Source organism: Desulfoluna sp. (assembly GCF_030145185.1).
Classification (GTDB): Bacteria; Desulfobacterota; Desulfobacteria; order Desulfobacterales; family Desulfolunaceae; genus Desulfoluna.
Genome location: NZ_JAQYWB010000043.1, coordinates 1 through 53160 on the forward strand (window position 1 = coordinate 1; position 53160 = coordinate 53160).

Here is a 53160-nt window from a genome sequence, read left to right on the forward strand (position 1 = left end):
GAGTGTATCCCCGCCTCTTCGATATGCTGCATCACGCCTGCGATGATAGTCGTTTTTCCATCGGAGATGGCATCCACATCGAGTTCCACGGCATCTTCCAGGAACTTGTCGATGAGCACGGGGTGACCCGGCGAGACCGCCATGGCCTCTCGGATAAACCCTTCGAGGTCGCCTTCGGAGTAGACCACACGCATGGCCCGTCCACCCAGCACGTAGGAGGGACGCACCATGACAGGGTACCCGATACGGCGGGCCTCGATGAGCGCCTCGTCGTAATTCATGGCGATGCCGCTCTCCGGCTGGGTGAGCTTCAGTTTTTTAAGCATGGCCTGAAACTCATCGCGGTCTTCGGCGCGATGGATGCTCTCGGGCTGGGTGCCGATGATGGGCACCCCGGCCTCTTTCAACCCCAAGGCCAGGTTCAGGGGGGTCTGGCCCCCAAACTGCACGATCACACCGAACGGTTTCTCTTTCTCCACAATATGGAGCACGTCCTCTTTGGTGAGGGGCTCAAAGTAGAGCTTGTCCGAGGTGTCGTAGTCGGTGCTCACCGTCTCGGGGTTGGAGTTGACCATGATGGACTCCACGTCCTCTTCACGCAGGGCAAAGGAGGCGTGGACACAGCAGTAATCAAATTCGATGCCCTGGCCGATCCGGTTGGGACCGCCCCCCAGAATCATCACCTTCTTCCGGTCGGAGACCCGCGCCTCACACTCCTCTTCATAGGTGGAGTAGTAGTACGGGGTGGACGCTTCGAACTCGGCGGCGCAGGTGTCCACCAATTTGTAAACCGGCTTGATGCCCAGCTCATAGCGCCTTTTTCTCGCCCACTCCTCGTCGGTGCCGGTGAGCACGCCAATCTGCACATCGGAAAATCCGTTGGCCTTGGCTCGCTTGAGGAGGTCGGCGTCGATCCCCTGTCCCGCCGCTTTCACGGTCTCTTCCATGTCACAGATGCGTTTGATCTGGTGCAGGAACCAGGGGTCCACCTTGGTCATGGCAAAAATCGCCTCCAGGGAGATTCCCGCCTTCATGGCCTGACGCAGGTAAAAGAGCCGCTTGGAGTTGGGGGTGACAAGATGGTGCTCAATATCGGTCTTGGAGAGCTCCTCCACCTCACGTGCGTCGCTGCCCAGGCCGAACCGCCCGATCTCAAGGGAACGGATCGCCTTCTGCAGGGCTTCGGTAAAGGTTCGCCCGATGCTCATGGTCTCGCCCACGGACTTCATGGCCGTGGTGAGGTAATCTTCGGTCTCGGGAAACTTCTCGAAGGTCCAGCGGGGAATCTTCACCACGCAATAATCTAAGGTGGGCTCAAAGGCGGCGAGGGTTTCGCCGGTGATGTCGTTGGTGAGCTCATCCAGGGTATAGCCCACGGCCAGCTTGGCCGCGATCTTGGCGATGGGGTAGCCGGTGGCCTTGGAGGCCAGGGCCGAGCTGCGGGAGACTCGGGGGTTCATCTCCACGACGATGATCTCACCGTCTGCGGGGTTGATGGCAAACTGCACGTTGGAACCCCCGGTATCCACCCCAATCTCACGCAGGATGGCGATGGAGGCATCACGCAGCTTCTGATATTCCTTGTCCGAGAGGGTCTGGGCCGGGGCCACCGTAATGGAATCCCCGGTGTGGACCCCCATGGCATCCAGATTCTCGATGGAGCAGATGATCACGACGTTGTCCGCCTTGTCCCGCACCACCTCCAGCTCGTACTCTTTCCAGCCGAGCACCGACTGCTCCAGCATCACCTGGGTGTTGAGGCTCGCCTCGAGCCCTGCCTTGCAGAAAGACTCCAGCTCTTCCGGGTTGTAAGCCACACCGCCCCCGGTGCCGCCCAGGGTGAAACTCGGGCGCACGATGATGGGAAACCCGATCTCTTCGGAGACCTGCCTCACCTCATCCAGGTTGGTGGCAAACCCGCTTCGGGGAATATTCAGGCCGATCTTATTCATGGCGTTTCTGAAAAGCTCTCGGTCTTCCGCCTTCTTGATGGTGGCGACGTCCGCACCGATCATCTCCACGCCGAATTTTTCAAGAACCCCCATCTCAGCCACACGAATGGCGGTGTTGAGGCCGGTCTGTCCCCCCAGGGTGGGGAGGATGGCATCAGGCCGCTCTTTCTCGATGATCTTGGCCACCGTCTCCGGGGTCACCGGCTCGATGTACGTCCGATCGGCCGTCTCCGGGTCGGTCATGATGGTGGCGGGGTTGGAGTTCACCAACACCACTTCATACCCCTCTTCCCGAAGAGCTTTGCACGCCTGGGTTCCAGAGTAATCAAATTCGCACGCCTGGCTGATGATGATGGGCCCGGCGCCGACAATCAATATTTTCTTTATATCGGTACGTTTTGGCATGATCCCTTGCCTCTTCTTTACTTTTTTGCGCTCATTTAAACGGCAGTTCTCTTCATGCTCCATGGGACAAAGGGCCTGTGGGTCGCCCTTGCCCCTCGATTGAATGCGAATTTCAGGCAAAAAAAAACAGGGCACCAAAGGCCCTGTTCTTAAGCAGTGAAATTCTCCATCATGGAGACAAATTCATCAAAAAGATACTGGGCATCGTTGGGCCCCGGAGACGCCTCCGGATGGTACTGGACGCTGAGAACGGGATGAACGCGGTGCCGCAAGCCTTCCACGGTTCGGTCGTTCAGGTTGATATGGGAGACATCCACATCGGCCCCGGAAAGGCTCTCCATATCCGCTGCAAAGCCATGATTCTGGCTGGTGATCTCCACCTTGCCGCTGGCAATATTCTGCACAGGCTGGTTTCCCCCCCGGTGACCGAACTTCAGCTTGTAGGTCTTGCCGCCCAGGGCGATGCTCATGATCTGATGACCCAGGCAGATGCCAAAAATGGGCCGGAACCCAATCAGGGCCTTCACGGTCTCCACGGCATAGATCACAGGTTCGGGGTCGCCGGGGCCATTGGAGAGAAAGATCCCGTCGGGATTCATCGCCTTTATCACCTCAGCGGAGGTTGTGGCGGGCACCACAATCACTTCACAGCCGGACGCTTCCAACAGGCGAATGATGTTAAACTTGATGCCGAAGTCAAAGGCCACCACCGCTTTTTTCTCACCCCGCGCGGAAAAAAGATCGGCGCTCAAGGTTTCCTGAATAAAGACGGGGATGTCATTGACCAGGCGGTAGGGTTTGTCCGTAGAGACCTCACTCGCCAGATCACACCCGACCATAGAGGGGAGGGTTTTCGCCTTCTCCACCAGGCTCTCCGGGTTCTCAACCTCTGTGGAGATGATGCCCCGCATGGCGCCTTTGTTTCTAAGGTGCAGGGTCAAGGCCCGGGTATCGAGCTCGTCGATGCCCATGACGCTGGACGCCTTCAGGTAGTCGGCCAGGCTCATATCCGCCCGCCAGTTGCTGTAGTCGTCCTGGTACTCCCGGACGATCAGGGCAGAGGCCTGAATACGAGAGGACTCCACATCTTCGCGGCTCACGCCGTAATTTCCGATGAGGGGGTAGGTCATGGTGACCATCTGGCCTCGGTAGGAGGGGTCGGTGATAATTTCCTGGTACCCCGTCATGCTGGTGTTGAAGACGACCTCTCCACCCACCTCGCCGGGACCGGTAAAACTTCGGCACGAAAAAATTCGGCCGTCTTCGAGGGCAAGCAGTGCTTTCATGAAAGGTGATTCCTTATTTGACAGGTGATGCGAGAATGCCGAAGGGCGGCCCTGCAAAGCCCGTCCATAATGCTTGAATCATGGTGAGATGGATCAATGGATCCATCGTCATTACGGATCTTTGAAGAAGGGTATTCCTTTCCCAAAGTCCGCGCGCAACTATCCCGCTTCTTACGCTGAAGGTAAAAAGCGGGATAGCAATAAACCAATGGAAACGGTCGGCTGTTGTGTCGTGTGAAGAGAGAAAGGCTTAGATGGAATCATGCACTCCGTTTGGAACCGGCCCATGTTCCCAGGCCCCTCTCTTTATCCCATCGGGGTATTGGTGATGAGGGTCCAGACCCCGCAAGGACAGGCGTCGGCGCAAAAGCCGCAGCCAATACAGCGATCTGTCTTCACCACATACTCAAAAGGCGAGGTCGGGTTCCCCGTCTCGCGCCTTTCAATCGCCTCTTTGGGGCACAAGGTAGCACAGATTCCACAGTCTCTGCAACTCCCACATGACGAACATTCGCTGCCACACTTCTGAATATCTTCATAAACCGAGAGTCTGGGGTCGAAATAGGCCAGATTCATGCGCTCTTTGGCGATCACCTTTCGGGGGTCCCGCCCTGCCGGACGCTTGCCCTTGCTGATGGCGTCGATGGTCTCTGCCGTCCGTCGCCCGCCACCGATGGCGTCGGTGATGAGGCCCAACCCCGTGATATCGCCAATGGCAAAAATCGAGGGGTCCGTGGTCTGTCCGTTCTCATCCACGGACACATACCCGTTCGGGGCGATGGCCACGCTTCGGGGCAGAAAATCCGGATCGGCCATGTCCCCGATGGAGAGGATCACGGTATCGGCACCCAGGAGCTCTCCGTCGTCCAGGAGCACCCCATTTCCGGTGATCTCCCGGGTAAAACAGGGCCACTTGAACTGAGCCCCCGCCTTTTCGGCGGCGTCCTTCTCTTCGCCAAAGGCGGCGGGTGCCTGAATGTCGATGAGGGTCACCTCTTCGGCCCCGCAGCGCACCGCCTCGGTGGCAGCATCACAGGCCGAGTTACCGGCCCCGATGATCACCACCCTCTTGCCGGGCTTGGCCACGCCGGACTTGGCGTCGGCCAGAAAAACATTGCCGGTGATGAGTCGCTCTTTTCCAGGGATATCGAGCATCCGGGGCTTCTGGGCTCCGGCAGCGATCACGATAAAATCGTGGTCCCCCTTCATCCGGTCCAGCTCAACCGCCGTCAAAGGCTGCTGGAGATGAACCTGGGGCAAAATCTCGCTGATACGTGACAGCTCTGCATCCAACACCTCCTTGGGAATCCGGCTTTCGGGAATCACCGCAGCGATCTTTCCCCCAAGGGTGGGGGCGGTGTCGAAGACCACGGGGTCATGGCCGCCCATCCGAAGCTGCCAGGCCACAGAGATCCCTGCGGGACCCCCGCCGATCACGGCGACCTTTCGCCCCGAGACCTCGGGCACCTGGGGCACCTTCGCCAGAATACTCGCCTTGCCCAGCTGCTTGATGTCGATGGAGGGCATAAAGGCCGACTGCTTGGTACAGGCCGCCATGCAGGGGTTGGGACAGAGGTAGCCGCACACCGTGGCAGGAAAAGGGGTGTAATGAAGGGCCAACTCCACCGCCTCATCCACCAGACCGTTACGCACCAGGCCCCAGCGCTCCTGGACGGGAATGCCGGAAGGACAGGCCCCCTGGCAGGGTGCCACGTACTTCTGGTTCTCCCAGACCGGCACAAAACGCCGCAAGTCGCCGGTGGTGATCACCGGGATATGGCTCATGTCGAGATCGGTGAGATCCCCAATAAGACCGCCCTCTCCCAGCTCACGGTCCCACACCTCCCGCCGGAAAGAGTCCATGGAGCGAATGGAGCGTCCCATCTTATCCTGGGGGCTGCGGGCCACAAGTAACTGCCAGTCCTCACGACGGGCCAGCTTGGTGGTGACCTCGTCCCGGCCGATGCGCGTGAGAAAAGATTTTAAGTTGGCCGAGAGCCACTCCCAGTCCTCATCGGTGATGGGTGCCATGCGGGCATCGCCCTGGCTGTAGCCTTTGATGGGGCCACGGAAAAAGACCCGCCCCCCCACCATACCCACCAGGGGACGGTACCCCAGGACGTTCTCCTCATTCTGGGGCTGACAACCGCAGACCACGGCGGTGCCACCGGCCATAAACTCGCCGAAATAGTCTCCGGTGGAGCCCAGGACCCACAGCTCCGGCGGTTCAAACCGGGGGTTCTCCTTGGTCATGGTCATGCCGCGGGCGCCTAGGTTGCCTCCCACGGAGATGCGTCCCTGGGCCATGGCGTTGGCCGCGCCGTTGGAGGCGTTGCCGTGGACGATGATTTCGGCACCGGCGTTGAGCCAGCCGATGTCGTCGGAGGCGGCCCCCATGATTTCAATCGTTGTATTGGGAAACCCCATGGAACCGGTCCGCTGGCCACAGGTGCCAGTGATCCTGACCGTCACCTTCTCATCGCCGGCGCCATGAAGGCGCCCTCCGATGCCGTGCTGGCCCAGGGCATCCACCTCTATCTGACGGTACCCTTTGGCAATCGCCTTCTGGATCTTCTCTTCCAGGTCACGCGAGGCGATGCGGGTTCCCTCTTCCTTTCCATGGATGGTCAATTTTGTCTTGCTCTTCATGTTGGTTACACCATGTATTTGATATCGAGACGTTCTGCCGCGTCGCGGTCGTCAATCCCCAGAGCATCGGACATACCGATGGGCAGGGAGGTGGATCGGCCAAGGGGAGCTATGATCTTTTTGAGTTCGGTATCAAAGGAGAGATACATATCCACCACGCGCTGGGCCACATGCTCAGGGTCGAGGCGACGGTAAAGCCTCGGATCCTGGGAGGTGATGCCCTTGGGGCAGATCCCCAGGTTGCAGACGTTGCACCGATCGGACTCGGAGCCGAGACAGCCGGCCGCCGCCTGCATGACATATTTACCGGTCTGCACCATGCTGGCCCCCAGCATAATCAGAGAGGCCGCATTGGCCGCTAAGTTCCCGTTCTTCCCGATGCCGCCTCCGGCCGACAGGGGCAATTCGTTCTCCATGCCGATCTCCACCAGGGTCTTGTAGCAATCCCGAAGGCTGGAGGCGATGGGATGCCCCATGTGGTTCATGGACACGTTGTAGGCCGCCCCGGTGCCACCGTCCTCGCCATCGATGGCAAGCCCTGCCGCATAGGGGTTTCGGGTGAGGTTGTTCAGCACCGCCAGGGAGGTGGAAGAGGCGGAAATCTTCGGATACACCGGCACCCGGAATCCCCAGGCCATGGACATGGACTGGATCATCTTGGCCACAGACTCCTCGATGGAGTACTGGGTCTGATGGGTGGGCGGGCTGGGAAGGCTCACCCCGGTGGGGACCCCCCGAATGGCCGCGATCAGTTTATTGACTTTATGCCACATCAAGAGGCCGCCGTCCCCGGGCTTGGCCCCTTGCCCATATTTGATCTCGATGGCGCAGGGGTCCACCTTCATCTCCGGAATGGCGTGAATAATCTCATCCCATCCGAAATAGCCGGAGGCGACCTGCAAAATCACATACTTTAAAAATTCAGACCGCAGCAGGCGCGGAGGGCATCCACCCTCACCGGTGCAGATACGCACGGGCATCCCGAGCTCTTCGTTCAGATAGGCCACCCCCATCTGAAGTCCCTCCCACATGGTGGGGGAGAGAGCCCCGAAGCTCATGCCGCCGATGACCAGGGGATAGATCTCCCGAACCGGGGGGACCCACTCGCCCTTCAGGTGACGCTGAAGCTGCTCTTTGGGGGGCAGCACCCGACCCAGCAGGGTCTTGATTTCAAATTCGTGGCGCCCGGCATCCAGGGCCGGATCGGTCAGCATGGAGATCCGGGTAAACTTGATGCGGTCAAGAATCCCCGCCCCTTCCGATTTCCGCCGCCCGCCCCGCGTGAGGGGCTGGCCGCCCTGGTCCGTATGGTAACGCTGCTTATCCGATTCGTCGTTTCTGCGTGGAAGAATCGCATCGTTGGGGCAGACCTGGGAACACATGCCGCATCCGATGCAGGCATGCTTGGGCTCGGTCTTCTGACGAACCCCGTAAAAAAGAGAGTAACGGTTCTCCACCTTGCCGGTGAGTCCCAAAGGGACCTCGACCTGCCGCTTACGAAAGACCCCGAGTTCAATGGCTTTTACCGGACAAACCGCCGTGCACTGCCCGCAGAGGGTGCAGGCCTCTTTGTTCCAGTCGATCTGCCAGTGGAGATCTTTGAGGCTTAATGAGGAAGGTGTAATCGTTCCGTTTGTCGACATATCTGAACCTCCTGACGATCGGGACCCACAATGGCCGTGTCGAGATACATGGGTTGAAAATCTTTGGACTTGTCACGGTCGGGAATGGCGGAGTCCAATCCGCAAATCTCCGAAGAATACGCGTAGGTTCCCGGCCGCCCGCCAATCACTCCAGGGCGCAGTTTCTTTCGATCCTGGACCATGAACAGGCTGTGATCCGGCAGGCTGCCGATCACACAATTGGGCCCGTCAATGATCAGGCGCCTGCAGGTCTGCTTCAACTGAGTGAGCAGATCCGCGTTGGGGTGGGAGGCCAGGGCATCCCCAGCCAGGGGGGTGATGATGTGTTTGTAAAATTCCAGCCCCAGGCCCAGCTCCTTTTGCATGTAATGCAAAATGTGGGTAAACACCTCCGAGTCGGAGTTAAACCCCATGTACCCCTCAAATCCGCGCTTCTGCAAAAACTCCCGGATGGGAATAAAGGCCGTGTTCTCACCGTTGGTCATGGTGGAGAATCCCTGGACGAAAAAGGGATGGCAGGCATACAGGTTGATGGCGTAGTTGGTGTTCTGTCGCCCCTGGGCCATGACAATGCGCGCCTGGATATCGTTGGCGTCGAGTTTCAGGTAACGCCCCACGGTGAGGGGATCGCCGATCTCCTTGATCATGATGACATCGGGCCAGAAGGAAAAGACGATCATGTCTTTCTCCTCTTCCCCCATGCCGCGGAGCTCCAGTCGAATGCGGGTGAGTTCCGTCTGCTTCCGCTCCCAGGTCCACTCCTCCCACTCATCGGGATATTCGTAGGCACGAATCAAGTAGATACCCCGTTTGGGAATGCCTTCAGGCGGGGTTTTGTCTAATTTAAACGAAATCTTGTATTTGGTAATAAACCCCTTCTCCATCATCTTGACGTCCAGACGACGAAGCCCCGCCTCGGTAAAAATACCCGAGAGGATGGGCGCATCCTTCATGGTTTCAAACGGTCCCCCAAGGTCCCTCAAAAAGAGACCGACCCCGGAGCCGTCATGGCCTTCCCGCATCACATCCAGAGCCTCAAGGGCCACCATGGGTGACACGGGATCTTCGCTGGTGATTGCAAACAAACGACACATCTTTGTTTCTCCTTACACGGGTGCGAATCCATATCCCACATGAGAACAAACCCTTTCACGCTCAATCAAAAAAACAGCGTAAAACGATCTGAGTGTTTACCGAACCATTCCCCTTCCTCATACAAGCCAGTCGGCCAGGGTGAGCCCAACCCGTGAATCGGTCGCAGCCTTTTTTAAAACAGGCAGGGCCTCAAAAAAGATAGCTATCCCTGCAGAGATGGCTTTCGCCAGCCTTCCGGGAAAACCGTCGGGTGAGATGCATGAAGTAAACCAGGTGCAGATGTCGCAAAAGCCCTCTGCGAGAGCTCTTCCAAATCTATCCATCGTGGGTGGTAAATCGTAATTATTACCGAAGTGAGACAAGAAAATCAATGATTTTAGTTTATTACAGAAATATATCAGATACCAGATACAAAATACACCGTTTCTGCGCGTTGGGAGAATCCCGCGTTGCGAAGCCTGCGAACGCTGAAACGAAAGGATATTCCTCTTTTTTAATAGAGAATCTAAAAAAAGCGCATTCATAACAGTTAAAGTGACGATTTTAGCCTGATGTCAGAAATATCACACATCAACAAGGCCCTGTAATCTCCCCGGGGAAGTCCATGCCAGGGTCCTCCCCGGAGGGGCTCTCGCCGAAAAAATCGAACCCGACGCGTCAAAAAAACAGTCACCCTGAAAGAAAAGGCCCCTGGTCCAGGCCTGGGGGGCCGGGAAAACGGGTGACCCGGAGGCAGTCTTGGGGTCCGAAAAGACATGTCACGGCTCCGTTCCCCAAAAAGCCTTCTATGGTTAAAGTTCGGGGCAAAAACGTGCCTCCGGCGGAAAGGTGTGCCACCTTGAAAGCAGGTTGCAAATGCGCTTTGGGCTTTAGATTTACCCAAGATTGTTTTTTAAGACCTGTTGGTTAAACGTTTCAAACGTTTATCCCCCGGCAGGGCCGACGGAGGCACCACAAAAAAAACCAGGATGCATCCGCATCCCGGTTTTTTTATAGACTATCTGGTATCTATCCCGCCTTCATGCAAGGCAAAAGGAAGGCCTCTGAATTTAAGCGGAGAGTTTTTCTACGGCAATATTCAGCATGCGACGCACGGGCTCTGCAGCCCCCCAGAGGAGCTGATCCCCCACGGTAAACAGGCTGATATAACCGGGGCCGAGGTTCAGCTTCCGGATGCGCCCCACGGGAACGGTCAGGGTGCCGGAGACGGCCGTGGGGGTCAAGGCACTTAAGGTCTCTTCCTTGGTGTTGGGCACCACCTTGACCCAGTCATTGGCCGACGCGAGCAGGCGCTCCACCTCCGCAATATCCAGATCATCTTTAAGCTTCATCGTAATCGCCTGGCTGTGACAGCGCATGGTGCCGATACGCACACAGATCCCGTCTATGGGAATGGGAGAATCGCTCTCAAGGATCTTGTTGGTTTCCGCGACGCCCTTCCACTCTTCCCGGGTCTGTCCATTTTCCATGGGGCTGTCGATCCAGGGGATCAGACTTCCGGCCAGGGGAGCACCGAAATTGTCCGTGGGAAAGGCCTCCGACCGCATGGCCTGTGTCACTGCGGTGTCCACGGCAGCCACAGGGCCATCTAAAATGGGCTGAGCCGCGTCGTTGATGGCTCCCATCTGGGAGACCAGCTCTTTCATGTTCTTGGCACCGGCACCGGAGGCGGCCTGATAGGTCATGGAAGTGAGCCACTCCACCTGTCCCGCCTCAAAGAGACCCCCAAGGGCCATCAGCATCAGGCTGACCGTGCAGTTGCCGCCGATAAAATCTCGGATACCCGCGTCAAATCCCTTATCGATGACGTGACGGTTCACGGGATCCAACACAATCAAGCTCTTCTCGGACATGCGCAGAGCGGACGCCGCATCGATCCAGACACCTGTCCAACCGGACTCACGAAGCTGGGGGTGCACCTTTTTGGTGTAATCGCTGCCCTGGCAGGAGAGGATAATCTCCATCCCTTTGAGAAGATCCACGTCAAAACCATCTTGAAGAAGCGGGATCTCTTTTCCAATCTCCGGCCCCTTCTGACCAGCCTGACTGGTGGTAAAAAAGATCGGATCAATGTTTTTAAAATCGTTTTCTGCCCGCATTCTCTCCATGAGAACCGATCCAACCATCCCTCTCCAACCGACAATACCTACCTTCACCATGGTTCTCGTGCTCCTCTTTATGTAAAAACGTCGCTCTGTCAATCCATTCCCTGAATGGTCCTGAGAAGTTTCGGGGCCAGGGGAGACCCCGCCCGATACAATTTTCTGTACATCTCAAGGGCCTTCTCAATCTGAGCCGTGCTGTCATAGGCGACCCCCAATCGAAAAAGGGTGGTGTTATCCTCGGGCTTCAACTGTGCCGCCTGATAAAAAGCCGAAAGAGCTCCGAAGCGATCGCCCTTTTCTTCCTGCAGGTTCCCCAACCGATAGTGAACCTCCCAACTGTCGGGGTGGCGTTCCGCCGCCTCCGTCAACACATCAACCGCCTTGGATTTTTTATTGATCTTTATATAGCAGTCACTGAGGAGCAGGACCGTCGACGTATCGGCCTCCTCTTCCTTCGCCAGTGACTTGTTCAACACCTTCGCGGCGTGCTTGTAGGCTTTCTCCCCATACAGCGCCTTTCCCTCGTCAAAGAGAGGTCCGGCATGGAGGGGTAAGGTCCAGGCGCTGGCAATGAACATTGCCAGCGCGATGCGGCCCCCTCTGCAAAAACCCGATAAACTCATGGGCAGTCTCCCGATCTGTAAAGATGGTGCATGGACAAAAATCGCCCCCCCAACCGGCTTTTCAGGACAACGTCATGGGGTGCAGAAGAAGATCGATATCGAATCCATTCTCAGGATCGCAGAATCGACGTTTTTCGCGGCTATCGTATGAGGATGTCGAAAATCATGGGGAATTTTCCGGGCGGCGTGTTAAAAAACCATCAAGAACCCATAGATAAGCACAAAACCCACGACAACGGCAAGTCATTATTGCCCCTGGGAAGTCAGAAAAAAAGCCCCCCTTCAGGCGGTCCGAGGGGAGGAAAAGCAAGGCTCACCTTTTCCCACACCTCACACGGGATCCTGAATCACCCCGAGGCGAGCCAGGCGCCCCTGGGTTACTCCGCTTTTTTTTGGGCGACCATCACCAGCCAGGACTCTTCAGCGTGGGTCTCCACCAGGGAAAAACCCGTCTCAAGAAGTCTGGCTTCCACCATGGGCCCTTTTTCATCCAGGATCCCCGAAAGAATCACGATCGAGTCTGCATGGACCACCTGATGGATATCCCCCAGCAACTCGACCACCACCTCGGCCAGAATATTGGCCACCACCAGATCATAGGCTTTTCCCGCCTGGGAGATGAGATCTGCACAGACCACGGAAAAGCTCTCCGGAATCTGGTTCAGGGCGAGGTTCTGGGCTGCTGTCTCCACCGCCACGGGATCGTTATCCACCCCGAGCCCCTCCCTGGCGCCGGAAAGGGAGGCCGCCACAAGCAGAATCCCGGAGCCAGTCCCCACATCGAGGACCGTCATCCCCTCTTTCGTGTGGTGCTCAATCATCTCCACGCAGAGACGGGTGGTGGGGTGGGTGCCGGTGCCAAAGGCCATGCCCGGGTCAATCAAAAGCACCTTCTCACCCTCGGTGGGGTCGTAGGTTTCCCAGGTGGGGCACACCACAAACCGCTCCGTGAGATGAACCGGTTTAAAGTTTTCTTTCCAGGATTCGTTCCAATCCGTGTCGGGAATCGTTTCGGTGGTGATCTCACAGGGGATCCCCGACCGCTCGAAAAGGGCGGACAGGCGCTCTTCCAGAGCACGAAGCACGCCCCCTTCCTCTCCATCCATAGAGAGATAACCGGTCACGGCGTACTCGGTGTCCTCTGTGTGTCCTCCCGGATCCCATCCTTCGACGGGTTCCATGTCGGGAAGGGTCACGGAAACCGAGCCGATGCCCACCGCTGAAAATTCGTTGGCGATCAATTCATCGGCCGGAAGATCCCCTTGGGGACTATAGGTTACACGTATCTCAAGCCATGGCATGGCTGCTATCTCCTTTTATGCGGGCGGTTGCTCTGTTTGGAACATTTCTTACTCTGTTTCGAAGGCTTCTTTGGAATATTGCGCCCACCGGGTCTTTCTGCGTACATCTCCAAGGAGGGATTGAAGTAGCCATGTTTCAACTTGGGAAACCGTTTCTCAAGCTTCATGATCATGCGCCTCATCCCCACGGGCAACCCGATGGGACCGGCGGCTCGCATCATTTGATAATAACGCAAGGGGTCAAAGTTCAAGTTCCGCCACTGAATCAGGTCCACAGCGTTGGCGTCGATGAACTCACTTAAGGCCTCTACCTCCTCGATGCAGTCGGTAACGCCGGGGACGTTCAGGTAATTAATGGCTTTATACGCCCCGTGTTTTCGGGCCACCTGAAAACTCTCCACCACATCTTCATAGCGGTACCCGTTGGGCCGGAAATAGGCGCTGTAGATCTCTTTTCTCACGCTGTTCATGCTCACCCGGATGGAATCAAGCCCTGCGGTAAAAAGGCGATCCAACACCAGAGGCAGGCTGCCATTGGTGTTCATATTAAGGGTACCTGCGGCGGTCTTGGAACGGATCAACACAAGGGCCGGTTCAATGACCTCTGCGGCCATCAAGGGGTCACCCTCGCACCCCTGGCCAAAACTCGCCACCCCACCCGGCACCCTGTCAAAGTGGGTTAACGCCACCTCGCTGATCTCTTCGGGGGTGGGGGTAAAATCGATGCGATCCTGGCAGGACGAGAGGGAAGGCCCACTCTGAAAGGAGATACACCCCAGGCATCGGGCGTTGCACTGACGTGAGGTCGGCAGCGGGGCTTCGCATCGACCGATGTAAAAGTTCTTGGCCGCCGGGCACCCGTAGGTCAGGGAGCAGTGTTCCAGGTGTCGGAAGAGGCGGTTCTCTGGGAATCGTTCGCGCATCACCGCCACCCCCTCTTCGACCTTGGGAATGGGCATAAGCGAAAGGTCTTGCCTCTCTTCCGCATCCACCCTAAAGGAGGCGGTTCGAAATCCCTCATCGTGCCACCCCACAGCACAATACGAAAAAAGGGGCAACAACTCGGCACCCGCCTCTTCCTCGGCCGCGACCTGGGCGGTGTTCACATACCCCGGGGAGTTGAAGGCCGCCACCGGATAAATACGCTCTTCGGGATTGTACGGGTTGTGAGAGAGGGTCTCTACCACCCCCTCCTCCATATTCCAAACCAGGGCGTAGCGATCCGGGAGCCTCATCAGCTCCCCTCCGTCCGGCATCAATAAGGTCTCCCCCACGGTCAGGGGCATCAGCACCTCACCACATCGTCCCACCGCGCCATAGCCCTCGAGATCGAAAATTTCTCCTTTCTCGTTTGCCACCAGGGCGGTCACCAACCTTTCTTTACCTTGAGCTCTTACCACTGGAATTGTTTCCCGTTATCTATTATATTTAAAAGGATTTATCAAAAATATTGCCTAAATGGGCCTCTTACCTGTATATAAGGGACATCCTAAAGCGGGATGCCCTGTTTGTAACACAAAGCATCGGGGCGTCAAACCGTCTTTTTTTCACAGGATGACCGCTCCGATTGCCCCGTCGAAGGTTTGTGATGCTGGCAGGCCGCACCCGCCTCGCACCCCCGACCAAGGGTTGAGCTTTGTGTCTCATGAGAATCAGAGCCATCCAAAATGATCAGGGCACGACTCCCCGAGCCACGCGCACGCTGACTTCACGCACCGTGGCCATGGTCTCAAGCACCCATCACATGCAACATAACTGAAACGATTTGGGAAGAAATACGATTGATACGAAACCTATTTAAACGCATAGCGGAATTTGTCACAGGATCGAGCAAGGACGACGAATCGTCAGCCATACCGTTCGCGGAACTCTCACGCAAAAAAGCGGAAGAACAGTCCAGAAAAGAACGGGCTGAGCGAAAACGACGCCCTCGGGATAAAAAAGCCACCGAACCTCGCGCAGAGCAATCAAAAACCCGGCGTACGGACAGTCGGCAGCAGCCCAAGGGCAAGCCTGAAAAGCAAGCGCCGTCTCAAGGCGCCTCCGAGGAGCCGAAATCCCGTCAGGAAAAAGTCTCCCCTCGTAACGGCCGTCCCGCTCAAAATCAGCGCAATCGCTCGGAACGCACCAGCAAGCGCACCCCATCGGATCGCAATCGCACTGAGCGCGAGGTTCCCATTAAAAAGGAGGACCCGAAAAAGAGTGAGAGTCCTCGACAGCCTCGGAAACCCGCCTGGAGCCTTGATGAGTTTGATGCTCCTGAAAAAGAGGGCGAGGTTCGTTTCCATGACTTCGATCTTCCGATCAAGTTGATGCATGGCATCGCCGAACTGGGTTTCCAGTACGCCACCCCCATTCAGGCGGGTTGCCTTCCGGAGACCCTCAAAGGGCGCGATAGCATCGGCAAAGCCCAGACCGGCACCGGAAAAAGCGCTGCGTTTCTCATCACCATCATCAACCATATCGGAAAAAACCCCATGCGCGGGGGGCCCGAAAGAACCTTTCCCCGTGCTCTCATTCTCGCCCCCACCCGAGAGTTGGCCCTTCAAATTGAAAAAGATGCCCGAGACCTCTGCAAGTTCACGCCTTACTCCATCGTCTCCCTTTTCGGGGGCACCGGCTACGAAAAGCAGAAAAAAGGGATGGCCAGTTCCGTGGATATCATTGTGGCAACCCCAGGTCGCCTCATTGACTTTAAAAACCAGAGACTGGTGGATCTCTCGCGGGTTGAAATTCTCGTCATCGACGAAGCGGACCGAATGCTGGATATGGGGTTTATCCCCGATATCAGAAAAATTGTGTACGCGACGCCCCCTAAAGAGCAGCGGCAAACCCTCTTTTTCAGCGCGACTTACTCCAGTGATGTGATGCGGCTCGCCGACCAGTGGACCAAAAATCCCCATCACATGGAAATTGAACCTGAAACCGTGGAGGCTTCGTCCGTCGATCAGAAGATCTTTCTGGTCACCACCGATGAGAAATTTCCCCTTCTCTACAACCTGATTAAAGGGAAAAATCTCACCAAAGTTCTCGTGTTCACCAACCGTAGAGATCAGGCCCGACGACTGGCCGAAAAACTCAACAAGCTGAAGGTGAAAGCGGATCTTCTTTCCGGAGAAGTCGCCCAGAACAAACGAATCCGTGCCCTGGAGGATTTCCGATCCGGCAAGGTTGAGGTCCTGGTGGCCACCGATGTGGCAGCCCGTGGGCTTCACATTGATGATATCAGTCATGTCATCAACTACACCCTCCCCCAGGATCCTGAACACTACGTCCACCGCATCGGACGAACCGGTCGGGCCGGTGCCACCGGCACCTCCGTCAGCTTCGCCTGCGAAGACGATTCCTATTACATCCCGGCCATCGAAGAGCTCCTGGGCCACAAGCTCATCTGCGAGTATCCCGCAGATGAACTTCTCGCCAAGGTGAAAGCGCCGGAACGATCCAACGTTCAGCAAAAGCCTCAGCGACCGCGCAAATCTCAGTCGTCCTGGCAGGATGCACCCGAGTCGGACACCGAGGAAGATCTGTCCCCGGATGAGCCCACCAAGACCGCGATATCAGAAACCCCGGATTCCGGGCTTCCCGATATCACTTCGGCACCCAAACGACGCCATCGTTCACCTCGTGCTCCCCGAAACACGAACCGGACGCAAAAGCCCACCTCTCCCTGGAACGATCCTGAGATCCTGAAAGAGATGGACGACGAGGGCTCGACCCTGGAAACCACCCCTGAGTTTGTGCCGATGCCCGAGTCTGTGCCGATGCCCGAGTCTGTGCCGATGCCTGAGACTGTGCCGATGCCCGAGTCTGTGTCGATGCCTGAGACTGTGCCGATGCCTGAGACTGTGCCGATGCCTGAGACTGTGCCGATGCCTGAGACTGTGCCGATGCCTGAGACTGTGCCGATGCCCGAATCTGTGCCGATGCCCGAGCTTGCGATGATGCCCGAACCTGTGGCAGCTCCTGAGCCTGTGGTAACCCCTGAGCCTGTGGAGAGTCCCCAAGCTGAGATGGAACCCATGGCACCTCTGAGCGACGCCACAAGCGAGCCTTCTGCCACCCCGCAAAAGCCAAAAAGCGCCAGGCCATCGCGGAACACGCGCCGACCTAACGCACCAAAATATCGGAAACGTCCGGGAAACCGATACACTCAAAAGCCACGCACCGATAAATAAGGGATGCCCCCCTTCACCTAAGCGCCGCCCTCAAAAGCGGCGCTTTTTTTATATTTTTTTTCCGGCAAGGCGTCGGCTTGGCGTATACTGAGTGAAGAACACATGGCCTTCTCCTTATCCCTCAGGATCTTTTTTCCCGCTCCCCCTTATTATTCGAGGTGCCTCCATGATCAAACACGTCAAACTTCTTCTCTTCGATATCGGTGGTGTGTTTATCCAGCTGTCCGGTGTCGAACAGATGCTCGCCTGGACCCAGGGGCTTCATTCCGAAGAGGAACTCTGGAATCTCTGGCTTCACTCCCACGCCGTCAAGGCGTTTGAGACCGGCCGCATCGCACCCCATGATTTTGCCCGGACCTTTATCCAGGAATTTTCTCTGCCCGTGGATACCCCGACCTTCCTCACCGCCTTTGCCTCCTGGACCACCCTCCCCTACCCGGGATTTCACGAGGTCATGACGGCGATCAACGGGACCTATCTAACCGCCTCGCTCTCCAACACCAATGAGCTCCACTGGCACCATCTCTGTTCCCAGGTCAAAATAGACCGCCTCTTTCACCACAACTTTCCCTCCCATAAGCTTGGGCTCATGAAACCCGACACCGCCTCTTTTTCCCATGTACTCGATACGCTGGGAGTGTCTGCCGATGAAACCCTCTTTTTCGATGACACCCCCGTCAACATCACCGCCGCACGCTCCCTGGGAATACACGCCCACCAAGTCTGCGGTGTGGATCACCTGCAACAGACCCTCAAGGAGCTCGACATCCTGTGACCCCTCAACAACGCCAGGAACTGAAACAGCATATCCATACCGAACTGCGTCACTTATCCGAAGAACTCCACGCCACGGAAGAGACGTCCAGCCCAACGGTGACTCCAGACAATGCCATCGGACGCATCTCCCGCGTTGAAGCCATGCAGGCGCGCCATATTGGCGATGCCTCCGCCCGTGCACGGAAAGAACGCATCGTCCGGCTTGAACAGGCCCTTAAAGATGTGGATGATGAAGACTACGGCCTCTGCGTCGCCTGTGAAGAACCCATCCCCCTCGCCCGCCTCCGGCTCATCCCCGAAGCCACCCTCTGCGTGGCCTGCGCCGCCTCTCTGGAAAGCTGACGGGCATGGGGTAAATTTTATGGTAACTATTCAGCTTATGCCTCCGGCGGCCCTGCCGGGCTAAACTTTCGAAAAGTTTAACAAACAGGTCTTAAAAAATTCTTCTTGAATGAATTTTGTTTTAAAGGCAGATATGATTTGACCCGAGGAATCCACCTACGCCCATGTCTATGCGTCACCATTCGACCAACGTCAATGGGCTACGGCGCGACAAGCGAGGGGTAAAGCACATCCGCAAGCAGCTTTCAAGGAGTCAAAGTCACTTAGGCAAAAACACCTTGAAAGCAGGTTTGCGAATGCGCATCGGGTGTCGTAGCTCCGGGCTGAAATGCGTCCGCATTCGCGTGGAGTGCAAGGGGACGCACTATGCGTCGCAAATTCGTGTGCTGTAGATGGGTACAATTCAACGCATCTGTTGAGTTTAACCGGAATAACTCCGCCGGAGGCATAAGCTGAAGAGTGACCAAGGTAATTTACTTCATCACCTTTCATGCGCAGGTCTTTGATCCGAATTATGACGTGTTGGTCCCTGCGGTGAATGTTTCACGTGAAACACCCCCCCCATCCGTCCCCCAACGGCTCATCGCTTTAAAAAACGCCCTCAAACAATCTATTTACCTCAATAAATAAGTTACTTAAAAAGAAAACCGCCAAAATCGAACGATCTTGGCGGTTTTAATATTATGACTCGCGTTTGCGAGTTTATGTAAATTTTAAACGTTTTATAGCTTTATGGTCAGTTGGATTTTTTCAGGTGCAAACCCACCCACCCTTTGCTTGATTTTTCGTCCTTCAAGACGAAAGAACTTGAGTAAACGGCTTTCACTCTCTCCTCTTCCCCCTCTTTAATCCCGGAAAGAATCAGGTCCCCTCCCGTATCCACCCACGAGGTTATCGTTCCCTTTAAAGAGACCAGGGTGGGGTACCGAAGGTTGGCCGTCACCATCTGATAGAGTGTGACGGAACAAAACCCATCGGCATGGTAAACCGTCAGGCGATGAGAAAAATCATTGAAAAGAGCGTTCTCGCGAGCATCGTGCATGGCAATGGGATCGATCTCCGTGGCATCCACATGGTCGCACCCAAGCTTGAGTGCCAGCAAAGAGAGAACCCCGGTTCCGGTGCCAAGGTCCAGGGCCTGTTGCCAGCGGATTCCGTTCTGGCTGGCCGCAACCATCAGCCCAGCACAGAGCCGGGTGGTGGGGTGGGTCCCATTACCAAAACTAATCCCCTCCTTCATGGAGATACAATGGGTTCCATCCCTTAAGCCGGGAAGATGGGGAGGGGCCAGGACCACCCCGGAGACCAGGGGGTAGTAGCAATTTAACGAAGGGACCACCACCGTACGCCCGAGTTGCTGGCGGTAAGTGAGAAGATTGTTTTCCACGCATCGGGTGAGGCTTGCCTTGGCCGAACGCCGATTCACCCCCTGGGATGCCATCATCACAGAGAGAAGGTCGGTGGGGGTCAGAGACTGCGTTCTCTGATGCACATGGTCAACCATGAGCGCATCAACACGTGACGTCGCCATAACGGGTATGTCTCCCTATAAGACCCCTGGGTTCAGGCCTGAGATAAAGGTCCTTCTTGGGTGCAGGATGCGTGGGCGGCTTTAATCGAAGGTGAGGGTTCTGCCCTCTTTTTCCAGCAACGCATCGTACCAGTGAACAAACTCAAAGGAAGCGCGCACACTGTCGGTGTTGTTCATCACCCCCATGGCCAGCTCCATCGCCGTTTGACTGTACTGGTTGGAGGGATCCTCGGGACCTGCCTGAGCGAGAAATTCACGGATCAGTTGATCCACCGTCCGCTCGGACCCGTCCACACGGATATCCAGGGGATCTTTGGGATCCCCGAATGGATTCCAGAGATCATACCCCTGTTTCTGGATCATCCTCTGCCCGCGTTTCCCCATGGCATCGAAAATGGCCTTCTTCTTGGCCGCGATCTCATCGTCACTAAACTCATTGTGGGTCATGCCGACGGTGCTCATTCCGTCACCTCTACCCCTAAAAACTCGTTGTTAAAATCGGTGATCAGAACCATGGAGAGAGGCATCAGCAGGGTCTCCATTTTAGTAAACCGCGAATCGATATGACGAACCAATTCCTTGGAAATAGCATAAAGACGGTTGTAGACCAGATCCATATTCAAGGTGGGATAGGCCTTGCCCTCATTAAAACCGGAAAGCCCGCAGGTGTGGCCTTTCCCGGCGGCCGAGGTAGGAATGCCGTAAACCCGGCAGGCAATGGGGCGATATTCGTACATCAGGCAGCGTCCCTCCTCACCTAAGAGCGGGCAGCGGACCCGAAGCTTCGAGATGCTGTCGATGATGGCACTGTCGTCCTCACCGGCCTCATGCCGTTTGTAGGCCTCTTTTTTTAACTTGGCCAGGGTTCGGTCCGCCTTGCTGGCGCGTTCGGTGATCTCATAACGCACTTTACCGGTAAAGAGTTCATCGAACTTGCTCTTGAGGTAGAGTGCCTCCACAAAGGTGAGGTCAAACAAGGCGTGGCAGCAATCATCGCACCCCGGCTTGCAGGCCACCTCATCCTTGAATTCTGAACTGACCTGGGTAAAAATCTGCCCCACCTGGCCGACCAACGCTTCATAACGAGAAAATGAGTGTGTAAAATCCATACCGTCTCCATCTATTTCATTCACCCACACCGGTTGGTCAGTCGGGACGTCAATGGCTCCGACAAAAGACCACAAACCATCGGCATGGGAAGGCTTGTTTCACGTGAAACACCCGGGCCCCCTCACAGGAAGACCGGATTATTTTCCAATGCAAAAATTGCTGAATATCTCATCCAGGATATCCACGGGAACTTCTTCTCCCAAGATCTCTCCCATCAGATCCATGGCCGAACGGATATCGATACTGATGGCATCAAAAGAGAGCTGAGAATCTATACCCTCTACAGCATTTTCTACATTATTTAAAGCCTTTCTTACCAGGGCAACCTGCCGTCTGTTGGGCACAAGGGCGCTGCGGTCCTCGGGAAGACGCTCAAGAATCCGGGACACGACAGCCGCCTTGACAGCCTCCATTCCCTCACCGGTCTTCACCGAGACTGTCAGGTGCGCAAGTCCCTCCTCTGAAAGAAGGTCAACCGCTCCCCCAGGGGTCAAATCGGCCTTATTCACCAGAACCATGCATTGCCGTGTGGCGACATACATACGGATCTGATTGAGCACCGGCGCCTCCAGCCCCAAGGAGCCATCCACCAGATAAAGAATCAAATCCGAGGCCTCAATGCGGCTCAAGGTACGCTCGATCCCAATTTTTTCCACAGGATCCTCTGTCACGCGAAGCCCTGCCGTATCGGTCACTTGAAAGGCGATGCCATCAATGTGGATAAACTCATCAATCAAATCACGGGTGGTTCCGGGCACGTTGGTGACAATGGCCCGATCCTGACCCGAGAGTCGGTTCAGGAGGCTCGACTTTCCAGAGTTCGGGGGTCCGGCAATGACCACACGGATGCCATTTCGGAAAATATCGGAGTCGTCGAAATTGCCAATCAGGGACTCAAGGGTCTGAATCACCACGCCCCCTAAAGTCTCTCGAATGGCCTCGGCCTGAATCGCCTCATCCACATCGTCGGGAAAATCAAGGATCGCTTCGAGGGTCACGGTGATCCCCTTGAGGGTCTCTCGAAGGGCCCCGATTTTTTGTCCCAACTCCCCTTTCACCATAGAGATGGCCATCTCATGGGAGGTGGTCGTGCGGGCGTTGATCAAATCGATCACCGCCTCGGCCTGGGACAGGTTGATGCGCCCATTGAGATAAGCCCGCTTCGTAAACTCTCCAGGCTCGGCAAGACGTACCCCCTCATCAAGAAGACAGTCAAGGATCTGACGCATCACCACAGGGCTGGCATGGGATTGAATTTCAACACAGTCTTCCGCCGTGTAAGATTTGGGCCCCTTCATGTAAAAGAGAATCACCTCATCGAGGACCTCCACCTTTGCATCGACAAAGGTTCCATAATACACCCGATGACTCTTCGGGCGCTTGATCCCGGAAACCGAGCGAAAAAAGGTCATAGCGACCTCAACGGCTTTCTCCCCGGACACCCGGATGATGCCAATCCCCCCACGCCCTACAGGCGTGGCAATGGCTGCGATGGTATCAAAATCCAAATAGCTCATAGCTCTTTTCTTATCATTTTGTAACGATTCAGCGTATGCCCCGGGGGCTCTGCCGGGGGCAAAATGCATTCGCAATCTGCTTTCAAGGTGAGTGAACCTAAGTGGCTTCGCCACCCTTGCCGCCGGAGGCTTTTTTGGGGTCTGATTTTTTTAAGAGCTGAATGGTTACGTCATTTTTTCTATAATGGCTGGAACGAAAAAGAGGACCTGCCCCCGAATCCAATGCCCCTGAAGTCTGTCTTAAACTACCACGTCACCCGAACAGGGACCATAAAAAAAGCCTGTTCGATACGGGAACGCTCGAACAGGCTTCAAAAAAATACAGATCAGTTTATCTATCTGTTTTTATTTCTTATATTCTTACTTCTCTTCGGAAAAATAACCAATCGGCGATAATACCCCTCTCCCATGGATTGGGTCCGTACCCCGCGGTCATCTTTCAGGGTCAGGTGGATAATACGGCGATCATGGGAGGACATATGGCCAATGGTATGAGGTTTCCCCGTTTTCTTGACCTTCTCCGCCATCCGCTGGGCATGCTGGCGCAATTTGTCCTTACGCATCTCCAGGTAGCCTTCGATATCCACCTGAACCCGCACACGCTCCATGCTGTGCTTGTTGATAATTTTATCCAGAAGGTACTGGATCGCTTCAAGGGTTTGCCCCTTTTTACCGATCATCACAGCCGCGTTTCCGCCTGTGACATTGTAGGTGAGGATGTCCCCTTGAACCTGATAGGAAATTTCAGACTCTTCTGAGATAAAGGAGGCGATCTCCTTAAGGATTTCCACGCCGGCATCTGCGGCGGTCAGGCCTTTAAAGAACCCCTCTTCAAAAATCCGTTCGGTGTACTCAAAGGTTCGATCTTCCCCTTGAAAACCTTCGACGTCAGACGCAGACGCATCCCTCTCCTGGGGAGCCGGAGTACCAAAGGCCTCATCCACGAGGCTCTTGGCCACGGGTCGCTGTTTGGCCCCACTTTTTTTAACGGGACCCACTGAGATCTTGGCTTTTTTGGACCCAAAGAGACCGAAGAGCCCGGTGCTTCCCTTGGAAACAACGGTATAATCCAGATCCTCTCTCGGGATATCGAGTTCCTTTAAGGCAGCCTCAATAGCTTTCTCTACGGTTCTGCCTTCAAATTCTCTAAGCGAATTCATACACTCCTCCAGAGTTTACGAGAGTTTCTTGGTAATATAATACTGCTGAGAAATCGATAGAACGTTGTTCACAAGCCAGTATAATACCAATCCAGATGAAAAGTTGACGAAAATGACTGTCATCACAAGAGGCATCATCATCATCATCTTGGCCTGGGTGGGGTCTCCGGTCGAGGGAGACATCTTCTGCTGAAGAAACATGGTGGCCCCCATCAAAAGGGTCATCACAGGAATCCCGGTCGGAGCCACCATCATGGGAATGGAAAACCCAAAATCAAAGAGCCGGTCCGGAGCCGACAGGTCCGTAATCCAGCCGAAAAATGGGGCGTGGCGCAATTCGACGGCTGAGTAAAGCATGCGGTAGAGCGCAAAAAAGATGGGCATCTGAACCACCAGGGGCAAACAACCGCTCATGGGGTTGACCTTGTAGGTCTTGTAAAGCGCCATCACTTCCTGGTTCATCCGCGCCTTGTCACCCGCATATTTTTCACGAAGCTGGGTCATGATAGGCTGAAGCTTTTTCATCTCATGCATCGAGGTATAGCTCTTATTGCCCAGGGGCCAGAAAATCAGCTTGATGAGAACAGTGAGCAAGATGATGGCGATCCCATAGTTGGCCACCACATGGTCATGAATAAAATTCATCAGGCCGAGACAGGGTTTGGCAATGATATCGAACCAGCCGAAGTTCACCGCCTTGTGAATGGATGAATCGAGTTTTTTCAGCATGGAGTAGCTCTTGGGAGCCGCCAGAATATTCACGGCATAACTCTTCTCCATGCCCGGCTGAATCACGCCGGTGGGCAGATTCAAAGCCGCTGTGATCACACCATTGTTGTCCGCCAGAAACATGGATGCCCCGGTGACCCCTTCAGGAATAACCGCCGTCAGAAAATAACGACTCTGCTGGGCCACCCACTCCACGGCACCGGAGTAAAGGTTTTTGTCTTTGATCTTTTTAACCTTCACGTTTTCCAGATGACCATCCACATAACCACTGGGCCCCTCGAACCCGTAGGCTCGACCCCCGGCCACAGTAGAATACAGGCCAAAGGCCAGGGCATCGTCCAGAGCCAGGGTGCTCCCGTTGCGCAATGTCACTCGCGAGGAGATGGCATACGTATCAACGGAAAAGAGGAAGGTACGAATCACCTCAACGCCGGAGGCGCTCACCCAGCGATAGGTCAGAGAGGCTCCGCTCTCCCCCACAACCACATGCTGCCTGTCCGCCTCGAAGAGGGCATTTTCCACTCCCACCACGCTGTTTTTCGCCAGGGACAGTGTGAAGGTCCGGTCCACGAGGTCAGGAATCACATTTTTAAAGGCCTCACCGTCTAAGGTCTCTTTGAATTTTTTCAGTTCGAATCGTTTCACCGAAGCCCCGCGGTTGGTGAATTCGATGCGGTAAAGAGGGGAGTCGACCACGGTGATGTTCTCAGCCACGACCTCTACGGGCTTGATATCGACAACCGGCGTCGCCACCACGCTGGGTTGGACCACGGACTGTTCCAGTTGAGGCTCTAAAGGGGCCTTTGTGGCTTTCTGGGGAGGAAAAAGAAAATTCCACCCTGCAAACACAATGATGGAAAGAATAATTGCTGCAAAAAGTCTGACCTGTTCCATACGTTCTCCGTTGTTCATCTACTTAAAGATAGTGCCTTGTTCATGGCCGATGGTCCGTCCCTACCCCTTATAAGGTGCAACGACACCGGGTCGATTGCCGGGCTCTGGAATCTTCTGGACGGATGGGTTGATGGCCTCGAAAAAAAGACACGCTTGGGTCGTGAGACAACACGCTGACGTCCAATGGGACGGATCCGTCAAAGGTTGTTGGGGACACCATGGCCTGTCACTTTTGACAAACACATCATCACTTTTAATCGTTGTTCTTGTCCCGCAAAAAAAAGGGACGGCTGCACAGACCCTAAGGTAGACACGCAAAAATTCTGTCGTGCGCATCTGTGATTACGGGGGTCTACGGGTCAGGAGGTGGGTGCTGAAACTCTGATGAAAGGCGCTGTCGCTAGGGAACCGGGTCAAATCCTCCGGGATGAAACGGGTGACACTTAAGAATGCGTTTCACCGCCAACCAGGACCCTTTCAGAATTCCATACCGTTCATAGGCTTCAATGGCGTATGCCGAACATGTGGGATAAAAACGGCATCGGGGACCCGTCAAAGGAGAGATCAAATACTGATAGGCCTTTATCAGACCGATAAAAACCTGTTTAGGACGCAGTACTTGCTTTAATTTTTTGAAAAATATGCTCAAGGGATAAAAAGGTCTCTTTATTGCTGAGTTGAGCCACAGTACGCTTGGCAATAAGCTGGATATCCCGATTCTCAAAAAACTGCCGACCGTTTTTCCGAAAATATTCACGTACGATCCGTTTGATGCGGTTACGCGTGACAGCACCCCCAACCTTTTTTGATACAGTGATACCAATGCGGGACGTCTGTAAGTCATTTTCCAGGATATTGGCAACGAAATGACGGTTGTGGACGGTTGCCCCTTTCCGATAGAGATCCTGAAACTGATATCTTTTGAGAATTCTCATCTCTTTTGTAAAGGCGTTCGCTCGCAATACGACAGTATCCCTGTATCCTCATCCTCTCCGTGGTGCCTCGTTCCGGTGGATCATGGCGCGACCTGTAACGGCTCGCCGCCCGCCCAAACGAGGCCTCCGGAGCTACCCTTTAATGAAGGCATCATAAAAATTGAGCACGTATCAAGCGGAGAGGCGTTTTCTGCCCTTCGCACGACGGCGCTTAACAATACGACGTCCCCCGGGGGTGGACATACGATTCATGAATCCATGCTTTCTGGATCGCTTAAGGTTGCTTGGCTGAAAAGTTCTTTTCATTATGTGAATACCCCTATTTTACGTTTGATTTCACACTTTTGTGACGTTAAAATAAACCCGGTAACTTAATCATAAAATCCAACACGTGTCAACAGCCATATTTTACTTGAATTTTTCGGTGAGTTCAAACTCTTCCCGATGAAATCGACGGATCGGGTAAATTTCGATTTTCTTCCCCACCCTAAATTCAATGGCGCTGATCGTATTGGTCTCCTCTCGATGGAGATAATCGGCCATCCCTTCACTCACCTTGAGGGTAAAAATATCCCCCATCATATCCCGGGCGTGACGATAAATCTCCCTGTAAATTTTCTGGGAGATGGTGGTACGTGAAATGGTATAGCCATCCCCATGACAGATGGGACAGTCTTCGCAGAGCATCCGCGTCAAGGACCGCCTGACCCGTTTCCGGGTCATCTGCACCAAACCAATCTCACTCATGGGCAGAATATTTGTGCGGCATTTATCTTTCTTAAACGATTCTTTCAACACCTCAAAGACACGGTCCCGATTCTCCAGGTCCTCCATGTCAATAAAATCGAGAATGATGATACCGCCTAAATTCCGGAGACGCACCTGGGCGGAAATTTCTCGAATCGCCTCCAGGTTGGTCTTGGAGATGGTCTCCTCAAAATTATGTTTCCCCACATATCGTCCGGTGTTCACATCAATAGAGGTGAGGGCCTCGGTCTGTTCGATGACAATGTACCCGCCGCTTTTAAGCCACACCTTCTTTTTCAGGGCACGGGTAATGTCCCCTTCGAGGTTAAAGGCTTCAAAAATGGGCTCGGAGCGATCGTAATACTCCACCTTCACATTGAGCTCAGGCATGATCTTGCGAATAAAATTATTCACCGAATCATACCCGAATTTGTTGTCGATGGTCAGGCGGTCTGCCTCATGGGTCAATAAATCTCGAATCGCGCGAAAGGTCACGGTCAAATCTCGATGCAACCGGTAAGGCGCTGAAAAACTGCGGTACCTTTTTTTGATGTTCTCCCAGGAGTTCACCAAAAGATCCATTTCCCGCTTCAGCTGCACTTCGGCAATCCCCTCACCTGCCGTTCGAAAAATATAGCCATAGGGAATATCACGCTCTCCGCTGATGAGTTCCCGCAGACGATCTCTCTCCTCTTCCGTGGCGATCCGCTTGGAAATACCGATATGATCCACATTGGGCATCAAGACGAGATATCGGCCAGGAAGTGAAATATAGGTGGTAATCCGAGCCCCTTTGGTTCCAATGGGGGATTTCACCACCTGCACCATAATTTCCTGACCTTCACGCAAGAGTTCCTCAATGGGAATCTGACGACCGGTGTTGTCCGGAGCAAAGTCCTTATTGCTGTTTTCACTGATGGGGGGTTCATTTTCCCCGATATTCTGCTTTTTCTGAACGTCGTCTACATAGATAAAAGCCGCCTGGTTGAGACCAATATCGACAAAAGCAGCCTGCATGCCAGGAAGCACACGCTGCACACGCCCTTTGTATATATTGCCATTGATATTGGAATCGTCGCCTCGTTCCACAAAGAGCTCAACGATATTCCCATCTTCCAGGAGGGCCACACGGGTCTCCTGTTCCGTTACATTAACAACCAGTTCCTTGTACATATATAGTGACCACGATTCGGTTATCGGGTTAGCAGACGTCGTCAATCCGGCAGAGTTTTAACAGACCCAGGTGAGCAGAGGCATCTTCGGTCAGAGAAAAGATATGCTTCACGGCAAGATCAGGACGGATGACCACCCCATCAATCCCTTTCAGATCGATGGTCAATTGAGAGGGGGAGTGAAGCTCCACCCCTCGAACAAACAGCTTCAGATCGTACTCCTTTATATTTCCTTTTTTTCCTTTTTTTTCAATTATAAAATTATTTAATTCCATAAATTTACTTAATCTATCGGCATCAAAAAGATCAGATGATCCAGATACCTTATATCTAAATGCATTGTCTTTCAGATCTTTACACTTAAAATAAGGCTTAACATCGCAGATGTTAATTCCTTCTACGAGATGTCGATTCAGTTTATCTTTTATCTCATCAGGTGAAGCGTTTGATGGCACGGAGACCACAAACTGCTCATCGAGACTCTCCATCCCCAAAGGCATCGGATCGGAAAAGGTAATCTTGGGACGGGGGTTGAATCCATGGGACTTTTCAATGGTCAACCCGGCGCGACGAAAGGCCTTGGTGACAATATTTACCAGCTCCAAGTGTCCAAAAAAACGGGCATTGTCTGTTTTGGAGAACGAGATGCTGTATTTCACAAAAGAGGCCTCTGACTGGGGGAGCGCGGCCACGGGCCCTTCGTCTTCGGATCGGGAAAGCCGGATCACGGGCCGAATGGTTTCAAAATCACAGATGCCACAACCGGAACAATCTCCATACCGACAATCCGGGGTCAAGACGGCGGTCAGGGCCCGCGCTCTCTCTTTTTTAAGATAGGCCTTCGAAATGCCCGAGTCGATATGATCCCAGGCCAGGGGCTCATCCAGGCCGCGCTCACGCTGACACAGCCCTCCCCAATCCAGCCCCTCTTCGTCCACGGCCTCTTTCCAGAGGCCAAGGTTCATATACTCACTCCAGCCATCCAGACGGCACCCCTTCTCCCAGGCGCGGACTAGCAGCGTCCCTAAGCGGCGGTCTCCTCGAGACCAGATCCCCTCCAACCAGCTGATTTCCGTGCTCCCCCACTTGAGGTTCACCCCAGGCAGTCGCAGGTTCTCTTTCAGCCAGCTGATCTTCTCCCACGCCTCAGCCCGGGTGATCTGCCCCTCCCACTGAAAGACGGAGTGCGGCTTGGGAATAAAGGTGGAGATGCTCACATTGATGATATCTCGCTTCTTACGGGAAAACCCGCGGAGGGTCCTGACAAGATCGACGATGCCCTGAAGATCATCCTGAGTCTCTGTGGGCAGGCCAATCATGAAGTAGAGTTTGATGGTGGTCCAGCCCAGGGAAAAAGCATTTTTAACGGTTTTCAGAATATCGTCTTCGCTGATCCCTTTATTGATCACATCTCGGAGACGCTGGGTACCGGCTTCGGGGGCAATGGTAAACCCGGTCTTGCGGACATTTTTAATGGTCTCCATCAGCTCGGCTGTCAGACGTCCGGCTCGAATCGAGGGCAGAGACACCGCCACCTTCTCCCCGTCGGCACAGCATCCCGAGGTGATCCCCTGGATCAATTCGGGCAGCTGTTCATAATCCCCGGTACTTAAAGAGAGCAAAGAGATGTCACTGTACCCCGTGGTCACCAGGGATTCGGTGCTGATAGCCAGAAGATCCTCCACGCTGCGCTCCCGAACCGGGCGATAGATCATGCTCGCCTGACAGAATCGACAGCCTCGGGTACACCCCCGGGAGATCTCCAGCCGCAGTCGATCGTGCACGGGCTTTCCAAACGGAATCACCGGCTTCTCGGGAAAAGCGTCCCGGGTGAGATCTGAGACAATGGCCCGCTTGACGCGCGGCTTCTCCGGGTTTTTCGCCTTCACCACCGCCAGAGTGGTCTCTGTGCCGGGGAGTTCTTCGTAACTCACCTCAAAATGGGAGGGCACATACACCCCGTCGATCCGAGCAACCTCCGTGAGAAGCGCCTCTTTATCGGCCCCACTTTTCCGCCAGGCGATGATGACATCCGCCACCTCCGGCAAGGCCTCTTCCCCGTCCCCAATGATCAAAAAATCAAAGAAATCCGCCACCGGTTCGGGGTTGAAGGCACAAGGCCCCCCACCGATCACCAGGGGGTGAGAGGCATCCCTGTCTTGGGCCAGGAAGGGGATATCCGCCAGGTCCAGCATGGTCAGAATGCTGGTGTAATTGAGTTCATACAGAAGGCTGAATCCCACCACATGAAATTCGGAAAGGGGGGTTCGGGTCTCCAGGGAGAAGAGAGGTTGCTCCCTCTCTTTTAAAAGCACCTCCATATCTGGAGCCGGGGCAAAGACACGTTCGGCATAGATGTTTTCACGTTTATTAAGAAGGGCATAGAGAATCTGTATGCCGAAGTGAGAGGTCCCGATATCGTAGAGATCCGGGTAGGCCAGCACCATATGAAGGTCCATGGCTGACGGGTTTTTCACCACGCGGTTCACCTCGGTTCCCAGATACCGACTCGGTTGGTTGACCTCGGTGAGGATGCCTTGAATTGTTGTATTGTCCATGATACTATATTTTATAAACCTTTGAAATCGTAAGGAATTTTATTTGCACCACATTGTAAACATTTCATAATAGTACATATTTTTCAAAAACACCAAAGTTAAATACCTTGTTTTCCAGCCCACCTGAGCCCTCTTTTTCCTTCCTGTCTCTCCTTTCTTTTTCCGGTCAGAAGACCGATCTGTCCACAGAGGGAACCATGAAACGAAACGCCCACCCGCAGTGAACCTCTTGGCAGGGCCACCGGTCGTCATTGCCTGCCTCACATCGAGATGAAAAAATCCGCAACCTGATCTTTGCTGTTGTCCAGGCGGAGCCAGGGGACTACATTATCCTTTTCCCCTTCGGTTTCCCCCGATCAGGGATCGTTATACATCAACCCAACAACCACAGGTGTGTCATGAAACGAACGAAAATTAAGGCACTTCTGGCAAGAACTGCCCCCCTTGAAAACGTCCTTATTAAAGGCTGGGTCCGAACCCGGCGAGACACGAAAGAGTTCTCGTTTATTGAGGTTAACGACGGCTCCTGCCTTGCCTCCATCCAAGTCATCGTGGATGCTGGAACCCCCGGGGCCGAGTTTCTCCCCAGAATATCCACCGGCGCAGCCGTCGCTGTCACAGGTGAAATGGTCCCCTCCCCCGGCAAAGGCCAGGCCTTCGAAATAAGATCCAGAGGACTTGAGCTCGTGGGAACCTCCCAGGAGGCTTACCCCTTACAGAAAAAAAGACACAGCGATGAGTTTTTGCGCACCATCGCTCACCTGCGCCCCCGGACCAATAAGTACGGGGCGATCATGCGAATCCGGTCTAAAACAAGCCACCTGATCCATAGGTTTTTCGAAGAAGAGGGCTTTTTCCTGATCCACACCCCCATCATCACCGGGTCAGACTGTGAAGGGGCCGGAGAGATGTTCCGCATCACCACCGTGTCTGGCTCCACACCGGCCTCCGACGACTTTTTCGGCCAGGAGACCAACCTCACCGTCTCGGGCCAACTCTCCGCCGAGATGATGGCCCTGGCCCTGGGAGATGTCTATACCTTTGGTCCCACCTTTCGGGCAGAAAATTCAAACACCAGTCGCCATGCCGCCGAGTTCTGGATGCTGGAGCCTGAAATGGCCTTTTGCGATCTAACCGGCAACATGGATATAGCCGAAGCCCTGATCAAATATGTAGTCCAAGGGGTGCTTGAATCCTGCGCCGAAGACATCGCGCTCTTTGCCAATTTTGTGGATAAAACCCTGATGAAGACCCTCACCTCCCTGCGAGACGACGCCTACATTCGCCTCTCTTACGCAGACGCCGTTGAAATTCTTCTTAAGGCAAAAAAACCCTTTGACTACCCCGTCTCCTTTGGCATCGACCTCCAATCCGAGCACGAACGCTATCTGGCCGAAGAGCACTTTAAAAAGCCCGTCTTTCTCTACAACTATCCCAAGGGAATTAAACCTTTTTATATGCGGATGAATGATGATGGGGAAACGGTGGCTGCCATGGACCTGCTGGTCCCCCGGATCGGGGAACTGATCGGTGGAAGCCAGAGGGAAGAGCGAGAGGATAAACTGCAGGAACGCATGCAGGCGCTTAATCTTCCGGAAGCGGACTACTGGTGGTATATGGACTCCCGACGTTTTGGCTCGGTGCCCCACAGCGGCTTCGGCTTAGGCTTTGAACGGCTGCTCATGCTCCTGACCGGAATTTCCAATATCCGGGACGTCATCGCCTTCCCCCGCACCCCAGGCAGTATTGATTTCTAAAAGGAGAGGTATGGAAGCCAGGAAACGCATCGCCCTTGTGGCCCATGATGAAATGAAACCCAAGTTGATCGCCTGGGCCAGCACCCATCAAGAGACCTTAAAAAAACATGAGCTTTATGGCACCGGCACCACCGGAGGACTGTTGATCTCCGAAGTGGGACTGGATGTCATCCGTTTTAAAAGCGGGCCTTTGGGTGGGGATCTTGAAATGGGAAATCTCATCGTCAACGACGGACTCGATATCATGATTTTTTTCTGGGACCCCATGACCGCTCAGCCCCATGATGTCGACGTGAAAGCCCTGTTGAGAATCTCTGCCGTCCATAACATCCCCATTGCCTGCAATGAAGCCTCGGCGGATTTTTTTATCACCAGCCATCTGTTCAATACACCCTACAACCCAGCGCTGCCGGATTACACCCAGCACATCAACCGAAGGCCCTGAAAGAAAGGCCCACAAGGCGCACCCCTGACCCAGGAAAGCAACGCAGGCCAATAGACACCCTGGCCTGAATTAAACCTCATCAAGGGGCAAAGAGACGGTGGGGAGACGTAAGAGTTTTCGTACCTCATCGGAAAGGTGGGAGAGGCTGAAGGGTTTTTTGATAAACCCGGTGTGGGGTTCCTTGAGAAACTGTTCGACCCGCTGGTCTTTACGGAAGCCGCTTGAGATCAGGACCTTGACCCCGGCATCGACCTCTTTCAGAAGATGAAAGGTGTCGATGCCGTCAATTCCCGGCATGATCAAATCCAAAATGACGAGATCGATGGTCTCTTTTTCCTGTTTGTACAAGGCCAGCGCATGGACCCCGTTTTCTGCGGTGATGACGTCCAGGCCGATTTTGGTGAGCATCTGAGCCCCCACATCCAGAATCAGCTCTTCATCATCCACAAGGAGAATGCGGTATTTTTCCTGGGAAGCCTGACGGTAGATATCAATTCCCCGACGTATACGGCCCTGGGGAAGCGAAGGCTCTCGGTCTTCTATTGCCGGGGTGAGAGACAGGGCGGCTTCGTCAGATCCCACATTTTGTCCCACATGGGTGAGTAATTTTTCGGTCAGGCGGGTGCCACTTTTGAGGTAACGCTCCATGTTCTTGAGGCGTTCATAGGAGGGGTCGTCACGATGTGTGTCGTGAAGCATGATGGAGATGTTGCCCTGGATCACCATCATGAGGTTGTTGAACTCATGGGCCACCCGACCAAAAATCCGGGTGCGCTCCTGCGTTACCTCTTTGGCACGCAGAGCGTCAAGCTCGGCTTCCAAAGAGGCGATCTTTATTTCCAAATCTTGGTATGTAGGGGTCTCAGCCATGCTTGATCTCTTTGCCAAAAGTCAATGTCACGCTGTTCCCATATCAGGGAAGGGCTGCTTTCCTTAAATCTTATTTAAGGTTATCATAAAGATCAAAAACACCGACGTTTTTTTTATTTTTTATAAGTGATTCTCCGCCGGTGCCTTTGTCTCTGTGGCCCTATATCCTGACTACCTGTCGCCGTTTACATCCTAATTAAATGTCCAGAGAGGAGACCTCCAAGGCATTTTTCTGGATAAACGCACGCCTTGGCTCCACCTCTTCCCCCATCAGCAAGGCAAAAATATCATCGGCATTTTCCGCATCATCAATGGTCACCTGAAGCAGGGTCCGCTGCTCGGGATCCATGGTGGTCTCCCAAAGCTGGTCCGGGTTCATCTCACCGAGACCTTTGTAGCGCTGGATATTCATCCCTCTTTTGCCGTCTTTCATCACCACATCAAAGAGGTCGAAAAGGCCTTCAGTCGTATGAACCGTTTCACCGCTTTCCCTGTTGGCAACGATCACCTCCCCCATCGAGAGCTCTTGAATTTTTTCAAGGCTTGTCATGGCGGCAATGTATTCTGATGAATAAAAAAGAACCCGCCCCACTTCCATGGTGCCCCCAAGGTGCAGGGTCACTTCGTCATCCTCTGCATTTCCCTTTTTCTCGACATAGAAGCGATACCGTTCCCGCTCTGTATTGTAGGCAAGATCCCCCACCTCATATCCTGTCGCGATGATGCGCTGCCGGAAGCCTTCCATTTTCTCTTGATCGGTGAGATACGCCTTGTCGATCATGCCCTCTTTCAAAATCTCCAGAAGGAGATGGCGATCATACCCCCGTCGCTCCATGGTGGCGATGGCCTGGATAAAGGTGGAGAGATCGATCAATTTTTTGAACAGGTCGTCTCCGGCAATCTCGGTGCCGTTGATCTTCAGGATGCGATTCTCAAAAATTCGTTTAAAGATAAAATCGCGATACCCCAACTCGTCTTTGAGGTAGACACTGCTCTTGCCTTTGCCCACACGATACAGGGGAGGCTGGGCAATATAGAGATAACCGCGCTCGATCAGCGCCGGCATTTGCCTATAAAAAAAGGTGAGAAGCAAGGTTCGGATATGCGATCCGTCCACGTCGGCATCGGTCATGATGACCACCTTGTGGTACTTGATCTTCTCGATATTGTACTCTTCGCTTCCGACGCCGGTCCCCAGAACGGTGATGATGTTCTTGATCTCATCGCTTCGAAGAATCTTATCAAAACGCGCCTTTTCAACGTTTAAGATCTTACCCTTCAGAGGAAGAATGGCTTGGGAGCGTCGGTCTCTGCCCATTTTAGCGGAACCACCGGCAGAATCGCCCTCCACCAGAAAGATTTCACGGAACTGGGGATCCGAATACTGGCACTCGGCCAATTTACCCGGCAGGGTCGAATCGATGAGAGCCCCTTTGCTTCGTGCCAGGTCTCGGGCACGTTTGGCTGCATCCCGGGCTCGCGCCGCTTCCACCGCCTTGGTGATCAATTTTTTGGCCACCCCAGGATTTTCTTGAAGAAAGTCGGTCAGCTTTTCATTCACCAGGGATTCCACAATCCCTTTGACTTCGCTGTTGCCCAATTTCGTTTTGGTCTGCCCTTCAAACTGCGGTTCGGGAACCTTGACGCTGACAATGGCGGTGAGGCCTTCCCGGGTGTCGTCACCGGAAATTTTGCCCTGCATGTTTTTCGGCACGTTGTCACTGGTGGCGTAGGTGTTGATCGTCCGCGTCAGGGCGCCTTTAAAACCGGAGAGGTGAAATCCCCCCTCATGGGTGTGGATGTTGTTGGCAAAGGAATAAATCTTCTCGTTAAAGGTGTCGTTGTACTGAACCGCCACCTCCACCTGAATGCCGTCTCGATCCCCTTGGATATAAATGGGCTCGTGCAGAGCGGTTTGAGAGCGATTGAGGTACTCCACAAAACTGCGAAGTCCCCCTTCATAATGAAATTCCTTCTTCTCATCGGTGCGCTCGTCTTCGATGGAGATGCGAAGACCGCTGTTGAGAAAAGCGAGCTCACGGAGACGCTTGGTGAGAATATCTAAATTAAAATTATCATCATTCATCACCGAGGTATCGGCCTTGAAGTGAACTTTCGTCCCGTTTTTCTCTGTCTCTCCCACCACGACCAGTTCACTGGTCTTGTCTCCCTTGGAGAAGCTCATCTGATAAATCTTGCCATTCTGGTAGATTTCCAGATTAAGAAAAATAGACAGGGCGTTGACCACCGAGATCCCCACGCCGTGGAGTCCTCCTGAGACCTTGTAGGACTTGTCGTCAAACTTGCCCCCCGCATGAAGTTTGGTCAGGACCACCTCCGCGGCAGTCATGTTTTCGGTTTCATGCATGCCCGTCGGAATGCCGCGCCCGTTGTCTTCGACGCTGATGGAGTTGTCCGGGTGAATGACAAGAGTAATGGTATCGCAATGGCCAGCCATGGCTTCATCGATACTGTTGTCCACCACCTCGTAAACCAGGTGATGAAGACCCTGGACATCCACGTTACCGATATACATCGACGGTCTTTTCCGGACCGCTTCGAGTCCTTTCAATACCGTGATACTGTCTTGGTTGTAGCTGTTGCTCTGTTCTTCTGTCATGCGTCTCTATAGCCCTTAACCCAATCTGCGTTGATGCCTTCGTTCACCTCGTTCGTTTGCCGCCGGAGGGAAGGGGCTCAAATCTTCATGGGCATGATAATACTTAAAAAGCGCTTTTCATCCACCCCTTCCACAAGGCAGGGGTGATGGTTGTCCCGAAGGTTTACCAGAATACGCTCATCGTTTATCACATTCAATGTATCGATCAAATATTTCGGGTTAAAGGCCACCTCGACCTCATCCCGTTCGAATGCAATGGCCATGTCCTCCTTGGATTCCCCAAGGTCAGGGTTGGTGGCGGTCACCTCCAGGCGATTGGCAGCAAAATTAAAAATAACACTGTTGTAACTGTCCGAGGAGAGGATGGACATGCGCTTGAGCATCATGGAAAAGAGTTTGCGGTCGACCTCAATATCAAAGGCATCATCTTTTTCAATCACCTGCTCGTACTCCGGAAAATCTCCCTCCAGCAGGCCGATAATGACGGTCTCTTTTTCCATCTTGAAGATCAGGTAATTGTCCTTGACACCCACCTCAACAAACTCTTCCTTGTCGAGAATTTTGGCCGCTTCCATCAGTCCCTTCTTCGGAACAATCACACTTTCGCCAGGAACGAAGTTGTCCTCCTGGCCGATCTCCACATCCACTTTACAAAGCCGTCGACCGTCGGTGGAGACCATGCGCATCAGCTGGCTGTCGGCCTGCTGGATACGTTCGAAACAGACACCGGTGATGTGAGCTCGCTTCTCATCTGAAGGAGCCTGGATCATGACGGTCTTTTCGATCATCTCCCGAACATTGCCCGTCGCGACACGGGTGAACGTCACCTCATCCACACGGGGAACATCGGGAAAATCATCGGGACTCATCCCAACGATGTGGTAGACAATGTTGTTGTTTTTGATTTCAATCCACTGCCGCTCGATCTCTTCGATCAAGACCTCTTCGCCGGGAAAATTCTGGACAATCTCAAAGAGTTTTTTGGCATTGATGGTGATGGCACCTTCCCGTTCGACATCTGCGGCATAGTGCCCTTCAAAACCTGTTTCCAGGTCCGTCGCCACAAAAGAGATGCCTTGGCCTTCCCCTTTAATCAGAACATTGGCCGTGATGGCCAGGTTGCTCTTCCGTCCCGTAATCCCCTGCACCCGCCCAAGAATGGTGGAGATATCTTTTTTAGATATTTTGAATTTCATGAGGTTTTCCAAGTTCAATGCTGAATCCGTGGTTCGATGGTTGGTGTAAAGAGTGCTGCCGCACCGATTACAGCCCGTGATGAGGGTGGCTTTGGATCAGGCCATTCAATCAAGCGTTGGATTCAGACGATACGGTTTGTGAATGAAGGGGTCATGGACCTGATCACCCCCTATGTAATAGTAAGTTACACCGAAATTATCAATATAAAAAAAAGTAATTTACCGCTTTTTTATCGATCGTTTGATTGTTTTTTCATCAGCTTGTTAAAAGTGGTTTAACTTCTTAAAAATTCTTTTCGTTTCCCGATGAAGCCCAGAGGGAACATCTGTGCTGTGGCTGTTTTTTGTTTGGGTGGGCTGTTCTTTTTCAAGGGGAAGAAGAAGAGAGGGGGTTCTCTTTTTAATATATATATTTTAGTTAATCATCATAATAAGGGTTGTTCATAAGTGCAACAAGTCCATTAACTGGTTGTTTTTTAGAGGAATAAATATGTCAAAAAAACTGTAATTACGGTTAATAAGAATGTTCAAAACTCATCGGTTGTAGACAGGGTTTGAGTTGTTGTTGATAACCGGGGTAGTTTTGAACAACGCGTGAACGTGTTGTAGACAATAAAAAAGGGGTGCGAACCCCCGCACCCCCATGAAAATCCGTAAGAACCCCTTGAAATAAATGAGATTCTCGCTATGAATAAGTTATGAACAATAAGAAAATTCTCTCTTTAAATTAAGCGGTTAGCCAGCGCTTGATGGCGGGTACCGTTTCATTTTTCCATGTTTCAGAAATACGCAGACGCACAAAGGATTGGAAGAGGTCCCCCACCAGGGTCACCACTTCAGCCGAAAGAAAGAGCTTATCGATGACGGCTCCTTCGGTTTCATCCCCCGATTCCACAGGGGGTGTTTCCGGGGTTTTGAGACCGGTGATGTTGAAATTTTCCCCCTTCAGAGTGAAACTCCACCCCAGGTCCCCTTTTTTAAAGAGGAGGGATATTTCTGTGACCAGGGCCCCTTTGCGGATGGCGACAATCCCTTCGCTCAGATCGGCATCGTCTCCTTTGATGGTGACGCTCTCCACGGTGTTTTCATCGCGGATCACTTCCAGAACGATGCGGTTGCCCACCGCCAGGAGCAGGGGCATCTCCTCGGCGTCCATCAGGCTTTTGGGCTCATTTTCAAGGGTGAACCAGAGCCAGGTCAGAAATTCGTGGCCGAGGAATCTGTATTTATTATATAAAACAGAAATATCAAGCATGGGTTACTCCGTAAAATCTTCAGGGGTGATGGAGGAAAGACGGTCTCGGTCCATATCGGAGAGGGAGAGGGTCAGATCGGCCTGGGTGTAAGGGAAGAGACGGATGAGTTTGATCCCCGCAAAACTTTTGTTGAAAAGTGTTTCAAACTCTTCATTGGCAACCTTTTGGGTGGAGTAGAGCCAGACTTCCTGCTGCTCGTATTGCCAGACCACATCGAAGACGTTTGGGGTGGGTGGGATCCTTATGGTCAGCACGTTCATAATATGATCTTTGATCTCACTTTTCTCGTTTTTGGAGAGAAATTCCCGATCGCTTTCAGCGAGTCGTTTGGCCGAGGCAATGGCCACCTGTTGCTTCACCACCTTGGTGGGGATTGATTTTTTATCGATGCGCATACCAAAAACATAGTGGGTGCCGATCTGAAACGTGGCATCCTCAAAATCGGGTGTGAAGGGGGTCTCAAAGGAGGTCCATCCCACGGCCAGATCCTGGGCTTCGTTGTCGATATCGGTGATAATCTGTTTTTTAAGTCCTTTCCTGACCTGTTCGGTGGGGTTCTCCGAAAATTGGCCCTCCACTCGGTAGCGGGCGATGGTCTGGGTGGATGATAACAATCCCATATGGTAATCCTTCTTGATTCGGTTGATTTTTAAATAAACCCGGTGAGAAAAATCCTTAATAGGAGGTGGTTTTTCCTGTAAATAAGGAGATAACAACACCGCGGGTTAAGACAGGAGAGCGACCGGAGATCATTTTTCGATCGGACGGCTGTCATTTTATACCGTGAATAAAGGAGGCAAACAAGCCAATTTTATATTGAATTTCAAGGAGGCCGCCCTGACATGGATGGGGTGGACTCTTCCGGGATGGCTGGGTTGTTTAGAGCGGATTATGTGGATGGGGGCAGGGTTTGACCCCGGTTTTTTGATGGAAGAATGGAGTTTGAAGATAATGGAAAACTGTGTAAAATCGATAGAACTTGAAAATGGTCTTATCCTGAAGGTCGAAGATACCTCGCGAAGGATCAGTGAGGATGCCTTTGTCGTCAAGGTTCGTTTTACCATCTCTTTTCAGATATCCGAAGAGGAGGCGGGGGCTCTGGATCTTTCGCTTCCAGAGCTGACGAAGATGCTGGGCTCTGCCGGGGGGCGGTTTGAAAAAGAGAGAGAAAAAAACTTCGTCAAGGAAGCCCAAAAAGATGAGGTTTTCAAGGAGATGACGGACTCCTACCTTCATACCAATCTGAGTTACCTTTCCCATCCTGGCTTTAAAAAAGGGGTGATTCGAAGATGTCTCGCTGAAAAACGGGGTCGGTATTGATCTAAGAGGGATGAAAAAAAAGGGGGGGCGATGAGGCCAAAGGGATGGATCCTGTGTTTGGCGTTGGTGGTGTGGGCGCCTGCAGGGGCAGAAATTTATACCTACAAAGACGCATCGGGACAGATCTATTTTACAGACTCGCCCGGTGCCCATGAGATTGACATTATGGGTGCGCGTCGTCTGGACCGGCATAAAAAAGGGGGCTCCCCTAAACTATGGAGTTCCTCGGCCTTTGATCCGTTGATCGTCAAGGCAGCCGCAAAGCACAATCTCCCCTTTGCCCTGATCAAGGCGGTGATTCATGCGGAATCGGCCTTCAACCCGAAGGCCCTTTCGCCCAAAGGAGCCAAGGGGCTGATGCAGTTGATGCCGCAGAATATCGCCTTTTATAAGATCAAAAATCCCTTTGACCCCGATGAAAACATCATGGGGGGGGCGGCGTATCTGAAGCTTCTCTTGACCGATTTTAAGGGCAACCGGAAGCTTGCGCTGGCGGCTTACAACGCGGGCCCCACCAAAGTCAAAGAGTGCCAGGGGGTGCCCCCCATTGCAGAGACCCGGGCGTATGTGGCGAAGGTGGAACGGTTTAACCGGTATTACAGCCTTAATTAACGCCGACGTCGATCAAAAGGCTCTGAAGGTAGGCATGGAGTCGGTCTTTGATCTCGGGATTTTCCAGGGCATACGCAATATTGGCCATTTGAAAACCGGCCTTGTCCCCGCAGTCAAATCGGGTGCCCTCAAAAAGATACCCATAAATGCTCTGGGTGTTCAGAAGTTGAGCCATGGCATCCGTGATTTGAATTTCCCCCCCCGCACCGCACTCTTTCTTTTCAAGCAGACCAAAAATTTCCGGAGTGAGAATGTAGCGTCCGATGATGGCCTGGTTGGACGGAGCCACGTCGGGCTTGGGCTTTTCCACCAGTCCCTTAATCTGGATCAGATGGTCGTGGAGCTGTTCACCATCGACAATCCCGTATTTGTCCGTTTGACTGGGATCCACGTCCATCACCGCCACCATGGAGGACTGGGTGGTCTCGAAGGCTTTGATCATCTGGGAGAGAACCGGGGTTTTGGCCTTGACCAGGTCGTCGGCTAAGAGGACGGCAAAGGGTTCATCACCCACCACGTCGCGAGCGCACCAGATGGCATGTCCCAACCCCAGGGGTTGGTTTTGGCGGGTGTAGATAATGGTGCCGGTTTCGGGGACCAGGGCCTTGATACTCTCGAGGGTCTCTTCTTTCCCCCTGTCCTTTAAGATTGATTCAAGTTCATGGGAGTGGTCAAAATGGTCTTCAAGGGCCTCTTTTCCCCGGCCGGTGACGAAGATAATCTGCTCAATGCCTGCAGACAGAGCCTCTTCCACTGCGTATTGAATCAAGGGTTTATCCACAATGGGAAGCATCTCTTTGGGAAGGGCTTTGGTGGCCGGAAGGAAGCGGGTGCCGAGGCCGGCAACGGGAAATACCGCCTTGCGTATTTTCATGGGTTCAGATCCTGGTTTGAGTCGGCAGACAGCGGTCTGGTGAAGGTGGACCGAAATGAGGGGCCACAGGCTTTTTTTGTTGTGATATACGGTGAATGACGCCTGAAATCAAGGGTCACTGATATATTTTTATTGTAAAACCGGAGTGAAATTATTATGTTACTCCTTTTTCAGGGAATATAAACACACATGAAATGTGTTTAACCATAGAAGAAGTGAGGAGTGATCATTATGAGTGAATCTGAAAACAAGGCAGACATCGTACCGGTGCGCATGGGACGCAATACCGGTTTTCAATTTGAATGCCACAAGGGTGTCAGCTGTTTCACCAAATGCTGCCGGGGGATCGATATTATCTTGACGCCCTACGACATCATTCGCCTGAAAAACAAACTGGAACTCCCGTCAGAGGAGTTTCTGGCTATTTACACCGTGCCCCAGCTCTATGAAAAAACAGATCTTCCGGTGGTCACCTTAAAGCTTCTGGATGACGACATTCGGTCCTGCCCCTTTGTACGGGATGAAGGCTGCCTGGTGTATGACGATCGTCCCACCACCTGTCGTTACTACCCTCTGGGGGTCGGTAACTTGAGCCATGGAGAAGAAGGGGGGGATGACGACAAAGATTTCTTCTTTTTTGTCAATGAACCCCACTGCAAAGGCTTTGACGAGAAGAAAGAGTGGACGGTCGATTCCTGGCGAAAGGATCAGGGCGTGGATATTCACGATGAGATCAACGCCGGCTGGACGGATCTGATTGTTCGAAAGCGCAGTTTTCCCCCCAATATTAAGTGGACTCCCAAGGCCAAAGAGATGTTCTTTATGGCCTGCTACAACATTGACGCCTTCAAGCGCTTTGTCTTTGAGAGCCCCTTTCTCACCAAATTTGAGGTGGATGAGGCGATGCTGGAAAAGATTAAAACCGATGACATCGCTTTGTTAGAGTTCGGTCTTCTCTGGTTGAAAGATGTTTTTTTCTTAAAGAAAGATGAAAACAAGCAGTTCAAAGTCAAAAAATAGAGATAGCATGGGTGGTGAGCCTATATGTTTTGGATGTTTATGTGTAAACAGGGCTGATTGTTCATAAGTTTGAGAAAAAATCCCTCAAATTTTTTCTTTTGCAGGTAAAAAAAAGCCGGTTCCCCAAAGGGACCGGCTTTTTTGTTTTCAGCGGTTGAAGCGAAAATCTAATACGTCTCGGTGTAGATGAGGCTTTCGAAGAGGGCCTCGTCATTGAGACGGGCGTTGATGTCTACCTCGAAGAAGGACTCCACCGGAGCCAGCAGCTCGGGGTTGGTTTTCATCACGTCACGGAGATATCCCACCACCACGGAAAGTCCCTTGCGGGTCATCTTTCCCAAGGGCCTTCGGCAGCCGCCCGAGGGCATGCCCAGGATCTGCATGGCGGTCTTGATGGCCAGGGGGTTCCTCGCCACGCATTTGACCTCGCCAAAGGGCGTCTCTTCCATGGTGACCACGCTGGTCAGCTTGAAGAGCGGCATCAGCGCTGTATGCAGGGCGTCTGCCTCATCCAATTTTCCCTCGGCCACAAGCTCTATGAGCCGGGAGGCCGGGCCGGGAACGATGTTCGAGGCCACCGAGATCACCCCGGAGGCGGCGATGGCTGGATCGGTCATCATGGTGACCACCAGGGCATCGTCTCCAGAGAAGATGGTGAAATCCGGACCGCAGACCTCACGGGTTCGCTTCATGTTCTCAAGGTTTCCCGTGGCCTCTTTGACGGCAGAGACGTTGGGGCATTCACGGTTTAACAGGGCGATGTCTTCGGGAAGCATCTGGGCACCGGTGCGTCCGGGGATGATATAAGGAATCACCATAATTTCCGGAAAGGTCCGGGCCACAGGGGTGACATACTCTTTTCGAATTTCAAGGGAGCTGGGGCCGTTGTAATAAGGATCCACAAGAAGGACGGCATCTACCCCAGCTTCAACGGCATGCCGTGTTGCGGAGAGTGCTTCGTTGGTGTTGTTGCTCCCGGTACCCGCGATGCAGAAGCATTTATTCTTGGTCTGTTTGGAAATAATCTCAATAAGGCTGTTGTGTTCGTCCCAGGCGAGGGTGGGGCTTTCGCCGGTGGTGCCGACGGCCAGGATGCCTGTGATGTTGTTTTCAATCTGAAAACGGCACAGGTTTTCCAGGCCCTCGTAGTCCACGAGATCATTTTTAAAGGGGGTGACCAATGCTGTGTAGCAGCCTTTTTTCATTGTCTTACCTCTGGCTTCGCAAATGTGACTGTAAGGTGACTTTTGATTACAAACATTGGAAAACTATAAAAAAAAAGAGCCGCATGTCAATACCAAAGGCGATTGACCCCGGGATGAGCGAATGGGTTGGGGGTATTTCCGGTGGCCCTGGCCCCCTGTCGGCGGGAAAGCCAAAAGGGGCTTCGATTTGATTTGACAACCCTTGGATGGCAGTATAATTTATGCATTTATTTAAAAAAATGGAAAGTACAGAAGGGAAGCGCGACCGGAATTTATATTCAAGGTTGCAGCCCTTTTTTTAAAGGATGTGACATAAAAACACCTGACGTGAAAGAGCAGAAAGCCCCATGCCGGGTTTCTTCTTTTTTTTGTGCGGGTTACCAGACAAAGAGGGATCATGCAAAAGCCGAAGAACGCACAAGAAGGTATTGCACAGCTCAGGGCGGATGTTGCCGGGAGTCCTGACTGCGGAAACAGCCACTACAATTTGGCCGTGGCCCTTATGGGCGTTAAAAATTATGATGAGGCAGAAGCCTGCCTCAACGACGCCGTGGGATGCAGCCCTACTCTGGCCGAGGGGTACGTGATGCTCGGAAGTATTGCCCTGCAGCGTGATGATGTCGAGGGCTGTCTCTACTACAACACATTGGCCACCAAGTCCCGGGCCGGGTTTGCCGTGGGGTATGGCAATATTGGTTTTCTGGAGCTGCAACGCGGCAATGTGGAAGAGGCCATTAAAAACCTCAAGAAAGCCATTGTGCATAACTCCAAGTTTGTGCAGGCCTATACCACCCTGGCCAACGCGTACCTGATGAAAGGCCTGGTGGATGAGAGCATCGAAATGAGCCTGAAGGCCCTTGAGGCCGAGCCGGATTTTCCCATCTCACACCACAACCTGGGAATCGCCTATCTTGAAAAAGAGGATTACGCACAGGCGATTGTGCACTTTGATAAGGCACAGTCCATGGGGTATGAGGTGCCCGAAGCCCTTTTGAAAGAGGTGGAACCCCACCGCGTTTAAATTCTGATAAGTAAAGCCCCCTGCGGTGTGTGCAGGGGGCTTTTTTTTTGCAGGACCCCATCCGTTCGGCTTTGGCGGGACGTATCCTTTAAAAAGAGAAGAGACATGAAGATTACCTGGAGTCTGCCGGGTCACAGCAGCAGTGGCAAGATTGATGAGAAGGTGCTGGCAACCCCCCTTCCTGCGAATCGGGTCTATGAAGAATCGGGTCTTTGTTACGCACACTATGTCCGCGCCGTGGAGACGGTTCTTAAGCAGGAAGAGACTCGCAGGGACGGGTTGATGGAAGCCCTCTTTCCCGGGACAGCGCCCGAAGTTCACGGTGTCCATGTGGAGATTTTAAAGCATGGACCGTTTTATCACCCGGCGCGTATGACCCTTGAAACCGATGCCGGTGCGTTCTCTCTGGTGATTAATCTGGCGGTGACCTCCGAAGGGGGCGCCTGCGCCGAACGTGAATTTGCCCTGCTTGGGCAGCTGGCTGAAAGAAGCGAGGCACTCCCTCGGGTCTATCTCCTCAAGGCCGTCGATGTGGATGGGCATCGGGTGGTCCTTTTTTTCGGGGAGTGGTTTGACGGCTTTCATGAGTTTCATCAGACACGGCGTCCCGAAGGGGATCGGGTGGTGGTCTGGGCAGGCGAATCCCATGGCCTGGTGACCCGAGAGACGGAATGCTCGATCTACTGCCAGTCGGCTGATATTCTCACCCGGCTCTACAATCCGCTCTCCTTTGCGTTGGTCCAACCCTGGCATCATGCCGCCGGGGATTTTGTCGTCAACATGGAGGCGACTCTGCCGAGGGTGCGATTGATCACCCTGCGGCAATATATCCCCATGGCCGAGGTGGATGACATCGGGGCCGAGGAGATTCTGGAGGGAGCCCTCTTTTTTTTGATGATGCTCTCGATTCGAAATCGCCTGGACCGATACGATGGCATCGGTGAGGTCGCCTGGGTGGGGACCCACAGCGTGAAATCCACCCTCGATGGTTTTTTTACAGGGGCGGCGTATCATCAAAATATCGGTCCCCTTGAGGGGGCGTTTGGCCCGTGGGTTAAAGATTACCTGGTCACTTATACCGAAGAAGAGTTTCGTGAAACGGCCGATGCGGTGGTCTCGTCCTTTAATCCACAAGCTTCTGAAATGGGTGTCATAAGGGAACATATTGCAGACCATGTGGCGGAATTTTATCGCATCATACAGGCCTTAAATATTCATCAAGAGTAAAAATAATTTTGATTTACATCTTCATTGAAATTGAACAAAGAGAGGTATTCACGAGAGAAAAATTTTTGAAAAATATTTTTCTCTCGTGAATACAAATCGAATAAAATCAGAAGAATCACTGTGATACTCGTGGGTTGTTGATGGCGGCGGCAGGGTCACCCCTCCTCCAATCAGGGGGGGCTGCGTGAAACCATTTAATTTTTGGCATTCCGTCACTTTTTTCCATTTTTAAAAGTCCATGCAAGATATCAGGAATTCTCAGTAGGTTATCCTCATGATTATTTTTGATTAATAAGAGCGTATTGATATGGGATGTCTTGGGGAGCGGATGGAATGTAAAGCCTTAATAACCACGGAAAAAAGCTTTTTTATTGACAATAAAAGTCAATAACTTTATACCATGGATTTGATAATAGGGTCATTGTAATTTTTCAATGGAAATTGCATAGACAATAGCAGCTGGAACTTTCGTTTTGGCTGTTATTTTATGTAGTTTAAGGTTTAAGGTTTGAGTGACTTGGCGGGTAGAATCAAATGGAGCTCATTTGGTTTTGTTTTGTTGAGTTAAAATTATTTATTCAATGGAGGTAAGGCAATGGCAAAGCATAACACCCCTTTGTTGGACGAGCTGGAATCCGGGCCGTGGCCAAGCTTTGTGTCCGACATCAAGCAGGAAGCTGACGTCAGGGCAAAGAACGAAAAAGGAATCGATTTTCAGATTCCTTCCGAAGCTTGCGACGATCTGCTTGGACTTCTTGAGCTCTCTTACAAAGATGGAACCACTCACTGGAAACATGGCGGTATCGTAGGTGTTTTCGGTTACGGCGGTGGCATCATCGGGCGTTACAGTGACAAGCCCAAAGAGTTTCCTGCAGTGGCTGCTTTTCACACGATTCGTGTTTCTCAGCCGGGTGCAAAGTATTACACCACCGAGTTCCTGCGTCAGTTGATGGACCTCTGGCAGCTTCGTGGCTCCGGACTCACCAACATGCACGGCTCCACCGGTGACATCGTTCTGCTGGGCACCACGACCCCTCAGCTCGAAGAGATTTTCTACACCCTGACCCATGATATGGATCAGGACCTCGGCGGTTCCGGGTCCAACCTGCGAACCCCCGCTGACTGTATCGGTCAGTCCCGCTGTGAATACGCTTGCTACGACACTCAGGAGATCTGCTACTTCCTGACCATGATGTATCAGGATGAACTCCACCGCCCCGCATTCCCCTACAAGTTCAAGTTCAAGTTTGACGGTTGCCCGAACTGCTGCGTGGCCTCCATCGCTCGTTCTGACCTGTCCTTCATCGGTACCTGGAGAGACCAGATTGGTATTGATCAGGCGGAAGTTGCCAAGTACATCGACGGCACCAACCCTGCCAACGCCGGTGCACACAAAGGTCGCGACTGGGGTGCCTTCGATCTCGACGCCGAAGTGCTGAACCTTTGCCCCACCGAGTGCATGAAGTACGAAGACGGAAAGCTCACCATCAACGACAAAGAGTGTACCCGTTGCATGCATTGCATCAACGTCATGCCCAAGGCGTTGAAAATTGGTAAGCAGCGCGGTGTCTCTCTCCTCGCCGGAGCCAAGGCTCCCATCGTGGACGGCGCTCAGATGGGTTCCCTCATCGTTCCCTTCCTTGAAATTGACCAGACCATGAACAAGCAGCTGGCAGATTTCGAGTCTGAAGAAGAATGGATGGAATACCTTGAAGAGAAGTATGCCGGAGTCGTCGAAGTGATTGAATCCATCTGGGATTACTGGATGGAAGAAGGTAAGAACCGTGAGCGTCTCGGTGAGTTGATGATCCGTCAGGGCCTTCAGAAGCTGCTCGAAAAAATCGGCATGGAGCCCCAGGCCGTACACGTCGATCATCCCCGTACCAACCCCTACATCTTCTGGAAAGAAGACGAAGTACCAGGTGGCTGGGACCGTGACATCAACGAATACAGAAAGCATCACGCACGCTAGGAGGGGTTCTCATGGCTTTTATTTCTTCAGGATACAATCCCGAAAAACCGATGGAAGGTCGAATTACGGATATTGGTCCGAAACACTATGACCAGTTCTATCCCGAAATCATTAAGAAGAACAAAGGCAAGTGGAGCCACCACGAGATCCTCGAGCCTGGTATTCTGGTCCATGTAGCTGAAAACGGCGACGAAGTGTTCACCGTTCGTTGCGGTGGTGCCCGTCTCATGAGTGCCTCGCACATCCAGGAGATTTGCGACATTGCCGATAAGCACTGCGACGGCAAGCTGCGTTTCACCACCCGTAACAACATCGAATTCATGACCGATTCCAAGGACAAGATGCTGGCCCTTAAGGCCGATCTTGCCCAGCGTAAATTCGATGGCGGCTCTTACAAGTTCCCCATCGGTGGTACCGGTGCAGGGATCACTAACATCGTTCATACCCAGGGTTGGGTTCACTGCCACACCCCCGCCACCGATGCCTCCGGCACCGTCAAGGCGACCATGGACGAAGTGTTCTCTGATTTCCAGGACATGAGACTGCCTGCCAAGCTCCGTATCTCCATGGCTTGCTGCCTCAACATGTGCGGCGCGGTTCACTGCTCCGACATCGCCATCCTCGGTTATCACAGAAAGCCTCCCATCCTTGACCATGAGTACCTGGACAAGGTCTGTGAGGTTCCCTTGGCTGTTGCTGCCTGCCCCACCGCGGCTATCAAGCCCTCCAAGGTAGAGCTTGCCAACGGCGAGACTGTGAAGTCTGTGGCTGTCAAGAACGAGCGTTGCATGTACTGCGGTAACTGCTACACCATGTGTCCCTCCATGCCCCTTTCCGACGCCGAAGGCGACGGGATTGTTCTCATGGCAGGTGGCAAGGTGTCCAACCGTATCAGCGCGCCCAAGTTCTCCAAGGTTGTTGTGGCGTTCCTGCCCAACGAAATGCCGAGATGGCCTACCATGACCCACGCCATCAAGAAGATGATCGAAGAGTACGCCAAAGGCGCCCGCAAGTATGAGCGTTTCGGTGACTGGACTGATCGTATTGGTTGGGAGCGTTTCTTTGATGTGTGTGAACTCGATTTTACCCACCACCTCATCGACGACTTCCGTGACGCTGCGTATCAGTCCTGGCGTCAGACTTCTCAGTTCAAGTTCTAAGATAAGATTTAGGTTAAGCTGAGAACGCATCCATTTCGTCAGAGAGATGGGTAACCAGCAGGGGGCCTGTAAAGGTCCCCTGCCCCTATAAGCTGGAGGTCCCAATGGCATTAGAAAAAGAAGAAGCCAAAGTGGTCATCGTTGATAACCTGACCAAGAAATTGAAGACCAAGTCCAAGTTCTATTTGAAAGACTTCTATGCGTTTTTTCCTGGCGAAAAGCCCCGCGCAGTAAAGAATATCGTGAACGCTCTCGTTAAAGACGAGGTTCTTGAGTACTGGTCAAGTGGTTCTACCACCATGATTGGCCTCAAGGGTATGGGCAAGCAGGCTAATGCAGAAGGCGAAGGCGAAGAATAATCGCTTTTGTGTCTGGACGCTTTTTTAAGCGTTATTTGTTTAAGACTCCCAAGTGCAGTGATTGATGAAATCTGAAAGAATCAGCAGTATCCCCGGGCTTTTTATCTCCGCCCTCCGTGGTGGATCAGGGAAAACCATTCTGACAATAGGCATCACCGCTGCACTGAGGAGTCTTGGCAAACGCGTGGCCCCGTTTAAGAAGGGTCCTGATTACATTGATGCCGGCTGGCTCTCGCTGGCGGCAGGGAATCCCTGTTACAATCTTGATACCTATCTGATTGACCACGACACCGTGGTCTCTTCCTACCTGACCAATTCAGCAAAATTGGGTGCGGATATTGCCATCGTAGAAGGCAATCGCGGTCTGTTTGACGGCATCGATATTGATGGCAAAACCAGCACGGCCGAAACCGCCAAGCTCCTTCAGGCGCCCGTGATCCTTGTCCTGGATTGTACCAAGAGCACCCGCACCATGGCGGCCGCTGTTTTGGGGTGCCTCCATTTTGATCCGGACCTCCAGATCGGTGGGGTCATCTTAAATCGCATCGCAGGCCCCCGGCACAAAAACAACCTCATCAACAATATCGAGTACCACACCGGCGTTCAGGTGATGGGAGCGGTGCCGAAACTGCGGAGCCATGATTTTCCAGAGCGGCACATGGGCCTGGTACCCACCCCCGAGCATGACTGGGCTTTTGATTCCGTACGCAATGCCGAGAGGATTATTCGGGAGCATGTGGATCTGCCCCGGATCATCGCCCTTTCCGAAACCGCCGTTCCCTTTGAACGTGACTGCAGGGTACCCACCGATTTAGGGGCCATCAACCCGGAGAGTCCGGTTATCGGCGTGATCCGCGATGCCTCATTTCAATTTTATTACCCTGAAAATTTAGAGGCCCTGGAAGCTGCAGGGGCTCAGGTGGTGGAGATCAGCCCTTTAAGGGATCGCAGGCTTCCCGAGGTGCTGGACGGGCTCTATATAGGCGGTGGGTTCCCCGAGACCCATGCCCGGGAGTTGGCAGAAAATGTGACCTTCAGGGAGAGCATTTTAGCCAAAGTCAAAGAGGGCATGCCCCTCTACGCCGAGTGTGGTGGTCTGATTTATATGGGAGAAGAGCTGGAAGTGGACGGCCTCGTCTATCCCATGACGGGTTTGTTTCCCCTGGCTTTTTCCGTCTCAAAACGGCCCCAGGGCCACGGGTACGTGGTGGCTGATGTGACCGGTGACAACCCCTTTTTTGAGCGGGGCACCCAACTCAAAGGCCACGAATTCCGTTACTCCAAAATCACCCGGTGGGATCGAAAAGAAAAGGATGCGGCCTTTACCATGGCCCGGGGAACCGGCATGGCCGATAAGGCCGATGGCATCACCCAATACAACGCACTGGCCACCTACACCCACATCCATGCCCTGGGAACTCCGTCCTGGGCCCCTTCGTTTGTCTCCAAAGCCCTTCAGTATAAAACCAGATAAAATCATGTTTTCGGCGGTGAGGAGTGCCCCCAGCGTTCAGGTGGGTTGCGTATGCGCTGTATCATTGCGGAAAAAAAGGGGGAAGGCAGCTGAGGAAGCCCTTGGAAAAGGACTTCCCCCGGCCAGGTTTTAAGCGTCGATTTGTTTGAATATCTCGCCAACCATTCGCGGGTTCCAGAGTCCGCGTCCAGAGCGTGTGGGGACCTTCTCTTTTAAGAAAACGGTGGCGATACGTGTCTGGGTGATCCCCTCTTTTTTAAGGGCGGTCAGGACCTCTATCAGGCGGTTTTTGTAGGCCGCTTGATCACCGGAATCCATAGAAGAAAGCTCCATGGCGAAGGTCTCTATTCCGATTTTTTCCGGAACTTTGTCCTCCTGGGCGGCCACAGGGGCAGGCTTTTCCTTTGCCGGCGCTGCCTTTTGAACCTCCGGTTTTCGAGGGGCCGGGAGGACGGGAGCCGGTTTGCCCTGTATGGCTGTGTCGCGTTTTTTCTTTTGCTTGAGAAGCCACTGGGTCACCTGCTTGGACTTTCGTGTGGTGACGGCTTTGAGTTTCATCTCCTTACGGTAGCTTGTGGCATCCATGACGAGAACAGCATGGGGGTCGGTCAAGACCGATCCGGGCAGGTCAGAGCTTTCCACGGCCCACCCGTCCATTTCCAACCAGTAATGGGTGTGGCCCTTAAGGGGGCCTTTGCCAATCAGCCCTTTAATCCAGACCCATCCTTTGTCGCATCGGTTGTTTATGAGGCCTGACATCAGAGCCACACTGCGGTTCTGACTTTTTTCATGAATGTGGTAGAGATTTTCGGCCATGATGGACTGGACGGCCAGTTCCATGCGCTCGGATTGAATGAGGTCTCCCAGGAGGGAGAGGGGCTCGCACGCTCTGTTTGATTTGCCGGGTTTGAATAGTACCCTGATCTTTACATCCTTCTTCAACGGTCTCACTTCCTGTCATAACTTGTGGTGCGTTTGATGTGGCGGCTTTTTATATAAGGAAAGCCTCACAGAAGGAAATCATTTGGCGGTATCATGGGTGAGACCTTTGTCCACCCTACCGAAGAGAAATGCTTTCACTTCAAGATGATGGGTTTGAAGCATCCATACCATAAATTATCGCGTGAGACAAAAAAAATGGGGGACAACGTCCCCCATTTGTAAAAAAAGAGTTCTTTTTTTATCTCAGACTTTAAATCGACGCACCAGAGCGGCCATCTCTTCCGAGAGGAGAGCGAGGTTTTCGGCATCCGTGAGAACCCGTGCGCTGTTTTTCGAGAGGAAGGAAGCGTTCTGATTGACCTCCTCTATCTCAAGGGAGATGGTGTGGGTCTCCTCGCTGCTTTGGGTGATGGTTCGGGTGACGTCCTCGATGCCCATGGAGGTCTGTGCCACGTTGTCGGCAATCTCCCGGGTGGTCACGGACTGCTCCTCCACCGCCGCAGCGATTCCCGCGACAATCTCGCTGACATGAGAGATGATGGTATCGATCTCTCCGATGTCGTTGCTTGCATGGTCTGTGGATGTCTGGATACCCCGAATCCGCTCGGTAATTTCTCCTGTGGCCTCGGCGGTTTGACGTGCCAGGTCCTTGATCTCCCCAGCCACCACGGCAAAGCCTTTTCCGGCTTCGCCAGCCCGTGCCGCCTCAATGGTGGCGTTTAAAGCCAAAAGATTCGTCTGGTCTGAAATGTCAGAGATGGTTTCGGTGACCACCCCGATGTCCCGGGCAGCGGCGGCCAGCTCCTCCACGCCCTTGGCGACACCGCTGGCCTTGGCGGCCGCCTGGGTGGAGATCTCCCGGGCACGGCCGGAGTTGTCAGCAATCTCCGAGATGGTGGAGGTCATCTCTTCTACCGCGGAGGCGATCATCCCGGCACCGGACGAGGACTGGTTCATGGCTGCAGAGGCCTCGTTCATATCCTGAAAGTCATATAAAGCGCACACTATTCGGTTGCCACTCCCAAGTACTTTAAGAACAGCCTATCTCTGGCCACAGATTCGGTGGACCATCGATAGTTGCCCATGACAGTCTGCACCTTTGTGGTTTCGATGCAGTCAAA

At 53.3% G+C, this 53160-nt stretch carries 43 protein-coding genes; 14 read left to right on the top strand and 29 right to left on the bottom strand.

Going from position 1 to position 53160, the window contains the following annotated elements:
* From carB to Q1Q75_RS14405, 9 genes are all read right to left on the bottom strand, one after another.
* Window positions 1-2357 (bottom strand): carbamoyl-phosphate synthase large subunit (gene carB, locus Q1Q75_RS14365; RefSeq protein ID WP_300672019.1); only part of this gene is annotated, 2357 nt, incomplete at its 3' end.
* A gap of 149 nt (window positions 2358-2506) precedes the next feature.
* Window positions 2507-3643, bottom strand: a complete 1137-nt coding sequence (carA, locus tag Q1Q75_RS14370) for a glutamine-hydrolyzing carbamoyl-phosphate synthase small subunit (RefSeq protein WP_300672021.1) — start codon at window positions 3641-3643, stop codon at window positions 2507-2509.
* Window positions 3644-3949: 306 nt separating this feature from the next.
* The gene (locus Q1Q75_RS14375) at window positions 3950-6292 is read right to left on the bottom strand and encodes an FAD-dependent oxidoreductase (protein WP_300672023.1); all 2343 of its coding nucleotides are present in this window, start codon (window positions 6290-6292) and stop codon (window positions 3950-3952) included.
* A 5-nt stretch (window positions 6293-6297) separates the two neighbouring features.
* A complete protein-coding gene (locus Q1Q75_RS14380; protein ID WP_300672025.1) occupies window positions 6298-7935 on the bottom strand; it encodes a glutamate synthase-related protein in 1638 nt (545 codons plus the stop codon).
* Entirely contained in the window at window positions 7899-9029 is a 1131-nt protein-coding gene (locus tag Q1Q75_RS14385; protein ID WP_300672027.1) for a glutamate synthase, read from the bottom strand. Before Q1Q75_RS14385 ends, Q1Q75_RS14380 begins: the two co-directional genes overlap by 37 nt.
* A 1050-nt stretch (window positions 9030-10079) precedes the next feature.
* Window positions 10080-11189 carry an aspartate-semialdehyde dehydrogenase gene (gene asd, locus Q1Q75_RS14390; protein ID WP_300672029.1) on the bottom strand — a complete coding sequence of 370 codons (1110 nt, stop codon included), beginning with the start codon at window positions 11187-11189 and terminating at the stop codon, window positions 10080-10082.
* Window positions 11190-11227: 38 nt separating this feature from the next.
* Window positions 11228-11758: a tetratricopeptide repeat protein gene (locus Q1Q75_RS14395; protein WP_300672031.1), complete on the bottom strand. Its 531-nt coding sequence runs from the start codon at window positions 11756-11758 to the stop codon at window positions 11228-11230.
* 377 nt (window positions 11759-12135) lie between these two features.
* On the bottom strand, window positions 12136-13059 hold the full coding sequence (gene prmA / locus Q1Q75_RS14400) for a 50S ribosomal protein L11 methyltransferase (RefSeq protein ID WP_300672033.1): 924 nt from the start codon (window positions 13057-13059) through the stop codon (window positions 12136-12138).
* Window positions 13060-13064: 5 nt separating this feature from the next.
* Window positions 13065-14417, bottom strand: a complete 1353-nt coding sequence (locus tag Q1Q75_RS14405; protein ID WP_366945220.1) for a radical SAM protein — start codon at window positions 14415-14417, stop codon at window positions 13065-13067.
* 423 nt (window positions 14418-14840) lie between these two features.
* Here Q1Q75_RS14405 and Q1Q75_RS14410 point away from each other — a divergent pair, with 423 nt between their 5' ends.
* From Q1Q75_RS14410 to Q1Q75_RS14420, 3 genes are all read left to right on the top strand, one after another.
* Window positions 14841-17237, top strand: a complete 2397-nt coding sequence (locus tag Q1Q75_RS14410) for a DEAD/DEAH box helicase (RefSeq protein ID WP_300672035.1) — start codon at window positions 14841-14843, stop codon at window positions 17235-17237.
* A gap of 166 nt (window positions 17238-17403) precedes the next feature.
* Window positions 17404-18012, top strand: coding sequence for an HAD family phosphatase (locus Q1Q75_RS14415; protein WP_300672037.1), 609 nt, complete (start codon window positions 17404-17406; stop codon window positions 18010-18012).
* On the top strand, window positions 18009-18356 hold the full coding sequence (locus tag Q1Q75_RS14420) for a TraR/DksA family transcriptional regulator (RefSeq protein ID WP_300672039.1): 348 nt from the start codon (window positions 18009-18011) through the stop codon (window positions 18354-18356). Before Q1Q75_RS14415 ends, Q1Q75_RS14420 begins: the two co-directional genes overlap by 4 nt.
* Before the next feature lie 736 nt (window positions 18357-19092).
* Here Q1Q75_RS14420 and Q1Q75_RS14425 read toward each other — a convergent pair.
* From Q1Q75_RS14425 to Q1Q75_RS14475, 11 genes are all read right to left on the bottom strand, one after another.
* A complete protein-coding gene (locus Q1Q75_RS14425; RefSeq protein WP_300672040.1) occupies window positions 19093-19887 on the bottom strand; it encodes a 50S ribosomal protein L11 methyltransferase in 795 nt (264 codons plus the stop codon).
* A gap of 81 nt (window positions 19888-19968) precedes the next feature.
* Window positions 19969-20349: a hypothetical protein gene (locus tag Q1Q75_RS14430; RefSeq protein WP_300672042.1), complete on the bottom strand. Its 381-nt coding sequence runs from the start codon at window positions 20347-20349 to the stop codon at window positions 19969-19971.
* Window positions 20346-20996 carry a YkgJ family cysteine cluster protein gene (locus Q1Q75_RS14435; protein ID WP_300672044.1) on the bottom strand — a complete coding sequence of 217 codons (651 nt, stop codon included), beginning with the start codon at window positions 20994-20996 and terminating at the stop codon, window positions 20346-20348. The genes Q1Q75_RS14430 and Q1Q75_RS14435 overlap by 4 nt, the downstream gene beginning before the upstream one ends.
* Before the next feature lie 138 nt (window positions 20997-21134).
* On the bottom strand, window positions 21135-22514 hold the full coding sequence (mnmE, locus tag Q1Q75_RS14440) for a tRNA uridine-5-carboxymethylaminomethyl(34) synthesis GTPase MnmE (RefSeq protein WP_300672046.1): 1380 nt from the start codon (window positions 22512-22514) through the stop codon (window positions 21135-21137).
* 335 nt (window positions 22515-22849) lie between these two features.
* Window positions 22850-23674, bottom strand: a complete 825-nt coding sequence (jag, locus tag Q1Q75_RS14445) for an RNA-binding cell elongation regulator Jag/EloR (RefSeq protein WP_300672047.1) — start codon at window positions 23672-23674, stop codon at window positions 22850-22852.
* 15 nt (window positions 23675-23689) lie between these two features.
* Entirely contained in the window at window positions 23690-25297 is a 1608-nt protein-coding gene (gene yidC, locus Q1Q75_RS14450) for a membrane protein insertase YidC (RefSeq protein ID WP_300672048.1), read from the bottom strand.
* A gap of 400 nt (window positions 25298-25697) precedes the next feature.
* Window positions 25698-25913 carry a membrane protein insertion efficiency factor YidD gene (yidD, locus tag Q1Q75_RS14455; RefSeq protein ID WP_300672103.1) on the bottom strand — a complete coding sequence of 72 codons (216 nt, stop codon included), beginning with the start codon at window positions 25911-25913 and terminating at the stop codon, window positions 25698-25700.
* Window positions 25903-26232: a ribonuclease P protein component gene (rnpA, locus tag Q1Q75_RS14460; protein ID WP_300672049.1), complete on the bottom strand. Its 330-nt coding sequence runs from the start codon at window positions 26230-26232 to the stop codon at window positions 25903-25905. The genes yidD and rnpA overlap by 11 nt, the downstream gene beginning before the upstream one ends.
* Window positions 26233-26403: 171 nt before the next feature.
* Complete coding sequence (gene rpmH / locus Q1Q75_RS14465; RefSeq protein WP_366945222.1) at window positions 26404-26541, bottom strand: 50S ribosomal protein L34; 138 nt, start codon at window positions 26539-26541, stop codon at window positions 26404-26406.
* Between the two features lie 99 nt (window positions 26542-26640).
* Window positions 26641-28152: an Rne/Rng family ribonuclease gene (locus tag Q1Q75_RS14470; RefSeq protein WP_300672053.1), complete on the bottom strand. Its 1512-nt coding sequence runs from the start codon at window positions 28150-28152 to the stop codon at window positions 26641-26643.
* Between the two features lie 28 nt (window positions 28153-28180).
* Complete coding sequence (locus Q1Q75_RS14475; protein WP_300672055.1) at window positions 28181-30709, bottom strand: TIGR03960 family B12-binding radical SAM protein; 2529 nt, start codon at window positions 30707-30709, stop codon at window positions 28181-28183.
* Window positions 30710-31107: 398 nt separating this feature from the next.
* Between Q1Q75_RS14475 and asnS the strand changes: the two genes are divergently transcribed.
* Both asnS and Q1Q75_RS14485 read left to right on the top strand, forming a co-directional pair.
* On the top strand, window positions 31108-32466 hold the full coding sequence (gene asnS, locus Q1Q75_RS14480) for an asparagine--tRNA ligase (protein WP_300672057.1): 1359 nt from the start codon (window positions 31108-31110) through the stop codon (window positions 32464-32466).
* 10 nt (window positions 32467-32476) lie between these two features.
* Window positions 32477-32911 (top strand): methylglyoxal synthase, encoded by a 435-nt coding sequence (locus Q1Q75_RS14485; RefSeq protein ID WP_300672059.1) that lies wholly within the window; start codon window positions 32477-32479, stop codon window positions 32909-32911.
* Between the two features lie 69 nt (window positions 32912-32980).
* On the opposite strand, the gene Q1Q75_RS14490 is transcribed toward Q1Q75_RS14485, so the two are convergent.
* From Q1Q75_RS14490 to rdgC, 5 genes are all read right to left on the bottom strand, one after another.
* Window positions 32981-33781 carry a response regulator gene (locus tag Q1Q75_RS14490; RefSeq protein WP_300672062.1) on the bottom strand — a complete coding sequence of 267 codons (801 nt, stop codon included), beginning with the start codon at window positions 33779-33781 and terminating at the stop codon, window positions 32981-32983.
* A gap of 196 nt (window positions 33782-33977) precedes the next feature.
* On the bottom strand, window positions 33978-36401 hold the full coding sequence (gene gyrB, locus Q1Q75_RS14495) for a DNA topoisomerase (ATP-hydrolyzing) subunit B (protein WP_300672064.1): 2424 nt from the start codon (window positions 36399-36401) through the stop codon (window positions 33978-33980).
* Between the two features lie 77 nt (window positions 36402-36478).
* Window positions 36479-37597, bottom strand: a complete 1119-nt coding sequence (dnaN, locus tag Q1Q75_RS14500; RefSeq protein ID WP_300672066.1) for a DNA polymerase III subunit beta — start codon at window positions 37595-37597, stop codon at window positions 36479-36481.
* A gap of 727 nt (window positions 37598-38324) precedes the next feature.
* Window positions 38325-38852, bottom strand: coding sequence for a hypothetical protein (locus Q1Q75_RS14505; protein ID WP_300672068.1), 528 nt, complete (start codon window positions 38850-38852; stop codon window positions 38325-38327).
* A gap of 3 nt (window positions 38853-38855) precedes the next feature.
* Window positions 38856-39473, bottom strand: coding sequence for a recombination-associated protein RdgC (rdgC, locus tag Q1Q75_RS14510; protein WP_300672070.1), 618 nt, complete (start codon window positions 39471-39473; stop codon window positions 38856-38858).
* Window positions 39474-39804: 331 nt separating this feature from the next.
* On the opposite strand from rdgC, the gene Q1Q75_RS14515 reads away from it, so the two are divergent.
* Window positions 39805-40173: a hypothetical protein gene (locus Q1Q75_RS14515; protein WP_300672072.1), complete on the top strand. Its 369-nt coding sequence runs from the start codon at window positions 39805-39807 to the stop codon at window positions 40171-40173.
* Between the two features lie 30 nt (window positions 40174-40203).
* A complete protein-coding gene (locus Q1Q75_RS14520) occupies window positions 40204-40785 on the top strand; it encodes a lytic transglycosylase domain-containing protein (RefSeq protein WP_300672074.1) in 582 nt (193 codons plus the stop codon).
* Here the strand turns inward: Q1Q75_RS14520 and galU are convergent.
* On the bottom strand, window positions 40778-41659 hold the full coding sequence (gene galU, locus Q1Q75_RS14525) for a UTP--glucose-1-phosphate uridylyltransferase GalU (protein ID WP_300672077.1): 882 nt from the start codon (window positions 41657-41659) through the stop codon (window positions 40778-40780). The genes Q1Q75_RS14520 and galU overlap by 8 nt on opposite strands.
* Window positions 41660-41890: 231 nt before the next feature.
* Between galU and Q1Q75_RS14530 the strand changes: the two genes are divergently transcribed.
* Window positions 41891-42679, top strand: a complete 789-nt coding sequence (locus Q1Q75_RS14530) for a YkgJ family cysteine cluster protein (RefSeq protein ID WP_300672079.1) — start codon at window positions 41891-41893, stop codon at window positions 42677-42679.
* 167 nt (window positions 42680-42846) lie between these two features.
* On the opposite strand, the gene dapA is transcribed toward Q1Q75_RS14530, so the two are convergent.
* A complete protein-coding gene (gene dapA, locus Q1Q75_RS14535; RefSeq protein ID WP_300672081.1) occupies window positions 42847-43884 on the bottom strand; it encodes a 4-hydroxy-tetrahydrodipicolinate synthase in 1038 nt (345 codons plus the stop codon).
* Window positions 43885-44281: 397 nt separating this feature from the next.
* Here dapA and Q1Q75_RS14540 point away from each other — a divergent pair, with 397 nt between their 5' ends.
* The 6 genes from Q1Q75_RS14540 (at window position 44282) to Q1Q75_RS14565 (ending at window position 51097) form a co-directional block, all read left to right on the top strand.
* On the top strand, window positions 44282-44905 hold the full coding sequence (locus Q1Q75_RS14540) for a tetratricopeptide repeat protein (protein ID WP_300672083.1): 624 nt from the start codon (window positions 44282-44284) through the stop codon (window positions 44903-44905).
* 105 nt (window positions 44906-45010) lie between these two features.
* Window positions 45011-46132, top strand: a complete 1122-nt coding sequence (locus tag Q1Q75_RS14545) for a hypothetical protein (protein WP_300672085.1) — start codon at window positions 45011-45013, stop codon at window positions 46130-46132.
* A 595-nt stretch (window positions 46133-46727) separates the two neighbouring features.
* Window positions 46728-48104 (top strand): dissimilatory-type sulfite reductase subunit alpha, encoded by a 1377-nt coding sequence (dsrA, locus tag Q1Q75_RS14550; RefSeq protein WP_300672087.1) that lies wholly within the window; start codon window positions 46728-46730, stop codon window positions 48102-48104.
* A gap of 11 nt (window positions 48105-48115) precedes the next feature.
* Entirely contained in the window at window positions 48116-49264 is a 1149-nt protein-coding gene (gene dsrB, locus Q1Q75_RS14555; protein ID WP_300672090.1) for a dissimilatory-type sulfite reductase subunit beta, read from the top strand.
* Window positions 49265-49368: 104 nt separating this feature from the next.
* Window positions 49369-49623 (top strand): dissimilatory sulfite reductase D family protein, encoded by a 255-nt coding sequence (locus Q1Q75_RS14560; RefSeq protein ID WP_300672092.1) that lies wholly within the window; start codon window positions 49369-49371, stop codon window positions 49621-49623.
* A 64-nt stretch (window positions 49624-49687) separates the two neighbouring features.
* On the top strand, window positions 49688-51097 hold the full coding sequence (locus tag Q1Q75_RS14565; RefSeq protein ID WP_300672094.1) for a cobyrinate a,c-diamide synthase: 1410 nt from the start codon (window positions 49688-49690) through the stop codon (window positions 51095-51097).
* Window positions 51098-51226: 129 nt separating this feature from the next.
* On the opposite strand, the gene Q1Q75_RS14570 is transcribed toward Q1Q75_RS14565, so the two are convergent.
* Together Q1Q75_RS14570 and Q1Q75_RS14575 are read right to left on the bottom strand one after the other, a co-directional pair.
* Window positions 51227-52039, bottom strand: coding sequence for a hypothetical protein (locus Q1Q75_RS14570; RefSeq protein ID WP_300672096.1), 813 nt, complete (start codon window positions 52037-52039; stop codon window positions 51227-51229).
* A gap of 243 nt (window positions 52040-52282) precedes the next feature.
* Window positions 52283-53017 carry a methyl-accepting chemotaxis protein gene (locus tag Q1Q75_RS14575; RefSeq protein WP_300672098.1) on the bottom strand — a complete coding sequence of 245 codons (735 nt, stop codon included), beginning with the start codon at window positions 53015-53017 and terminating at the stop codon, window positions 52283-52285.
* Between the last annotated feature and the right edge of the window lie 143 nt (window positions 53018-53160).

Excerpts from the sequence above, each read along its gene's own strand:
- carA (WP_300672021.1), bottom strand. The coding sequence starts at position 3,643 with ATGAAAGCACTGCTTGCCCTCGAAGACGGCCGAATTTTTTCGTGCCGA.
- Q1Q75_RS14375 (WP_300672023.1), bottom strand. The coding sequence starts at position 6,292 with ATGAAGAGCAAGACAAAATTGACCATCCATGGAAAGGAAGAGGGAACC.
- Q1Q75_RS14380 (WP_300672025.1), bottom strand. The coding sequence starts at position 7,935 with ATGTCGACAAACGGAACGATTACACCTTCCTCATTAAGCCTCAAAGAT.
- Q1Q75_RS14385 (WP_300672027.1), bottom strand. The coding sequence starts at position 9,029 with ATGTGTCGTTTGTTTGCAATCACCAGCGAAGATCCCGTGTCACCCATG.
- asd (WP_300672029.1), bottom strand. The coding sequence starts at position 11,189 with ATGGTGAAGGTAGGTATTGTCGGTTGGAGAGGGATGGTTGGATCGGTT.
- Q1Q75_RS14395 (WP_300672031.1), bottom strand. The coding sequence starts at position 11,758 with ATGAGTTTATCGGGTTTTTGCAGAGGGGGCCGCATCGCGCTGGCAATG.
- prmA (WP_300672033.1), bottom strand. The coding sequence starts at position 13,059 with ATGCCATGGCTTGAGATACGTGTAACCTATAGTCCCCAAGGGGATCTT.
- Q1Q75_RS14415 (WP_300672037.1), top strand. The coding sequence starts at position 17,404 with ATGATCAAACACGTCAAACTTCTTCTCTTCGATATCGGTGGTGTGTTT.
- Q1Q75_RS14425 (WP_300672040.1), bottom strand. The coding sequence starts at position 19,887 with ATGGCGACGTCACGTGTTGATGCGCTCATGGTTGACCATGTGCATCAG.
- Q1Q75_RS14430 (WP_300672042.1), bottom strand. The coding sequence starts at position 20,349 with ATGAGCACCGTCGGCATGACCCACAATGAGTTTAGTGACGATGAGATC.
- Q1Q75_RS14435 (WP_300672044.1), bottom strand. The coding sequence starts at position 20,996 with ATGGATTTTACACACTCATTTTCTCGTTATGAAGCGTTGGTCGGCCAG.
- mnmE (WP_300672046.1), bottom strand. The coding sequence starts at position 22,514 with ATGAGCTATTTGGATTTTGATACCATCGCAGCCATTGCCACGCCTGTA.
- jag (WP_300672047.1), bottom strand. The coding sequence starts at position 23,674 with ATGAATTCGCTTAGAGAATTTGAAGGCAGAACCGTAGAGAAAGCTATT.
- yidC (WP_300672048.1), bottom strand. The coding sequence starts at position 25,297 with ATGGAACAGGTCAGACTTTTTGCAGCAATTATTCTTTCCATCATTGTG.
- rnpA (WP_300672049.1), bottom strand. The coding sequence starts at position 26,232 with ATGAGAATTCTCAAAAGATATCAGTTTCAGGATCTCTATCGGAAAGGG.
- Q1Q75_RS14470 (WP_300672053.1), bottom strand. The coding sequence starts at position 28,152 with ATGTACAAGGAACTGGTTGTTAATGTAACGGAACAGGAGACCCGTGTG.
- Q1Q75_RS14475 (WP_300672055.1), bottom strand. The coding sequence starts at position 30,709 with ATGGACAATACAACAATTCAAGGCATCCTCACCGAGGTCAACCAACCG.
- asnS (WP_300672057.1), top strand. The coding sequence starts at position 31,108 with ATGAAACGAACGAAAATTAAGGCACTTCTGGCAAGAACTGCCCCCCTT.
- Q1Q75_RS14485 (WP_300672059.1), top strand. The coding sequence starts at position 32,477 with ATGGAAGCCAGGAAACGCATCGCCCTTGTGGCCCATGATGAAATGAAA.
- Q1Q75_RS14490 (WP_300672062.1), bottom strand. The coding sequence starts at position 33,781 with ATGGCTGAGACCCCTACATACCAAGATTTGGAAATAAAGATCGCCTCT.
- gyrB (WP_300672064.1), bottom strand. The coding sequence starts at position 36,401 with ATGACAGAAGAACAGAGCAACAGCTACAACCAAGACAGTATCACGGTA.
- dnaN (WP_300672066.1), bottom strand. The coding sequence starts at position 37,597 with ATGAAATTCAAAATATCTAAAAAAGATATCTCCACCATTCTTGGGCGG.
- Q1Q75_RS14505 (WP_300672068.1), bottom strand. The coding sequence starts at position 38,852 with ATGCTTGATATTTCTGTTTTATATAATAAATACAGATTCCTCGGCCAC.
- rdgC (WP_300672070.1), bottom strand. The coding sequence starts at position 39,473 with ATGGGATTGTTATCATCCACCCAGACCATCGCCCGCTACCGAGTGGAG.
- Q1Q75_RS14515 (WP_300672072.1), top strand. The coding sequence starts at position 39,805 with ATGGAAAACTGTGTAAAATCGATAGAACTTGAAAATGGTCTTATCCTG.
- Q1Q75_RS14520 (WP_300672074.1), top strand. The coding sequence starts at position 40,204 with ATGAGGCCAAAGGGATGGATCCTGTGTTTGGCGTTGGTGGTGTGGGCG.
- galU (WP_300672077.1), bottom strand. The coding sequence starts at position 41,659 with ATGAAAATACGCAAGGCGGTATTTCCCGTTGCCGGCCTCGGCACCCGC.
- Q1Q75_RS14530 (WP_300672079.1), top strand. The coding sequence starts at position 41,891 with ATGAGTGAATCTGAAAACAAGGCAGACATCGTACCGGTGCGCATGGGA.
- dapA (WP_300672081.1), bottom strand. The coding sequence starts at position 43,884 with ATGAAAAAAGGCTGCTACACAGCATTGGTCACCCCCTTTAAAAATGAT.
- Q1Q75_RS14540 (WP_300672083.1), top strand. The coding sequence starts at position 44,282 with ATGCAAAAGCCGAAGAACGCACAAGAAGGTATTGCACAGCTCAGGGCG.
- Q1Q75_RS14545 (WP_300672085.1), top strand. The coding sequence starts at position 45,011 with ATGAAGATTACCTGGAGTCTGCCGGGTCACAGCAGCAGTGGCAAGATT.
- dsrA (WP_300672087.1), top strand. The coding sequence starts at position 46,728 with ATGGCAAAGCATAACACCCCTTTGTTGGACGAGCTGGAATCCGGGCCG.
- dsrB (WP_300672090.1), top strand. The coding sequence starts at position 48,116 with ATGGCTTTTATTTCTTCAGGATACAATCCCGAAAAACCGATGGAAGGT.
- Q1Q75_RS14560 (WP_300672092.1), top strand. The coding sequence starts at position 49,369 with ATGGCATTAGAAAAAGAAGAAGCCAAAGTGGTCATCGTTGATAACCTG.
- Q1Q75_RS14565 (WP_300672094.1), top strand. The coding sequence starts at position 49,688 with ATGAAATCTGAAAGAATCAGCAGTATCCCCGGGCTTTTTATCTCCGCC.
- Q1Q75_RS14575 (WP_300672098.1), bottom strand. The coding sequence starts at position 53,017 with ATGAACGAGGCCTCTGCAGCCATGAACCAGTCCTCGTCCGGTGCCGGG.